Below are 54,993 nucleotides of genomic sequence, written 5' to 3'. Positions count from 1 at the left end.
CCGTTCGTTTCTGAAAACCCTCGGTGTAGGAGCTGCTGCCGTACCTGCAGCGCTCACCGGCGCCAATGCAGCCGGGGCACCTACTACGCAGTACCTGAATCTGGTGAAAAACCACGCCAGTACGGCGGCCAATAGCAAAATGCGACTCGCCCTCATCGGAACGGGTGGTATGGGCATTGGCGATACCCAAACGGCCCTCATGGTCGACGGGATAGAGATGGTAGCCGCCTGCGACCTGTACGATGGTCGGTTGCGCCGGGCCAAGGAGCTTTGGGGCACTGGCCTGACCACCACCCGCGACTACCGCGAGCTGATCGACCGCTCAGACATCGATGTGGTCATCAACGCCACTACCGATCACTGGCACGAGAAAATATCGACCGACGCCATGCGCAAAGGCAAGCACGTGTACTGTGAGAAGCCGATGGTGCAAAAGGTGGAGGACGGCCATACCCTGATTAAAGTAGCGAAAGAAACGGGCAAGATCTTCCAGGTCGGTAGCCAGTTTGCCTCGTCTATCATCGTCTCAAAAGCAAAGGAGCTTCTGAAGGCCGGCGATATCGGCGAGTTGGTTTTTGTGGAGGCTCAGTACGACCGTCATAGTGCCCTCGGCGCATGGCAGTACTCTATTCCGCCCGATGCATCGCCCCAGACAGTCGATTGGGATACCTACCTCGGCAGTGCGCCCAAGCGCCCGTGGGACCCGCTCCGGTTTTTCCGGTGGCGTAACTATCAGGACTACGGCACGGGTATCGCGGGTGATCTGTACGTGCACCTGCTCACAACCCTGCACACCATTACGGGGTCGCTCGGGCCCACGCGAGTGTACTCAAGCGGAGGTACACGCTACTGGAAAGACGGCCGCGATGTGCCTGATATTCAGCTGAGTATCTACGATTACCCCAAAACAGCCGAACATCCGGAGTTTAACCTGACTACGCGCTCTAACTTTGTGGATGGCGGTGGCGGTAACTATCTGGTGCGTTTGGTAGGTACCGAAGGCGACCTCTCTATTGGTTGGGATAGCCTGACCGTGCGCAAAAACAAATTCCCGAAAGCACCGGGTATGTCGGTCGACAACTTCCCGAAAGATCAGAAGGAGCTATTTGTGGCGGAGTACAACAAAATGTACCCCAACCGCCCCGAAATGGAAGGCCCGAAAGAGTTTAAATACATGGTGCCCAAAGACTATAAAGGCGACCGGTACGAGCACTTCGTGAACTTCTTCGACTCGATTCGCAGCAATAAGCCCAACATCGAAGATGCCACGTTTGGTCTTCGGGCGTGCGGCCCCACGCAGTGCGGCAACATCAGCTACTTCCAGAAGAAAATCGTTACCTGGGATCCCGTCCGGATGAAGATCGGTAACCCTGTGTAATATACGTCTGGTTTGAAAAAAGCACTGGGCTGTGGTCGTCAGACTACAGCCCAGTGCTTTTTTTGGGTGGTCAATCCCGGCTCGTAGCGGCAGTATCTTATTTTTTATCAGCGGATTAAACGTTTGCCCCGGCTATCACTCTAATCAGTAAATGTCCCACAACAACAAGGTAATGAAACGAGCAGGCACATTCTGGATAACGTTGGTTGGCGTTGCGCTCAACCTGGTGGGAGCCGCCACCGCTTTTGCCCAACCGGGGTACGGCCAACCGGGGTATGGTCGGCCGGGATACGGTCAACCCGGTTACGGCCGGCCCGACTACGACCAGCCAGGGTACTACAACCGGCCATACGACGACCCTTACGGCCCGAACGATGGCTTTTACGATGACCTGGCTCCTTACGGCCAGTGGGTTAATACGCCGGAGTACGGCACCGTCTGGATTCCCGACGTCGACCGGGGTTTTCAGCCCTACGTCAGTAATGGCTATTGGGTCATGACCGAGTACGGCAACACTTGGGTGTCTAACTACGCCTGGGGGTGGGCTCCGTTTCATTATGGCCGCTGGTTTCTTGATCGGTATAACCGGTGGGCGTGGGTACCGGGCTACGAATGGGCACCGGCCTGGGTTAGCTGGCGTTCGGGTGGCGGCTATTACGGCTGGGCTCCGCTGGGCCCCGGTCTCAATATCAACGTGAATGTTAACATTCCGCCAAGCTGGTGGACGTTTGTTCCCCAAATGTACATTACCAGTCCGCGGTTGTACAGCTACTGTGTACCCCGGCCCCGCGTGGTCAATGTGTACCAAAGCACAACTATCATCAACAACGTGTACCGGGTGAACAACCGCTCGTATAACTACGGGCCCCGTCGGGAAGAAATCGAGTACGTAACCCGCCGGAGTGTACCCGTGTACCGGCTTGAGCACGGTGGTCGGCCCGGCCGCGATGTGATCCGTCAGAACTCGTTAGGTATGTACCGGCCCGACATGGACCGCAACCGCAACTGGCGCGCTGATGGAAACCGGAACGACAACCGTCGGGAGTACTCACGCGGCACGTACACGCCCAATCCCCGCGACAACCGACCCGAATACAATCGGCCTAACTACGAGAACCGGCAGTATGGCCCCCGGGGCGATACTACGCCGGGCGGTCAGAATCGAAATCGCTATGAACCACCGGTAAACAATCCGGTGCCTGATAAAATTGATCGGGTTGAGTCGCCCCAACGGGCCTGGGAGCGGGCACAACGCCCAGAACCAGCCCCGCAACCGCAAACCGGCGAGGCTAACCCCCGGCGCGACGACAACCGGAACCGCGACAACTGGCGTAACAGCCAGCCGGGTGGGGGAGGTGCGCCTGAGAATCGGCCCCGTTATGACGCCCCCGGCTATAACCGTCCCGACGCCGGCCAACCTGCCCCGGCCCGCCCGGAATACAATCGGCCGGAGTCGCCCCGTCCTGAGTACAACCGCCCTACCCCCGGAAATGGGCAATCCGAGGCCGACCGCACCGCTACCGGCGAACAGCCGCAGCGGATGGGTGGCTTTGAGCAGCGTAACCGGGGTGGGGAGCCCACCCAGCCCACACCGGCCGAAGGCGCTGGAAACCGGGGCGGCTCGCGCGGTCCACGATAAACAACCTGATTATTTAGTGAAACCAAGTGCTAGACGGTAAGCCCACTGGGCTTACCGTCTTTTTTGTAGCTCGTCGAGGAGGTAGTCGAGGCCGTTAAGCCGGATCTCGTAGAGCGTTTGCAGGAGCATACCGAGTTTGCCGGGCGGAAACCCTTTTTGGGCAAACCACTCCAGATAAGTCACCGGCAACTCACGCAGTCGCCGGCCCTTGTATTTACCAAAAGGCATCTGGTAATGCAGTAACTCCAGCAAAATGTTTGGGTCGCCGGGGGCAGTATTGTCGGGTGTCATACAGACGGGAAAGGGAAAGCGGATCGGTTGGGTTCCCGAATCAGAGGCAATTAAACGCCAACGGAGCGGCCATAAGCCGCTCCGTTGGCGTTTAATGTATGCGTTCGCGTGTTTAATGGAACTCAGTAAAAGATGATAAGTGCTCTTAATCAGTTGATTAGCGCGGGGCCGTTATGGGCGTTTGTTGCATCTGCTGGTTGAGCCGCTGGATTTCTTCGGCTTGTGATTGTGCCTTGAAATAGTAGTAGAGACCAAAAACCAGAAAGATTTTCGATAGGATAAACACGGCGATAAAGGCCGCCCGCCAGTATTTGTGCACCTGAATGTGGGTGTTGCTCACCTGCACATCCACGTAATCCGATTTGTTAGCGTCGGTACCGTTTGTGCGTTTGCTCTCGCGCCGTTCGTACGGCCCCTCGTACGGTTTTACGGTCTGCGGCTCAGTGCGGAGGGCGATCTGCTCCCGGAGGCTCGGCGGAGGAGGCACTAGGCCCTGCCCAAACTGAGCCGCCAATTGCCCCGACAGTTGAACCATGTACTGTTGCAGGTCGGGGTGGGTACTGATCATTTGCTCAACATCCCGCCGGTCAGTTTCCGAAACCAGATCCAGCAGGTAAGCTTCCAGAATGCCACTCGTTTGATATTCGCTCGTTTTCAATGTTGTGAATACAGTTAAGCCTGACGGAACGCGATGGAGTAGTCGTGAATAGCCTTGAGAACCTCAGCCTTGGTGAGCTGTAACTTCTCGGCAATGGCCTCGATAGAGTACCCTTGCCGAAACGAAAGGTCGAATACGGTCTCGGGTAAGTTCGCTTTCGCTGCATTGGGGTCAATCGACTGTAGAAGCGGTGCGCCCAGACGGGCCTTGGCTTCAAGCGCTTTGGTCCGTGCCAACCGAATAATGGTAAGGGCCATGTTTCCGGTCGGATTTGGTGCCTTCAGTAAGTCGGTCGATGTAAACAACTCGATCATTACCTCCTGTGCCTGTGCGGCCTGGGGTAATATCTGGAGAATAACGCCGTAAGCTATTGAACCGTAGCGATCATAAAGCGCAAGCTGTTCGGTAGGTTTAGTGATCACCGATGGTGTTGCTCTTTCCCATTCATTCATACTGCGATTGGTTATTCTGAAACGCTTACAAATGTCGATTAGTGGTAGAACCTGAGTTCAGACCGAATGTTGGGGAATTAAGCCATACAAATATGGCTTGCCCGATTCCTTGCTGCCTTTGTGATCTAACCGGGTAATCTTTTCTTGGGTAGGGTGCGCAAAGGTACTACGGAAACAGTTTGATAAGTCAATTTGGCTCGAATCTGGCCTGATTAGGCCCTAATCGAGATTATTTCTTATCTAATCGGAGCATTTTGAGGTAAAATTGTATCTCTTAAGTAAATATGATTTACTTGTGCGTAGGATTACTTGCCAACGCATTACTATTTTTGATAAAGTAAAGTGTTTATTCCTGTTTAAACAAATTGTATAAAACGCAATACTATGTAGGATGTAAGTAGGTGTTGTGCGTGGCTGTATGGGCTGACATAACCTACCGAACAGCCTGAACAGATTAGCGCTGACACCACTCATGAAGGGGGGCGTTTAGTAGATGCCCGTGTCAGGCGGCTTACAGACTTGGTACCCGTTGGGAGCTTGATAACTGTGTAGGCACCAACCTGAAATCGTCAAACGAATAACATCAAACAGCGTATGCGAAGCCTAATATGTATGGTGCTGATACTGCTCGCCGTGTCGGTACGGGCGCAGGGTCTGGTGAGCAACTGGGACCGGGAGGTGGTGTTTCGGTCGGTTAATGTGATTCCGATGGATGCCGAGCGCGTACTCGAAAACCAGACAGTGGTTGTGCGCAATGGACGCATTACGGCGCTGGGCCGTGAAGGTAGCGTTCGGTTTGCCAAAGATGCCCTCGTCGTCGACGGAAAAGGCAAATACCTCATGCCCGGTTGGGCCGAAATGCACGCGCACGTACCGCCTATCGATGATATTGAGCCGATGAAAGAAGTGCTCACGCTCTACCTTGCCAACGGTATTACCACCATTCGCGGGATGCTGGGGCACTCGCGACACCTCGAACTCCGGAGCAAGATCAACGCGGGCGAAATTCTGGGTCCTCATTTTTACGCAACGGGGCCCTCGTTCAATGGGCAGTCGGTCAAAACGGCCGCCCGTGGGGCCGAGATGGTACGCGAGCAAAAAGCCGCCGGGTATGATTTTCTGAAGCTACACCCCGGCCTGACAAAAGAAACGTTTCCGGCCATTGCCCGCACGGCCAAAGAGGTCGGGATTCCGTTTGTGGGGCATGTGTCGTTCAATGTGGGCGTATGGCGGGCCATCGAAGCCGACTATTCTTCTATCGACCATCTCGACGGGTTTATTGAGGCCATCACGCCCGGCAGCGATACCCTCGCTGAACCCGAAACCGGCCTGTTTGGAGCCTGGATTGCCCACCGCGCCGATCCGCGCCTGATTCCGAAGCTCATCAAAGCCCTGAGCGACCGGCAGATTCATGTGGTGCCTACGCAGGCCCTGGCTGAGCGGTGGCAGTCTCCGCTACCGGCGTCGGCGTACACGAGTGCCCCGGAGATGAAATACATGAAACCACAGGAGATTCAGGGATGGGTCAACGCTAAAAACAAATACCTGAGCGACCCCAACTTTCGGAAAGAGAATGCCGAGAAACTGATTCAGGTTCGCCGGCAACTCCTGCTCGAATGCCAGAAAAATAACGTGCCGCTGTTGCTCGGTTCCGATGCCCCGCAGGTGTTCAACGTACCCGGCTTCTCGATTCATCACGAAATGAAATACCTGGTCGATGCGGGCCTGACACCCTACCAGACACTACGTACGGGTACGGTAAACGTGGCCAAATACCTCAAAAAAAGGGATTCGGGCATGATCAAAACCGGCTTTGTGTCGGATCTGGTCTTGCTGAGTGGTAACCCCCTGGCCGACATTGGCCAAACCCGCAACATTGAAGGGGTGATGATGGGCACCAACTGGCTACCCAAAACCTACATTCAGCAGGAGCTGAAAAAGCTGGAGCGGTAGTATCGGCAGAAATTCATACCCCACGTTCATCATCAGGTTTGTGCGGCCGGTCGGGGCAATTCCGACCGGCCGCACAAAATCCAGAAACTATGGGCGGCTTAAAACATCGGCTCGTCGGCGCTGGGGCCGTAGCTACCGGGAATCGGAATATCGAGCAGGCGGAGGTTAACCCCCAACTGCGCCCGGTGGTGCACAATCTGCGAAAACGACATCCGAATCATCTCGCCCTTGGTAGTTTGGCTCAAAATGGTATCGCCCGAACGTAGCGTCCAAGTAGGCTGGAGTTGGTCTTCGGTCACGGTTTCCAGGCTGGCAAGGCCCTCGGCCAGTGATTTTTCGTGCAAGGCCAGTAAATCGGCGGTGCTATTGACGGTGGCGGGCTGGTAGGGCGACGTTTCGAAGTCAAGCTCGTCGGTATGCACGGCCAGTCGTACCCAGGCGGGCAATTCAGCAATGTGGGTGGCCAAACTCCGCATGGTCATACTTTTCGGGTGGGGTTGCCAATCCAGCTTATCGTTCGGAATCCGCTCCAGCATCTTGCGGGTGGTCTGGGCTTCCTGCTGCATTTCCTTCATCAAAGCATCTACGTGCGACATAATCCTTGGGGGTTTGTTTTACCTTACAAAGGTCGCGGCAGTGAGTGACAGCCCTATGTCAGCAGGGTTTGTACGGGCCAGGGTTTATTTTGAGAAACCCCAAAAACGGCTCAGGCCGTGGCCTCAAATAGTGTTTGGAGCATCCGGGTAAACTCTGTTTGAAGGGGCGCTTCGATCGTAACGGTTTCGCCCGTGTCGGGGTGCCGAAACGCCACGCGACCGGCATGTAACAGCATGGTATTCATGCCAAATTGCTCCAAAAACAGCTTGTTCTGCTTATTGCAGCCGTGGGGCCGGTCGCCGATGATCGGGTGCATGATGTGCGCCATGTGCTTTCGGAGCTGGTGCATCCGTCCGGTGGTGGGCGTTAGCTCAACGAGCGAGTAACGCGAGGTGGTGTGCTTGCCATGAGCCAGCGGAATCTCGGTGCGCCGGAGCGTACGCAGGTGCGTAACGGCGTCCTGCAACGGCCCAGGTCGGCCGTTGTCATCGTCGCGCCGGAGGGGGTAATCAATCGTTTGGGTATCGGGCGTGTAGCCGCGTACAATGGCGAGGTACGTTTTATCGACCTGCCCCTCGGCAAACTGCACCTGCATGGCTGAGTTCATCGCTTCGGTCAGGGCAAACAGAAGCACCCCGCCCGTTTTGCGGTCGAGCCGGTGAACAGGGTACACGCGTTGCCCCAGCTGATCGCGCAGAATCTGCACGGCAAACTCGCTCACATCGCTCGCAATGGGCGACCGGTGTACGAGCAGTCCGTGCGGTTTGTTGACCGCAACGAGCGTTTCGGTCTGGTACAAAATGGGTAATGGCTCGGTCATAAAGGGAATGAACAATGAATAATGTAAAATGCAGAATGGCTCATGCTGTTGATTATCAGCGCGTAATTGTCCACTTTGCACTGTATATTTTCAGTACTGGACATTCGGACTTCAGACACTGGACGTTAGACTTACTACCATTCTGTAGGAAGGTCTAACGTCTAATGTCCAACATCTAATGTCCAGTACTGAAACTGTACATTATACATTTGATTGTGGCTCGGTCATAAAGCCGGGAAGCCCGCATTGGCTTTAATTTCTTCAATCTGTTTGCGGTGCCGCTCGCCGTGGGCAGCTATGGTAAGCACGCCCTGATAGCAGTCGAGCCAGCCGAGGGCAATGTGCCGGATGTAATGCTGACGCAGGTCGGCGGCCACCGTCTCGACAAACGCAATTGTTTGGGCCCGCCCGGCATCGAAAGCCGCCAACGACCCGGCCGAATTGCCAAAACGCCCGGTCGGTACAAACGGGTCGGGGGCCGGAAACGTGACCGCCCGGCTCCGAACGGCCTTGATTACATCCACGTCGATCAGCCGAACGTCGGCCCGTTTGTCGGGGTTGGCGGGGTAAGTCATCCCTTTCTGAATACCGGCCATAAGTCCGGCTTCGACCAGGACAATGTGTTCGAGGTTTTCGGCAATCGACCAGCGGTTGTCGGCCGGCTTGTAGTTCAGTCGGGCTTCATTCAGGCCCGCTACCGATTGGTGCAGGGCTTCGGCGGTGCTGCGTAGGGCGTCGAGTGCGTAGGTCCGTTGCTCCTCAGTGACAGGCCCTGTGATGGGGGTTGCATCTAAATTCTGCATGGCTGGTTTGTTAAAAGGGTGTAGTTTTGCCAAGGTGTAGGACAAGTTCTTTGTCATAGGTTCGACAGAAAAAAACTTGTCCTACACCCTTTTGCCACTCAACGGGCGATCTCGATTTTGTATTTTTTACCCTTCATTTTCTCCTGACTGATACGCCCGAGCAACCCACGGACCTTGTCGGCCCGCACGGCTGCAAACGAGATAAAGTCCTGCACATCAATGCGGCCCAAGTCGCCTTTTTCCAGGCCACCTTTCTGGGAGAAGAATCCCACAATATCCACCTTGTTGAGCTTGTTTTTACGCCCTCCGCTGATGTACACCGTCTGGAACTCGGGGGGCGCGGGAAGTGGTGCCTGTTGGGGCGGGGTAAACTCGGGCAGCGACCGGGGCAGAAAATCGGGCCGTGGCTCGTCGGTGTGCAAAATTACGTAGACCGTGCCCGACGTAGGGGCGCCCGACGTGTGCAACCGGGCGGTGCGGCCGTTACGGTGCACAAACTCATGTTCTTTGAGGGGCAGGTGATAGTGAATCACGTACTTCATTTCGGGGATGTCGAGGCCCCGAGCGGCTAAGTCGGTGGTAATCAGGTAACGCACGCTACCGTTCCGAAACCGAATAAGGGCCCGTTCGCGGTCGGGCTGTTCCATGCCGCCGTGGTAAACGGTTGTCAAAATCCCGCGCTCGGCCAGCAGGTCGCGGGTGCGTTCGGCGGCTTCGCGGTGGTTCAGAAAAATAATAGCCGGCTCGGAGTTGAGGGTACAAAGCAACCGGAAAAGCGTGTCGATCTTGTCTTTTTCGGGCGCATACACCACCTCAGTTGTCAGGGCGGGGGCGGCCGTTTCGCTCGCCTTATGGATAACCGTCTGCGGGTTTTTCAGGCGTACAAAGCCCGGAATCTGAATGCCGTGCGTAGCCGATACGAGTACCTGCTTGCGGAGGCCGCTCAACTGCCCGACAATAAAGGCCATCTGATCGTGAAAGCCCAGTTCGAGCGATTTGTCGAACTCATCGAGCACCAGCACCTGCACACGGCCCGCGTCAAACGAGCCCCGGTCGATATGGTCGGCAATGCGGCCGGGTGTGCCAATGAGCAGGGCGGGTGGGTTGCTCAGGTTTTTGATTTCGGTTTCGACCGAATGCCCGCCGTAGCAGGTGTTTACTTTGAAGCCGGTGCCCATCGTTTTCCAGACCTGTTCGATCTGAAGCGCGAGCTCACGCGAGGGGGCCAGCACTAAGCATTGTACACCTGTCTGTTCGGGTTTGAGTAACCGCAGCACGGGCAGCAGAAAAGCGACCGTTTTGCCCGAACCTGTCGGGGCTATAAGGACCGTATCCGAATCGTTTCCGATGGCCCGCCCGGCGGCTTCCTGCATGGGGTTGAGTGCCGCAATGCCCAAATTGGCCAGCACTTGCCCTTGTCTTTCATTCGTCATACCCCAAAGGTAGCAAAGTGAAAGAGTGAAAGAGCGAAAGGGTGAAAGAGTGAGGGATGCGGACGCCACTCTTTCACTCTTTCGCTCTTTGCCGCACGCGGCCCGCACTCTTTAATACCGTACCTTTGCAACTTCGCTCCAACAACACGACTATGACGTTCGACGAACTGAATCTGAACAAACCCCTGCTCAACGCCCTGGCCAACCTCGGTTATTCGCACCCGACAACGATTCAGCAGAAGGTGCTGCCCGTGGCTATGTCGGGCCGCGATGTGTGCGGCATTGCTCAGACCGGTACCGGCAAAACGGTGGCGTATCTGCTGCCTTGCCTGCGTCAGCATCAGTTTTCGCCGACCAAAACGCCCCAGATTATTATTCTGGTGCCCACGCGTGAACTGGTGGTGCAGGTGGTCGAAACCATCACGGCCCTGACGGCTTACATGAACGTGCTCACGGTGGGCGTGTACGGCGGGGTGAACCTCAAACCACAGGCTGCTCAGGTGCAGGCTGGGGCCGATGTGGTGGTGGCTACCCCCGGCCGCCTGGTCGATTTGCTGGCGAGTGGAGTGCTCAAAACCAAGGCCCTCAAGCGGTTGGTGATCGATGAATTCGATGAGATGCTCAATCTGGGTTTTCGGGCGCAGCTGACGGCTATTCTGGACCTGTTGCCCCCAAAACGGCAAAACCTACTGTTCTCGGCCACGCTCACGCCTGAGGTCGAAGCCCTGATGGATACGTTTTTCAACGACCCCGTGCGCGTAGAGGCCGCGCCGGTGGGTACCCCGCTCGACACCATCGAGCAACAGGGGTATGCCGTCCCGAATTTTTACACTAAAGTGAATCTGCTCCGGTTGCTGCTCAATCGCCATGCCGACATGAGCAAGGTGCTGGTGTTTGCCGCGACCAAAGAGCTGGCCGATGAGCTGTACGACGAACTGGCCCCCTCACTACCTGAGCAGGTAGGCCTTATTCACGGCAACAAGGCCCAAACGCACCGGTTCGAAGCTGTGGAGCGGTTCAAAGATGGCCGGTATCGCTTGCTGATTGCCACCGACATAGTGGCGCGGGGTATCGACGTGGCCGAGGTGTCGCACGTGGTCAACTTCGATTTGCCCGACGAACCCGAAAACTATATTCACCGGATTGGCCGCACCGGCCGCGCCGACCGCCGGGGGACAGCCCTGTCGTTTATCCGGCCCGCCGATGAACCTCTACAAACGGCCATCGAAGCGTTTATGAAGCAGCCCATCCCGATGCAGCCCCTGCCCGACGACCTTGTGGTGGTGGACGAACTGGCCGAGCATGAGCAGCCCAACATCCGCATGAAAACGCTGGAGCCCAAAGTGGCCCGCATTCGGGAGTCGGAGTCGGCGTTTCAGGAAAAGATCGACAAAAACAAGAAAGTAAACGTCCGGCGGGACTATGAGGCTGAGAAACGGAAAAAGTACGGCCGGCCTATCAAACGCAGTGGTAAAAAGTAATACTCGTGTCCCACGGCGGGCCATTTTGGGTGCGCCGTGATCTGTTTTTCTATGTCATTTTCCGCATTAGGGCTGTCGAAACAGCTGCTTAAAAATGTAGCTGATCAGGGCTATCAGAAGCCGTACCCCATTCAGGAGCAGGTAATTCCGGCTATTCTGAAAGGGCGCGATATTATGGGGCTGGCCCGCACGGGTTCGGGCAAAACGGCGGGCTTTGTGCTCCCGATTTTGCAACGTCTGCAAAGCCAGCCACCCGCCACGGGCCGCTCTGTCCGGACGCTCGTGCTGGTGCCTACCCGCGAGCTTGCTGTGCAGGTGGCCGAGGTATTTCAGACCTTCGGGCGCGATTTGCCCCGGCGCGTCAAAACGGTGGCGGTGTTCGGGGGGGTGTCCATCAACCCGCAAATGATGGCTCTGGGCGGTACCGATGTGGTGGTAGCCACGCCCGGCCGCCTGCTCGACCTCATCAGCCAGAATGCCGTGGGCCTGTCGGCCGTGTCGACGCTGGTGCTCGATGAAGCCGACAAGATGCTTGACCTCGGTTTTGCCGACGAGATGACCGACCTGTTTCGGATGTTGCCCCGCAAACGCCAAACGTTGCTGTTTTCGGCAACGCTCGGGGGCGATGTACAAACCCTGCGCGAACACCTCCTGCGCGACCCACTCTGGGTGGAAGTAGAAGAACAGGAACGCGACCTGAGCCAGATTGAGCAGGTAGCCTACCGGGTGAGCGACGAGCGCAAAGGCCCTTTGCTGCGCTATCTCATCAAAAAAGAGGGCATGAAGCAGGTGCTGGTGTTTGTATCATCGGTCCGGACGGCCGACAACCTGGTGGTTAAGCTGAACAAAAACGGGATTCGGGCGGCCGCTATGCACAGCCAGAAAAGTCAGGGTGGGCGTACCGGCGTGCTTAACCAGTTCAAAACCGGTAGTTTACAGGTGCTGGTGGCTACGGATCTGCTCTCGCGGGGGATTGATATTGAAGCCCTGCCGCATGTGGTCAATTTTGAGTTGCCCCGCTCCCCCAAAGACTATGTGCACCGGATTGGCCGCACCGGCCGGGCCGATGCCAGCGGGCAGGCGATCTCGCTCATCACGCCCGACGACGAGCATCATTTCCGGGTAATTCAGAAGAAAATGGGCCGTTGGGTCGACTTTATCGACTCGGCTGACTTCGACCTGCACGGGGTCTAAATTGGAATCGGGGTGTTGAAACCTTCGCGCCGGGTTGGTGGTATATATACCTAAAGGCCAACTGGCCCGACGATTTCTGCCATTCAACTGCATGTTACCGACTCGTTTCATGGGCGCTTTGCCCGTTGCACTGATCGTTCTCGTTCTTCTGATCGTAACTGCCGCAACCGGCTGGGCCCGGCCGAGCAAACGCACCCGCGATATTCCGTATCTGGCTCCCAACACCGCCGGTTTCGACCCGGAGCGGCATCTGCTTGATGTGTATCAACCCCGCCGGAAGCCGGCTACTCCGCGCCCGGTGGTGGTGTTTATTCACGGTGGAAGCTGGAATAGCGGTAGCAAAAATATGTACTGGTTTATTGGCCGACGGCTGGCAAAGCAGGGATTCGTGGCCGTGATTATCAACTATCGGCTGGCCCCGGCGGTGGAGGTACCCGCTATGGCTGATGATTGTGCGCGCGCTGTGGGCTGGGTGGCCAGTCAGATTGGTGCGTACGGGGGCGACCCGTCGCGGATTTATGTGATGGGCCACTCGGCCGGTGGTGGCCTGGCTGCGTTGCTGGCTTCCGGACCAACGGTATTTACGCGCAACGGTCTGCCTGCCGGGCTGGTGAAAGGGGCTGTTCTGAACGATCCGGCCGGGATCAATATGTACGACTACCTGCAAAAGATGGAATACCCCGACGACCGGAAATTTCTCATTCCGTTTGGGAAAGAACCGGCGGGCTGGCAGGCAGTTTCGCCCCAGTATCAGGTACAGGTCGGGGCCTCGCCCATGCTCTTGTACACCGGTGGGCGTACCTACCCGAGTATCATCAAAGGTACTGAGGAGTTTCACCAAACCCTCCAGAAACTGGGCGTGCAGAGCCAGTATCGGGTGATTCCCCGTAAAAAACACGTGCCCATGGTGACCGGCCTTTTCTGGAAAAACAACATCATGTATCGCGATCTGCGCGCCCTGGCCAAGCCTTAACCGGCTAAACTTTCAGTTACGTCTGCGGGTTAGCATACAGTGTCAGTAGGCTGATGCGTGTTGCAACGTGCCCGTAATTCACCCGCATCTGCACGGGGCCATACTGCCCGCGTAAGGGGGCAAGAACTAAAAACAATACACGAAAAACGACAAACCATTTCCATGGCAGACCACATTAAGACCGCCTACATCACCGGCGGCTCAAAAGGAATTGGCTACGGGGTAGCCGAAGTACTCATTCAGCAGGGAATCAAAGTAGCCATCACGAGCCGGTCGCAGGAGGCTGCTGATAAGGCTGCGGCTCAACTTAACTCGATTAAAGAAGGGTATGCCCTTGGTTTGGCGGCCGATGTGCGCGATCTGGCGTCGCAGCAACGGGCCGTTGATACAATTGTGCAGCAGTGGGGGCGGCTCGATTACGTGATTGCCAATGCGGGCGTGGGTCATTTTGCGCCTATTCAGGAGCTGACGCCGGAGCAGTGGCACGAAACCATCGACATTAACCTGACGGGCGTTTTCAACACGGCCAAAGCCTCGCTCGAAGCCCTCAAGCAAACCGAAGGGTATTTTATTTCGATTGCCAGCCTGGCGGGCACCAACTTTTTCGAGAAAGGGTCGGCTTACAACGCCAGCAAGTTTGGGCTTGTGGGCTTCACGCAGGCTATCATGCTCGACCTGCGCAAAGAAGGCATCAAAGTGTCGACGATCATGCCCGGCTCGGTGGCTACGTATTTCGACAATCATACGCCCACCGATGCCGATGCCTGGAAAATTCAGCCCGAAGACATTGGTCATATTGTGTACGACCTCTTGAAAATGCACCCGCGTACTCTGCCCAGCAAAGTAGAGGTGCGGCCAACCTTACCCGGTGGTAAAAAATAATTGCCGTTTGGGGGCGTCGTAGATTTGGCCGTTTTGGGCCTTCTGGTAGAAACGTCCGTTACTCTATGCGCCCCCTTCTGCTGGTTCTCGTTTCTCTTCTGTACGGTCTACCCCTGTCTGCGGCCGTTCGTTTACCCAAATTCTTTGCCGATCACATGGTGTTGCAGCGCCGGAAACCGGTTCCGGTCTGGGGCTGGGCCGATGCCGGTGAGCGGCTGACTGTCCGTTTCAATGGGCAATCCAAATCGGTAAAAGCAGGCAAAGATGGCCGCTGGCGTGTAGACCTCGACCCAATGGAGGCCGGAGGGCCTTTTGCCCTGACCGTACAGGCTAAGTCGGGGACAACCACCCTCGCCGACGTGCTGGTGGGCGAGGTCTGGATCTGCTCGGGGCAGTCGAATATGGAAATGAAAGTGAGTGGCTCGGCCAACGCGACCGAAGAAATCGCGCAGGCGAATCATCCGCGTATTCGTCATTTTGCCGTGCGTCGGGCTACGGCATTAGCCCCGCAAACGGATGTGGAAGGTACGTGGCAGGTGTGCAGCCCGGCTACGGTGGGTGGGTTTACGGCTGTGGGATACCAGTTTGCCGTTGCCCTCATGCAGCGGCTGAACGTGCCGATTGGCCTGATGCACACCTCGTGGGGTGGTACCCATTCGGAAACCTGGACAAGCCGCGAAGCCCTTGAATCGGACCCTGAACTGCAAAAAGCTGCGGCCCGGATTCCGGCCCCGAACGACACTATCCGGTCTATTCAGAACAAGCCGAACCTGTACGGCACGCTGTTGTACAATGCCATGCTGCACCCGCTCATTCCGATGGCTATGCAGGGGGTAATCTGGTACCAGGGTGAATCGAACGCGGGCCGGGCGTATCAGTACCGGACGGCCTTTCCGCTCATGATCGAAGACTGGCGCCGGCAGTGGAACCGCCAATTGCCGAGTGCGGGTGCGTTTCCGTTTCTGTTTGTACAACTGGCCAGTTTCAGTGCTAAAAACGGCGATAGCCAGACGGGTAGCACCTGGGCCGAACTCCGCGAAGCCCAGGCCATGACGCTTCGGCTCCCCAACACGGGTATGGCTGTGGCGTCCGACGTAGGCGAGTCGAAAGATATTCACCCCAAAGACAAGAAAACCGTTGGGTTGCGCCTGGCCGCTGAGGCTCTGCGCGTAGCGTACCCGACTGAGGGGGGCGGCTCCGACGCGTCGCGCGGGCCTATGTTTGAGCAGTTGAGTGTATCGGGCCGGGAGGCTGTAGTGAAGTTCCGGTACGTAGGTATGGGGTTGGTGGCCCGCGATAAATACGGCTACCTGACCGGTTTTGAGGTGGCTGGGGCTGACGGTAAATTCCATTACGCACAGGCTCGCATTACGGGCGATAGCGTGGTGGTTGTATCGCCCGAAGTAGCCGCGCCCGTAGCCGTGCGGTACGGGTGGGCCGACGATAACAAAGACGTGAATTTGTATAATCGGGAGGGCTTCCCGGCGGTGCCGTTCCGTACTGATACCTGGAAAGGCATTACGGAGCAGGCTCGTTTCTAACGTGCAAAGCCCCGGTAAGGTTGTAGCATCACATGTGATGCTACAACCTTACCGGGGCTTTGCGTTGGCTGATCTAACGGCTCGGCACGTGGCTGATTAAACGTGTTTCAGCAATTCATCGGGCGAAAGAGGCTGGGTAAACCGGTGCTTTACGGAGCCATCTTTGTCGATGAGCCAGCCGATGAAATCTTCGGACGGAATCAGATTGAAGCCTTCGGTATGCATCAGGTACCAGCGGTCGGGCTCGACGGTGGTAGAGGCAATGAGCACCACCACATCCAGATCGTGTTGGCTCAATTGGGCATCGGCCGCGTGGAGTTGTTCCTGCTGGTCGATGATATAATGCTGGGCGTCGTCGCGGCCGTAGAGGAGCAACACGCGCCGGTTGTTTTTCTTTTCGTCAAGTGTCGCTTTGAGCGACTTGTGTAAGTTGCCAATACTTTCCATATCCGTTGAGTGATTGTTGGAGTCATAACCAACCGGGCGGAGGATTGTTGTACGGCTTAGTTTGCGTCTTAGGGCAGTTCATTGATCGCCAACGAACTGCCCTAGGCGTTTCCTACAAATCTTCAGACCGCTCAAGCAGCAGAATCGACGACTGCGGAACAATCACGTATTTCTGCCCCTGATACTCCAGGTCGATGGCGTTGCGTTGCAAATAGATGGCCGTATCGCCCTCCTGCGCCTGTAAGGGCATATATTTTACTTTTTCTTCGGTTTCTTTCCACGGTTCGTCGTCAACAGGGGACGGAATCGGGTAGCCTGGCCCCACTTTGATCACGTAGCCGGTTTGTACCTGTTCTTTTTCCGTGACAGTAGGGGGGAGGTACAGTCCGCTGGCGGTGCGGTCGCTGGGGTCTTTGGGCTGAATCAGTACACGGTCGCCTACTACGAGCAGACGCTTCAGTTTGTTGTCGGGGGTTATGTTAATCATACGTGTCGGTAGTTTTTCTCTTTACGGTTTCCGTCGGTCAATCAAATTTGACAGGGCTGTAAGTAGCATTGCCGGCTGCTGCCAGCGCGTAAGCTGCAAATTTCGGGCACAACGAGGCCGGGTTGTCAAAATGTCAGCGTGAATTAGATTGGCTCACGGAACAGGGTCGTAGCCATGTCCGCCCCAGGGGTGGCACCGCCCGATGCGCTTGAGGCCCATCCACCCCCCGCGCAGGGCACCGTGTTTCTGAACGGCCTCAATCATGTACTGCGAACAGGTAGGCGTGTATCGGCAGGCATTGGGCAGGAAAGGCGAGATGGCCCCCTGATACAGTCGGACGAAAGCAATAACAACAGATTTCATACGTGCATAAACAATGAATACTGTACAATGTACAGTACACCTTTGATTCCGGGCCGGTTTTAGAGGCAACAGAGCCCCTAAACTCACTAAAATACGGGTAACCCGAAAGTTGGAACCAGAAACCCGAAACAAAAAACGCATTTCGGCTATCTTTGCCCGTTCTCAAAACCACAACGGCCCTGAAAACAATCCGTTATGCACAAATACATTGTCTGGGATGTTGATCCCGAAATTTTTTCAATTGGTCCCCTCTCCATTCGCTGGTATGGTTTGCTGTTCGCACTGGGTTTCCTCATCGGGATGCAGATCATGACCTACATCTACAAAAAAGAAGGCAAACCCGAAGAAGACACCGATACCCTGCTCATTTACATGGTGATCTCGACCGTGCTGGGCGCGCGGCTGGGGCATTTTATCTTCTACGAGCCCGAAGCCTTCATGCAGAACCCGTTTCAGGTCTTCATGCCGCCCTTTGCCGGTTTGGCCAGCCACGGGGCTACTATTGGTATTCTGCTGGCGCTCTGGCTGTATTCGCGCCGGGAGGGGAGCCGCAAAACGGGGCAAACATTCCTGTGGGTTACCGATCGGATTGTGATTACGGTGGCCCTCGGCGGAGCGTTTATCCGGTTGGGTAACCTGATGAACTCCGAAATTATTGGCCGCCAAACTGACCTGCCCTGGGGTTTTATTTTCATGAATGCCGATTACCGGGGCCTCACCGAGCCGTTTAAGGTGCCCCGCCATCCGGCTCAGTTGTACGAGTCGTTGTCGTGTTTTGTCCTGTTTTTCTTCCTGTTGTGGTTCTGGAACCGGCACAAAGAGAAAACCCCACGCGGCAGTATGCTCGGTATTTTCCTGATTTGGGTGTTTACCCTCCGGTTCCTGTACGAGTACGTGAAAGAAAATCAGGTAGCTTTTGAAGACACCCTGTTCCTCAACATGGGGCAAATTCTGAGTATTCCGGCCGTGTTGCTGGGGATTTACTTCCTGGTACGGAGTTTCCAGAACCGGTCCATGAGCGCTGGATGATAGAGGTCGGCCAACAACTCGGTTCGTTGGTGGGACATTCCTAACGATTAAAGTACAAAGCCCCGACACGTCAAACGTGTCGGGGCTTTGTGTTCGGGCTTATGGTTTGGGAAGGCGAAGTTGAAAGAAAACGCCAAAGTCAGTCGACATCGGAACCGTACGAATGCTTGTATTTAGGCCGATAAAACTTGATACCCTCTACAAAATCAAAATCTTTTTTGTTGAAGGTGAATAATTCCACTGGATAAGTCAGGGCCGTGGCGGCAATAATCATATCAGCAATGCCAGGGCGTTTTAGGTAGTGTTCCCAGGTAAGGTTTGATAGGTGTCGCGAAATTTCCGAATCCAGACCAATGATATTAAATCGGTTGATTGTTTCGGTTGTTTTACGCATCTCGCTGCGCTTCATACCTATATACATTTCGGCTTCTGGAATAACACTAATGCAAAGGCGATCAAATCCCAACTCATCTAGTTCCTGTAGCATTATTGGGACACCCCGGAAGTAGTCGAACAGAACGTTAGAGTCACACAGAATTAGCTTCGCTTTGACCATGCTTTTGCCCGAATAGTAGCTAATGTTCGTTCGTCGCTAGCCCAAATACCACCAAAAGCGGCTGGTGATTCATCGGGTTCGGCTTTACTCTTTCGTAAAAAAGGAATGGGCTTATCCTCTTCTGGTTCGGTCGGAATACCGTTCTGGGCCAGTAACTTTTTAGTCCGAATGAAATCTTTGTCGCTGACAGTCAGGGTCTTCATGGCTCTGTTATCGTTGCTGGGAAATGCTTTCTACAATAGTACAACAAAAAGTCCACTCGTTTTGCTCATGGGTAACTGATCCTAAGAGTATAGGTGCGTTGGAGTGATTTTCTGTTAACCAGAGTCCGCTTTACAAGCTCTATAAGCCTGTTTTAGCGTATGTGTCAAGGTACTTCTACCCCCTCAAAAAACTCGACTGCCGCAGGTAGCGAGGGTCGGGGGAGAAAATGAACAGGCACGAACCACCCTCTATCACTTTGATGATGGGCGTACTCATGTGGTTGGGTACGGCGGGGCATCCCTGACTCCAGCCGAGTCGGCCCGTATGCCGAATCGTGTCTTCGCTTACGTAGTCGGCTCCGTGAAACACAATTGTTCGTTCAAATGCATTGTTGTTGATGCCCGGCTCCAGCCCCTTTAGTTTGAGCGACAGGCCATGTTTGCCATGATAGGAGCCCATGGTTTTGTAAAAGCCAAGGCTCGACTGGTTCGACGAAATTTCGTTGGAAAACTGACGGGGCAGCCGGTCGCCGGAGTTGCGCCCGTGGGCTACGTACGTATTGAATAGTAATTTTTGCTTGGCTAAGTCAATCACGTACAGCCGTTTGTTGGTCGAGGGCTGACTCATGTCGGCAATGGAAATGACCGTAGGACGGGTCTCCATGTTGAGTAAACCGACCATCGCATACTCAAACGCGACCCGGGATAAGCCTACTTTCGACAATCGAAGCTGATCGTATAATTTCGACCACGAAGCCGTGCGCGGAGTCATGGGCTGACGTCCTAAAACGACGGTACTGCAGCAAAGAAGGGTTAGTAAAGCAATTCGTTTCATACGGTCGTTTGGCGGGTTACGGTTCCAAAACGGTTGGGCAAGATAACCAAAAAAGGCGTTCGCTCATATTGGCCAAACCCTTATTGAGTAAACGTGTTGTGTGGGTATGGAAACAAATCAGAACAACCCTTACAACCCCGCCGACGATGATAATCAGGGCGTGGTACAACTAATGGCGCAGGGCGAACAGGCTACGGCCGACGGTGCCGAGGAACAGGCTCCCTACATGAGTCCGACCGAAGCCGACGGTGCCGATAGCCCCGCCGAATAACGAGGAGGTCAGGGCGTTGTCGGTACGGGGGTGAGCGATGAACTCACCAACTGCCAGAGCCAGCGGCCTTTTACGTACACGTCGGTGTAAAGCACATAAACCGGCGTTGGTTGGTCTTTTTGGAGCAGAATCAGGCGAGCCTTGCCTGTTACCACGGCTGTGGTGCGGTACACGCGCACGGTGGCATCTTCGACCTCGATAGCGGTGTACCGAATGCGTGGCAGCGCGACGCTGTGGATAAAATCACGTTTCGACTCCGAAACACCGTCGGGGTGATGATACACCAAATCGGTGGCGAGCACCTTTTCCAGAAAAACGGTGTCGCGCCGGACCTGCGCGTCGAAACGTTGCTTAGTTAATTGCCGAATCTGCTCTTCCACTTTTGTCTGGGCTAAACCCGGCAGTGGCAACAGAGACAGGAAAACAAGCAGGCCGCGCAATAGAGTACGAGCGAGAGAGGTTTCGCCCGCTTGGTATCCCCAGGACCGTATCCCTGAAATCATGCCTTATTTGCCCGTAGTGGCTGTCGGTTTGTCCGACTCGGCAGCTCGGTGAATGGCTTTCCGAATCCGGGCATAGGTGCCGCAGCGACATAGGTTACCCTGCATGGCCGCGTCGATGTCGGCATCGGTTGGTTTGGGTTTGCTGTTGAGCAGAGCCACAGCGGTCATAATCTGGCCCGACTGGCAGTAGCCGCACTGAGGCACCTGCTCGTCGATCCAGGCTTGCTGAACCGGGTGGAGGTTGGTTTCGGTGCCGATGCCCTCGATGGTGGTAATTTTCTTGTTGGCCACCGCCGACACGGGCGTTACGCACGACCGAATCGGTGCGCCGTTGAGGTGAACCGTACAGGAGCCGCACTGGGCCATACCGCAGCCAAACTTAGTACCTTTGAGGCCCACTACGTCGCGAATCGCCCAAAGCAGGGGCATTTGGGGGTCGACGTTGAGCGAATGCTTTTTGCCGTTGATCGTAAGCGCGATAGTAGCCATTGGATTGTGCTGTTTTCTGTTGCGTAAAGTTTGCAAAAATGCCGTTTTGAAGCAAAAAACTATTTCATCATGAACGAAGCATCGACTGTTGTCAAGCAGAATACCCATCGTCATCGGTTCGAATTAGACACCGACGGGCACCTGTCTATAGTGGAATACCAGATGGTCGACGATGAGACGATGGCTCTCACCCATACCGAAGTACATCCCGAACTGGAGGGAAAAGGCATTGGCTCCCGGCTGGTGCTGGGCACGCTTGAGTATGCCGAGCGTAACAATCTGCACATTGTGCCGCTATGCCCGTTTGTGGCGGCTTACATCAAGCGCCATCCCGAATGGAACCGGATTGTCTCGAAAACGTACCCGGCCAGTAGTTTCGGCGGAGGGGAGGAGTAAAACGTCAGTACTGGACATTCGGACATTAGATATTGGACATTAGACATTAGACTTTCTACAGAATGGTAGTAAGTCTAATGTTTAACGTCTGGTGTCCAGTATGCAGGAGTAAACCCATTCCTTCAGCCTCCGGGTCGGTTGCGCCAGATAAAGCCGTCGAGTACGTAGTGGGTCGATTGGGGGAGCGACAGCAGAGGCACCAGCCAGGCAAGCCAGACATCGGTCTGAACGGGAGGGAGTTGCCCAAACAAACCGAATACCGAAGGGTGTTCGTGCCAGACAAGCCCATCCCAAAGGCCTTCTTCCAGATAGGCCAACAGAACCAGTACGCTCAGAAAAAATACGATTCCGTACGAACGCAGCAGCGAGGCCCACACGCCCCGGCTGGGCCGGGAGGTAGCCCAAATCAGGGCGATGTACGGGATGCCGTGGGCCACTACGTTGAGCATGGTAAAGGCCACATCGCCATTGAAGAGTACAATACCGGCGTACCACGATAGCACTGTGCCCGCCACCAGCAGATTGCGGGGCCAATTGATCCACCGCCGGGTCTGGTACAGCCGTACCTCTTTGGCCACATACAATAGCAGCAACCCGACATAAAGTGCCGTCAGAACCGTGCGAATGCCCGTTTGTGGGGATGCCGTCTGCCAGAAATCACCATCGACAAACCAATTGAAATGGCGGCCGGGCGTCAGGTGCCACCAAAGCAGCGGGTAGAGCGTGGCCGTGTAAATGACTACGGTATCGAGTTGGCGATAGGGGCGGGGCGCGGTTTCGGTGCGGGCATAGAGTCGTAGAAACCCGTACTGCTGACGCACAAAATGAAACACCGCCAGATACGCCAACACGCGCCAGAACCACCCGGCATCGAGGCTGTACAACCCAACGCCCACGGCGTAGCACAGCAGCGGAATGGTTAGAAATAACCGGCGCCGGGGCCGAAACCGGGCCGGGTCAAAGTACGTCCGAAAGAGGGTACTGTACACATGAGCCACGTCGATCAGCAGTACCAGACTCACCCAGGCAATCACGGGCATCTCATCGGTACTGCGGAAGCGTTCGGGCAACAACAGCACCACTGCCAATGCCGCAAATGGGGGCAGCAGAATAAACAGGCCGTCGAATCGGGGCGACTTGATCCAGGGTTGTGTCACGGCGGTAGCGGTTAAAGCGAACCCGGTTGTCGGTTAGCCAGCAGGGCTTCGGCGGCCCGGATACCCCCGTAAAAGGCTTCCTCAAAAATGGATATACCACTGTAGTCGGTGTGGGCAACGTAAATAGAGTGGCCAACGGATTGGTGTTGCGCCGTACGATCACTATGCCAGAGTGCCCCCACCGACGGGGCGGCCATGCCGTGACCCCACACCCAAATATCGATTTCCTGCACGTGCTGACTAATGCTGGGGTGAGCGGTTTCGAGTTCGGTCAGAATTTCGGTGATCCATTGGTCGCGGGTGGTGCCGTAGGCGCGCTGTCGGGCGTTGGCAACCTGGGTGGGCGTATGACTCGTAAGGGGCTTGTAGTACGTGATTACCCGCTGCGGGCTATCGTGCAGGTGCTGGTGGTTGGCCGAAATATAACCGACCGAATCGTTGCCGTACACCACGTTGTCCCAGCAGAGGGGTACACCAGGCCCCTGCGGCAACGCATCGACGGTGAGGTTGGCAACCACCCAGGGCGTATGGGCCAACGGTTGGGGTGCGGCAGCCGGTGCCGCTTTGCCCAGCAGTCGACGGGCGATGAATGCGGGCGTAGCCAAAATAGCCGTTTGAGCGTTGATGGCTACGGTTTGGTTGCGGCCAAGGTCGCGGGCCAGCACCCGAACCCCCGTTTCGGTTTGTTCGAGCGAAAAAACCAGGGTGTTGGTGCGGGTGGGTGTTTCGGCCTGTTGCCGCAACCGGTCGGCCAGAAACGCGTTGCCTTCGGGCCAGGTCATCACGGCCGAGCCCGGCGCGTTGGCAGCCCGCCCTTTGCGCCCGGCGAAATAATGCAGCCCCGCCCAGGCAGACGTTTGATCGAGCGTAATACCGTAATCGTCCTGACAGCAGTAGTTCAGGTACCAGCGCAGGTAAGGTGAGGTAAACCCTTTCTGGGTTAGGTAATCGGCAAATGATTGCTTATCCAGGTTCCGAAAACGGGCATCGGCCGATGAGCGGTCGAGCGGAATGGCGAAGGCGTCGCGGCCGTCGGTGCCCACAGCTTGCCGGAGGGTCTCGATCTCGGCAAAGAACCGCCGAATCTGGTCACGGTCGGGGGTGGGGACACCAATTTCGGGTACCAGCCCCTCCTGCCAATGCCCGTTGATAAACAGGCGCTCTTCGGGGTCGTGACAAAGGTGGTATTCGTTGTAGATAGGGAGCCCGGCTTCGTTGTATCCGGTGATGCTCCCGGCCTCCGCCAGAAAGTCGAGCAGTTCGCGGTTGCGGATGTCTGGAATGGGCAGATAATGCGCACCCCACGGGTAGGCCGACACGCTGTTTTGGCCCGACGTTGAGTTGCCGCCCGTTTTTTCTTCCAGTTCGAGCAGCAGTACATCCGTCATGCCAGCTTTGGCCAGCCACCGCCGTGCCGACAGGCCGGCAATGCCCCCACCCACAATCACTACTTCTGCCGAAAGCGTTTCGGCCGGGGCGGTATGCGCCAGGGTGGGCAAAGGCCCCCGCAACCAGTGCCCTGCCTGGTGGTTTGGCCCCAGGTTTCGGCCGGGTATGGCCTGCGCTGTGCGGCAACCCGGCAGTAGCGGAGCCGTGGCCAGAGCGGCTACGCCAAGGGCGGTTTGGGTCAGAAAGGTTCGGCGGGTTGCTTTCATGGTACGGCGCTCCATTCGTCTTCAAAATACTGCACCAAAGCCTGATTGTTGAGTCGGTTGACCTCGGTCGTCACCTCGGCCATGTCGGGGGCAAAGGTGGTCATGTCGCGCAGGGTGAGTGGGCTTACGTACCGCAGACCGGTGGGGAGGTTCAGCCGGTTGGGCTCGGGCCAGCCAGTGCGCTCGGTCGTGCGGCCAGCCAGCACGTAGCCCCACTCGCCAAAAGACGGCACGTGCACGTGGTAGGGGAAGGTACGCAGGCCCACCGCTTGCAGCGTATGGGCAATGCACCAGAACGCCCGCCGGGCCACGTAGGGCGAGGTCGATTGCACCACCACGACACCCCCCGGTGCCAGTACCCGGTCGAGTTCGCGGTAGAAAGCGGTGCTGTACAGCTTGCCAATGGAGTAGTTGGAGGGATCGGGGAAATCGACCACCACCACATCGTAACGGGCGGTGTCCTGCCGAATCCAGGTGTAGGCATCGGCATTGACCACGTCGACCTTGGACGACAGCAACGACCGCTTATTTAGCTTCAGCAGGAGTTCGTTCTGCCGGAACAGTTGCGTCATGCCGGGGTCCAGATCAACCAGCCGAATGGTCCGCAGAGCCGGGTATTTGAGCAACTCCCGTACGGCGAGTCCGTCGCCCCCACCCAGCACCAGCACCCGCCGGGCGCGCGGGTTGGCCTGCATGGCCGGGTGCACCAGAGCCTCGTGATAGCGGTACTCGTCGGCCGAGCTGAACTGAAGATTGCCGTTGAGGTACAGGCGCATTTCGCGGGCGTTGCTGGTGAGTACAATGCGCTGGTACGGTGTTGATTGGCTATAGATCACCTTGTCCTGCAAGGCCACACTTTCGGTGTAGGTCATCACTCGTTCGGCCAGGGCAAAGCCCGCGAGCAGGCCCAGTATCGTGAAGCCAATCAGCACGCCCTGCGCTGTGCGGTAGGGGCGCGTTTGCGGGAATTTGTACAGGACAAAAGCGGCCACCAGTACATTGAGCAGGCCAAAAAACAGGGCCGTGCGAATAAGACCAAGCTGCGGCACCAGCACCAGCGGAAAAATAACCGACGCCAGCAAGGCCCCAATGTAATCGACGGTGAACACCCGCGACACCAGATCTTTAAACGAAAGCTGATGCTCCAGAATCCGCATCAGCAACGGAATTTCGAGCCCCACCAGAATACCCGTGAGGCCCACCAGCCCGTACAGCACCACCCGGAACGAGGCCACGTATTCGAACAGCACAAACAACAGCGGGGCGCTAAACCCGCCGACGATGCCCACCAGAATTTCGATTCGGATAAACCAGCGCAGCAAATCACCGTCGAGGTATTTCGATAGCCACGAGCCGATACCCATAGCAAATAGATAGGCCCCGATGATGGTCGAAAACTGCGTGACCGAATCGCCCAGAAGATAACTGGCGAGGGTACCCGCAATGAGTTCGTAAATAAGTCCGCAGGTGGCAATCACAAACACCGACAGGAGCAGCAGAACCTGAAACGAATTGAGCGATTCGCCTTCAGGCCGGTGCGATTTCCGGTCGGTCAGGGTGCCGGTGGCAGGGGCCGCCAACGGGTCGGTGGGTTCGTCAGCCATGAATAGCCGAACTGATAATGATCGACAGGGCAATCATAAACGCAGCCGCCAGAATAGCCAGTGCCACGTTTTGCTCATCGACAATCTTTTTCCAGAGGTTTTCCGGGGCAATTTTTTCAATAGTCACGAAGCAAATGACCAGAATCACGATACCCACCAGCGAGTAAACAATCGAAGCAATGATGTATTTGTATTCCATACAATTGGAGAGTTAAAACAATGAACAGGTATCAACGAACAACGAACAGTGAACAACGAGCAGTGAACAATGGATAATGAAGAATGAACAACGAACAACAGGCGATTGCCAATAAGCTTCTCTTTTCTCCTTCCTCCCTTTCCTCCCTTCTCCTTATTTATGATAAAACCCGCTGCGACCTCCCCGGTAGCCGCGCCCCACCGATCGGTGAAAACCCTGCTTGTCGTCACGTTTCTCGACACTGTCGAGGTCGTCGCCGATGAGCCAGGTACCTGTCAGGCCCGCCCAGGCGAATCCGCCGAGCAAAAGCGCAATCAGGAAAACATAGACCTTGATAGTCGAAAGGTTTTTGAGCATGGGAGTAGGTGGGTTTATTCGGTTCCTTCATCCGCAAAGTCGCTGTTTTGCCAGCGGTTACTTTCCAGAATCTGCTTTTTGAACAAGAGATAAATTGGATAAATAAGCAGGAGTGTCAACAGAATCAGCAGGTTACTGAAAATCGTTGGGTTTTGGGTCACCCGGAGCGAGCCCCGCACGCTTGGTTTCCCCTGTGAGATAGGGTAGAGGTTCAGGTGGTACCGCCCCGACGGAATCCGCGACAGTTCGGCTTCGTCGACGGCCCCACCCTCCGACCAGCTTTCGCCCCCATCTACGCCGTGATAATACTCCAGCACCTTGGTAAACTCGTACGATTGGCCCGTTTGCTCGTTCACTAAGCTCATCGGCAACTCTACCCATTGATTGTCGATGTCGGCCGACACCCGAATTTCGAGGGCCGCCGGGCCGTTGATGCTAAACGAAGGCGAGATGACCGGCTTGAACAGGCCGTTGCTCACGTTGGTAGCGCCGGTATCGAGCTCGGTGCTGTAGGTGGTATCGAGCACAAACTGACGGGGTTTTACAATCGTCAGCAGAAGTTGCAGGCTGAACAAAATAACCAGTGCTACGCCCGTAAATGATAATACCCCCTGCCATTTTTCGGGGCTGATGGCGGGCTGGGCGGCACCTGTCCCTTGTGGTTTGGGGAGGTCGGAGGGGCTTAGGCCAAAGGCGTTGGCGATCTCCTGCCGGGTTTTATAGATGCCCTTGTACCAATCGGTGCGGGTAGCGGCCACTTCGGCCACAAGGGTGTAGGGCGGGTTGATGTACTCCGACACGCGCATCCGGTCGTCGTCGAGCACGTTCCAGTCAAACTCACCGATGGCCAGCAGGGTCTGGGGTTCGTAGCGGTTGTAGAGCCGGTATTGCCGTTCTTCGGTATCGACGTAGTAGGCGTTGCCCCCTTTGCCGTACTCGTTGTATTTGGCTTTGGTGGGTACAATGTATGTCCAATGCCCTTCGTACTCGGCCAGTTGGGTGTACACGCCATCGGCCCGGAAAAGCACGTACTCGACCCAGTTATAAGGCTTGCCCCGTTCTTTTCGGTGCATGTAGCCCACCACCCGATGAAATTGCCCCTCCATAAAGCCCTCTGTGCCAACCGGCAGTACCGGCTTAGTTTGATTATCGAACTGCGTCAGACGCCGGGGCAGGCTTTCGGTTTCGTATTTGAAAAAGGTTTGGCAATTAGGGCAACCATAAAATGAACTACCCGTTACGTCATAGTACGTAATGGTGTGTTTGCAGTGCGGGCACTGAAGCGTTGCCGATGCGGGCTGTGAGTCGGAGGGGAGAGCGTCGGTCATCGGGTCAGTTCGTGGCGGGTTTGTTCGGTAGCGTCGAAATGGCCCAGCGTACGCGCGTAGAACAGCCGCACCTTGGCCTCGTTATTGCGCTGAAAGTTAGACAAAAACACGTCAAAAGTGGCCACGCCGAATTCAGGCCAGGTATGAATCGATACGTGCGATTCGGTAAGGCAAACGACGGCCGTAAACCCGCCATTCGGGAAAGCATGGTAGGTTTCGCCTACTTTGGCGAGGCCCAGCTCGTCGATGAGCGCGTCGAACAGGGCCCGGCAACCGTCGGGGTCGGTCAGGTGCGTTTGTGGAGCCGTAAATGTGGCCAGTATATGCAGGCCGGGGGTGTAGGTAGTCATGGGTTCTGACCAACGGTATCTGGCTGATGGTCAGCCCGACAAAACTATCCGTTTTAGGCGCGTTTACAAATGGGTTTTTGTCTGAATGGTTTGAAGGTCAAATGAATGGGTTTTTGGCTCTATTTTTGTGTAGGCACATACCCAAAGCTTCGGTTGGGTGGATGTTCACTCGGCAGGATTCTGGTAAACTTATGCCCTGTACGGCATAGAAAGTACCGCCTTTTTTTTTAGTTTTGCTCTATTGTAATAGACACAGGCCTTATGAAATTTATTGTCTCCTCCTCGGTTCTGCTTAAGAATCTTTCCAATATAAACGGGGTTGTCGCGTCGAACCCTATTGTGCCCATTTTAGAGAATTTCCTCTTTAAAATCGAGGACGGGACACTGACCGTTACGGCTTCAGATCTCCAGACGACCATGACCACCCAAATCCCGGTTGATGCGACGGAGAATGGGGCGATTGCGATTCCGGCCAAGTTGTTGCTCGACACGTTGCGGAGCCTCCCCGAGCAACCCGTCACGTTCCAGATCGACACCGAGACATTTGGTACCCAGATTCTGACGGATAACGGCCGTTACAAACTCTCCGGCGAAAACCCGATTGATTTCCCCAAAATCCCGGCGGTTAACAAAAATCTGTCGGTCGAATTGTCGTCCGATGCCCTGCTCGATGCGATCAACAATACCGTTTTTGCCACCAGCACCGACGATCTGCGCCCGGCCATGACGGGGGTGTACCTGAACCTGAGCGACGATAAGGCTACGTTTGTGGCTACCGACGGGCACCGCCTGATCCGGTACCGCCGGACCGACATTTCGGGCTCGGCCAATACGTCGCTTATCGTGCCCCGGAAAGCCCTCCAGCTCCTCAAAGCGTCGTTGCCCGAGGGGGTCGATGTACGGGCTGAGTTCAGCCAGGCCAACGCATCGTTCTCGTTTAGCTCTACGCAGCTGATCTGCCGCCTGATCGATGAGCGTTTCCCGGACTACGAAAACGCCATCCCGACTAATAACACGAACGTCATGACGATTGGCCGTACCGATCTGCTCAATTCGCTCAAGCGGATTATGATCTACGCCAACCGCACAACGCACCAGATTCGGCTGTCGCTGAAAGACAACAAGCTTACCATTTCGGCCGAAGACCTCGACTACTCGAACGAGGCCAACGAGATTCTTTTGTGCGATTACGAAGGGGTGCCGATGGAGATTGGTTTCAATGCCAAGTTGCTCGTAGAGATGCTCGGTAACCTGAACGCCAAGATGATTTCGCTCGAAATGTCGGCTCCCAACCGGGCGGGTCTTATCATTCCGGCCGATAAAGAAGAAAACGAAGAACTGCTGATGCTGGTGATGCCAGTGATGCTGAATACGTACGCTTAACTAATGCGTAATGCATAATGCGAAATGATGAATGGGCTGGCGCCAGATAAACTACTGCGCACCAGCCCATTCATCATTTCGCATTCCTTTCTTATGTCGACTCAATCTACCCAGGTAACCTCTGGCCCGGCCAAGCGTGGCCCGGCTCTCGCGTTTATTTTTATCACCCTTCTGATCGACGTGACGGGGTTAGGTATCATTATTCCGGTGGTGCCTAAGCTGATTGAGCAACTCATACAGGGCGATTTGAGCCAGGCGGCCCGGTACGGTGGCTGGCTGACGTTTGCGTACGCTGGTATGCAGTTTATGTTTGCCCCCGTACTGGGTGGGCTCAGCGACCGGTACGGCCGCCGACCGGTGCTGTTGTTCTCCCTGTTTGGGTTCGGGCTCGACTACGTTCTGACGGGATTTGCTCCCAGTATCGAGTGGCTCTTTCTGGGGCGTTTACTGGCGGGCGTTACCGGGGCCAGCTTTACTACAGCGAGTGCGTACATTGCCGACATCAGTACCCCCGAAAAACGGGCGCAGAACTTTGGGCTTGTAGGGGCCGCGTTTGGCGTTGGCTTTATTCTTGGTCCCGCCCTGGGTGGTACGCTGGCGCAGTTTGGCCCGCGAACGCCGTTTTTTGTGGCTGCTGGTCTCTCGTTTGTCAATTTCCTGTACGGTCTGTTTGTCTTGCCCGAATCGCTCGCTCCCGAAAACCGCCGTCCGTTCGACTGGCGACGGGCCAACCCCGTAGGCTCTCTGCTCCGGCTGTGTCATTACCCGGTTATTCTGGGTCTGGTAGCCTCGCTCGTGCTCATCTACATTGCTGGCTTTTCGGTACAGGGCACCTGGACATTTTACACCATGGAAAAGTTTGGCTGGGACGAGGAAATTGTTGGCTGGTCGCTGGCGATGATCGGCTTGTGCTTTGCCATTGTACAGGGTGGCCTTACCCGGATTATTATCCCGAAATTGGGGCAACAGCGGTCGGTGTATGTGGGTTTGCTATTTTCGGCCGTAGGCTTTGCGCTTTTCGCCCTGGCCAGTCAGAGCTGGATGATGTTTGCGTTCATGGGGGTTTACGCCCTCGGCGGCATTGCCGGACCATCCATTCAAGGCATTATATCGACGCAGGTGCCCGCCAATGAACAGGGCGAAGTGCAGGGTGCCCTGACAAGCCTGGCCAGCACCACGTCCATTTTTGGGCCGGTTATTATGACCAATCTGTTTTCGTACTTCACCAGTACGGGCGCGCCGGTGTATTTTCCGGGTGCCCCGTACGTGCTCAGCGCCGTGCTGACCGTGATAAGTGCCGTGCTGGCCTGGCGCGGTTTTCGTAAGCCCAAACTGGTAAGTACTCAGACTGAATTGAATGTATAATGAACAATGTAAAATGCATAATTGAATGACCTACTCACAGCCAGTCACTTCATTATGCATTTTACATGGTTCATTCACTTAGTTTAAGGCCGTAAGGGCGGCATTGACGTTGATGCGGCCCCAGCCAAAATTGCTGCTTCGGTTGGGGTAGTTGCTGGCCGACCGGGTCAGGCGGTCCAGAACCTGGGTGCGGGTCGCGGTTGGGTTTTGCGACCAAACCAAGGCCGCCATGCCCGCCGTGGTGGCCGTAGCGACCGATGAGCCTCCTACCGTTGAGGGTGGGTTGCCACTCATAGCCAGAGTCGGGATGTGCCGACCATTGGCGGCTTTTTCCATGACCACCACAAAGTCAATTTCGGCTCCCTCGTGGCAGGTTTCGCAGCGTCGGGTCAGGTTGTCCTGAATGCCCGTAATCGCCTGAACTTCTGACATGCTGGCGGGGAAGATGACCCCTGTCCAGCCCGCCGACCAGCCAAACGAGGTACCTCCCGCGCAAAACATGAGCTTCCCTTTGTTGAAAGCGTACCGAATGGCGTCGGCCACCTGTGAGTTATACAGAATGGTACCCAGCGACATACTCGTGATTTTGATGTCGTCGCGGTTACCGGCCAGAATGTATGCATCGGCAACGCCCTTCATCTCGCGCGATTCGTCCAGAAAAACATCGGTAGCGGCCCGAACGCTCACCAGACTGGCATTGTAAGCAACACCCATGGCGGCACCGTCGGTACCGCGTGGCGCTAGCATAGCCCCCGCCATCGCGGTGCCATGACCACAGCCATCGGCAGGCGTTTCGGCCGACGACCAGAACCAGGCTTTGGGCAGCGTAACCCGTTTTTCGATGGTGCGCCCGGTTGAACTTCCCTGGTTGAACGCACTGCCGAGATTGTCCTGAGTGTCGCTGATACCGGTATCGATAAGCAAAATTTTGGTGCCTGCTCCGGTGCTCCGGCTCCAGGCGTCGCGGATGCCGTGGTAGGGGTGGTTCCAGGGCGACTTGGTGCCTGGGGTGAGGGTTGTATAGTCGGCCCCTTCGGTGAGGGGAATATCGGCAATGTTGGAACCACATCCGCTACTCGAAGCCGTTTTGGCACGGGTGTCGCTTTGGCCGGGCTGATAGCCCATCGGCTCCACATACCGTACCAGCCCCGACGCTCGCAGCTGCTGAATAGTCTCCAGACGTTTCACTCGCAGATCGAGTACGGGCAGAGTTTCTTCTGAAAACGCCACCAGATCAGTTGCTTTCAGAGTTGGGTCGGTTTGCTGCTCAGTTCGCAGCACCAGATCGAGCAGTTGCTGCCGGGCTTGTTGCCAGGGACCATCCTGAATGTCGATCGTGTGGATGGTCTCTCGTAAATCTGCCGATAAACCGGCGGGTTTGTAGCCCACCGACACTACCCCGTCGGACTGCCGCAGGGCGCTCCAAACCAGTTCGTCGGATGCCATTGCCCACCGGAAATCACCTTTCTGTTGCAGCGTTGTTCGGATGAAAGCGTCAATTTCGGTGTTGGTCCGAAGGGTGGCCGGGGCCGTCTGAATGTCGGTATTTACCTGGCAACTCTGTGCCATGAGCGCTACCAGCAGCGCAGTTCCGTAAAGTTTGTTGTGCATAACCAAAGGAAAGAGTTAGGCCACCAAAATACAGAACTATGGTATTAATCAAATTAATTTTTGTTTTCTGGTTAGACAAATGTTCGATTTCTTATGTATCTACATCCGAAACGCCAGCGAAAATTTGATCTTTAGCTCATCTTCTACGGGCACCATCATCAGGCTGGGCTTCTCAATCTGGTGATCGGTGAGCTTGGTTACGAATGAACCTTCGTACACCGTCACACCTCCGCTTTCTTTCCGGACAACGGGTACCGTCACCGCTCTGGTGACGCCATGAAAGGTGAGCCTACCGGTTACGGTCAGTTTGCCCGAGCCGTCGTCCTGAACCTGTTGACTGGCAAAGGTCACGTTGGGGTACTTAATGCCCTCCAGTACTTCGATGGCGTGCGAGTCGCGGTTGGCGTTCTGACTGTCGAACGAGGCCACCTTGGCCACAATGGCCACGGTTTCCACCTTTTTCGATTCATCGTCGTACACAATTGCGCCGTTTACATCGCGGCAAACGCCCTCCCAGGTATGCATGGGGTGCCGCATGGCGTAGGTGATTGTCGACGCTTTTTTGTCGGCCATCAGTTTGCGTTTGGCGACGTGGTGCGCGCCTTCAGTGCTGGTTGGCCGGGTTGGGGTATCGGGCGAAACGAAACTAAAGAGCGCAAGAAAACCGCCTGACAGGAGCAGGGCTCTGCCGGTTTGAGAGAGGTTCATGACTGAGTTGATTACAGGTGATGCCTAAAATTTGATTGCAATAATGGAGGCTGCGTAGGCCCCAAATGTGGTAAAGGCTGCAGCCCGGTGCCAGCTTTTCAGCTGATCGTTTTTCGACGCCTGCTCCGACAGAATATTGGTAGCAACCATGCCTGCCATGTGCAGTATGGCCAGGTACTTGTGCAGCTTGATGGAACTGAGCCCCCGGCGTTCGCTCACCATCTTGGGCGGGGCCGTTAGCGACAGCAGGGCCGTGGTGGTGTAACCAATGTTGATAGCCGTGGCCAGATTGCTGTGTGTTTCGCGAATTCGTAAAATCTCGGTGCCCTGTGCTTTGTAAAGCCGTGACCCCACAATACCCTGCGCCACAAACCCCGCCAATGTCGCAAACCCCAGAACCTGGTGGGTCACGAGCATGGTGCGCCGGATCTTCAGCTCTTTAGCCCGCCCTTCGGGTGTAAGCGGAGCTATGTTGGTCAGGCGCAACAGTCCTTTAGGCCCCCAAAAGGCGCGTTGCGTAAAAATCATGTGTCGGGGCAGGAGAGGGGCGGCCTCCGTCGAGTCGGTCAGACCGGCCAGCAGGTCATCGGCTGAAGTGGCGCCCGCGTTCGGCTTAAGCGTGTCGGCTGGGCTGGTTTGTCCAAAAGCGGGTGTGAGCAAAACACTCAGTGCGAAGGCCCAAAAAAGATGTTTCATGGTTCCGTAAAAGGAATGAGAGCGGGAGAAACGGCCGGTCAGGGGGCCGGGAAGACCCCCGCAAGGTTAACCTCGCGGGGGAAGAAAAATTAAGCCACAATACGCAGCGAATCGCCGGTACGGGTTGCTTTGTATGCTTTCACAGGCGTTGTGGGCGGTGATTGCTTCACGGCACCCGTTGTGGTAAACAGCCCCGCATGGACGTTACACTGAAAATCGTTGTTCGCTTTGCGGTACGAAAGTTGCCCGCCCTGATGGGTGCACACATTGCTGAGGGCCACCAGCGTTCCCTGAGCATTGGCAACTACAATCTGACCCAGTTGCACAAATTCGCCTTCGGTTTTCAGTTTCGAGTAGCTTGTGTTGTTCAGGTCAATGGTGAAATCAACCACGCCTTTAGTGGGGTCGAGGTTGCCTGTCAGACCCGTGCCTGCGCCGGGTGTTGGAGCGGGCGTAACCGTGGCTGGCTCGTTGCTGCTGGAGCAGGAGGTAAGTGTACCCATGCAGTACAGGGCCATGAGGGCACCACTGCTGAGGCCCAGACTACGTAAAAATTGACCCCGGTTGATCGGTTCGGTGGTTACTTCGGGTTGCATACGTCGGTTGTTTAAATGTAGTTACACGAATTGAACGAAAAAGTTAGAATACTCTGTACATCTGTACGAAATGTGGAAGCCTACAGTTTGTAACGAAGTGATAAAAAAGCGCCTGTGCTGAACAAATGGACCTTGAAATACCCAATTTCTTTCAGCGACATTTTCAGAAACGGCTCCACCTGCCACGAAAAACGCCGACTCAGGGGGCGTTCGTAACCAGCCGAGATATTTAACTGACTGAACCCGTACCGACCGGTATTGCCCGTCCAGGACCGGAACCGGATGCGCGGGTCGGTGGGGTCTTCGTACTGGTAATCGTAGGTTTCTTTGCGCATGATGTACGTGGTGGCTCCGGCGCTCACAAACACACGGGTGGGTGGACGCAGTGGGTCAACTCTCCGTTGGAATATGTCGTACCGAATATTGATCGGCACGTCAAACATATCACACCGCCCCTCAACCCCCACGGGCCGCACCGGCCACTTCAGGTAGCCCGGCCAATAATACTGATCGGCCCGGGCGTTGTACAGCTTGACGCTGCGGATGAGGCCAGCCTGCACGCTCCACCGATTGGCAATACGGTACTCGGCCAGCAAACCGGCGTTGGTACCGGGCTTGGTGAACCCCGAGAAGCCAATACCGCTCAGATCAGGCGATACCACCACCCGAACACTCAGCCCCCGCTCCTGCACAGGTTGGCTCGCCGTAGGTACATTGACAACCGGTGGGGCCGTGCGCTCAGGTATGTCGAGGGGCGTCCATTGGGGCCAATGCAGCGTTTGCTGGTGCGTCAGGGTCGTTGTCGGTTCCAGCGGGAGGGTCGTTTCGGAGGGCGCAGGCCCGTTCGTTTGCCCTCCTGCTCCTGACTGTAAAGCCTCAAGACGATTCCGGATCTCATCCGTTGGCTGAACCATTGGCGATTGAATAGACGGGTCAGCTTTGGCCCCGATTGCCCGGCCAGAAGGTAAGTCGCGTTTGGCTGCCGTGTAGCGAGCCAATAAAGGTTGCCGGACGACAGGCCAGCGCAGTCGCCGATTCTGGCTGGCCTCACGCTGCATAGGTTGGTATGAAGGTCGTCCGGCAATGTCGTTGCGGGAGATTGCCCGCTCCCGAAGGTTGATGGCTGTATGTTGATCATCGGCTCCGGGCGCTGTTTTTTGTCGTCCGGTCAACGGTCGGTTTGGCGTCGGGTTCGTAGCCTGCGTTGGGCGTAACGTTACGCCTGCCGGGCTGTTGGTGGCCGTTGCCAGGGCTGGTAGCACAGGTTCGGCAGGTTTAGCCGCCGATAACCCCGTCTCGCTACCAGTGGGCTTGTTTGTTCCGGTCCGAATGGCGGATGGCTCTGTTACCGGCTGCGACGCCGAAGATACCCGGGCAAGGGGCTGCCCGCCCGAAGCCGCTGCTCCAACCGGCAATCGGGGGGCTGCCCCTTGTCTGGGCGGGTTTGGGAGTTCGGTCTGGGCCTGCCGGTAGCTGTACCAGCCCCCGCTCAGAAGCAGAAGGAGGCCCAACAGACCCAGGCTCCAGCGCAGCAACCTGCCCCATCCCGCAATTCGGTCGCGTTCGTCGAGCTGGGCGCTCATGCTTGTCCAGGCGGCAGGGTCATACGGGGGCTCAAACTCTTCAGCTGACTTTCTGAAGAGCCGGTCGAGGCCGTCGAAGGCCGCGTCGTTATCGGGTTGCTCTTGCATACTCATCGTTCGCTTTTTTTTGAATCATGGCCCGCAGGTTTTCCCGCGCTCTGGCTAAGTTCGACTTCGATGCGCCCACCGAAATCCCAAGTTGCCCCGCTATTTCGTCGTGGCTAAATCCGTCAATCACGTACAGGTTAAACACCAGCCGGTAAGCCGGCGACAGTTGTTGAATGAGTGCAATCAATTCTTCGTGGGCGAGCTGGCTATAGGCATCGGCCATGTCGGTCGATACCTGCCCCGCTTCGCCAATATCTTCGTGCTGATGGCGTACCGACGCCCGGTAGTGGTCAACGGCTGTATTGATCAGAATCCGGCGGAGCCAACCCTTAAACGGCAGGTTGGTGTCGAATCCATCGAGCCGGGTAAACACCTTCAGAAACCCGTCGTTCAGTACTTCCAGGGCTTCTTCCCGCGATTGGGTGTACCGCATACAAACGCTCATGGCATACCCGTAAAACTGCCGGTAGAGCAGTTCCTGGCCCCGTCGCTCATTGCGCAGGCAACGGGCGATCAGGTCAGGTAGGGCCGGTGAGTTGGGCGAGTTGGCCATTCAATCAAGCGTTCATCAAAACGGGTCGTTACTCTTAATCGGTTATACCGCGAGCAAGGCGGCCGTGCGCCAACTGCCTGCTTCGGTAGGGGGGTATTAGGGTAGGGGTGCTTCGGGCGTACTGGCATTCACAATGGGCCAAACGTTGGGCCGGGGAAAACTAACCCCTTTGGTAGCTCCGCGTGTGGTACCATCTCCGCCGAAGTAATACAACGGCCAGCCTTTGTAGGTCAACTGGTTGCGCCCGAAAACCGTGATGCTGCCAAAGTCTGCCTTTTTCAGCGACGAGGGCAGTTCGCCCAGGGCCGACACGGGCACTTCAAACAGCGGCCAGGTGGGATTGTTGCTAAAGTCTTGCCGGGTGTAATTATTCTTGTTTTTCCGGTCATTCGCAAATGCGTACAGGGCCATTCCGCGGGCGTCGGTCAAATACAGGGTGTTGCCGGTGCCTTCGGTGTAGGCTATGGTATTGGCGGTGACATAATTTTTGCCGTCGTGGCCCACCAGTTGGGTGTTACCGATCAGGATGGAGTAGTTGGGTTTAGCCGCCATCCAGACCCCGCCCACATTGTCGCCGAGTACATCGCCCGCTTTGGCATCGTTTTTAAAATAATACAGCGGCCAGCCTTTATAAGCCGTCTGGAGCCGCCCATCGGGCCGATTAATCACGGTAAAGTCCGTTGTACTGAGCCCGGTACCTACTTGCAGGGCGCTCGGTTCGGCATAGAACGTAACCCAGTTGGAGAGGCACTGGGGCGATGTACAGCCCGAAGCCCCGTTCACATCCGAAGCAAAGAAGTAGAGCGTTTTGCCGCCACTGCCCGTCAGAACTGGCCCGAGCGAGGTGGTGGTGAGATTCACGCTGGCGTCATCGACCGCACCCACCGGTTCGGTAGTGTCGTTATCGCAGGCCATCATGGAAAGAGTCACGGCCAGCGCCAGAAACAGGCTGCGGCCAGGAATAGTAAGATGCATAGTCAACAGTGATTGTGAGTTGGCAATACGACAGTTGAACCGGTTCATCTGGCAATACGGAGCGCAATGGAGAGTGGTTGCGTCGGGCAAAAAATAAATCCCCGAAAACCGGAAGATTCCGGTTTTCGGGGATTTATTTTCGGTTTATTGCTTCTGGTTTATCGTTTTTGGTTGGTTCGGAGTCGCGTAGCAGGTAAATGTTTCTGCAACGTTTCACCAAAACGCTTACCCCTTCAGAATCGCGTGCCCCATCTTGTCGCGCTTGGTACGCAGGTAGGCTTCGTTGTGTGGGTTGGCCGGGATTTCAATGGCTACTGAGTCTACGATTTCGATACCGTAGCCCATAAGGCCTGCCCGCTTTTTGGGGTTGTTTGAGATCAGCCGGACTTTGTTGATGCCAAGGTCGCGCAGAATCTGTGCACCCACGCCGTAGTCGCGGGCGTCCATCGGCAGACCCAGCTCCAGGTTGGCTTCAACCGTATCGCGGCCCAGCTCCTGCAGTTTGTACGCCTTTAGTTTGTTGATCAGGCCGATGCCGCGTCCTTCCTGATTCATGTACAGCACTACGCCTTTACCCTCGCGCTCAACCATACTCATGGCCGCGTGGAGTTGCCCCCCGCAGTCGCACCGGCACGACCCGAAAATATCGCCCGTAACGCACGAGGAGTGTACACGCACCAGCACGGGCTCGCCCGGCTCCCAGGACCCTTTCACCAGGGCCAGGTGCGTATCGTCGGTGTTGGTTTGCTTGAACGCGATCAGGTCGAAGTGCCCCCACTCGGTGGGCATGTCTACGCCGATTTCGCGCCGGATAAGGCTCTCCGTACGAAGCCGGTACGCAATCAGATCCTGAATACTCACGAGCACCATACCGAAACGGTCGGCAATTTCGCGGAGTTGCGGCAACCGGGCCATCGTACCATCTTCGTTCAGGACTTCAATCAGCACGCCTACGGGTTGCAGACCCGCCAGCCGGGCCAGATCAACGGCGGCCTCGGTATGGCCGGCCCGCCGGATTACGCCCCCTTCAACGGCCCGAAGCGGGAAAATATGCCCGGGGCGGCCCAAATCTTCGGGTCGGGTGTTGGGGTCTACGAGCGCCTGAATGGTTTTAGATCGGTCAGAAGCCGAAATGCCTGTGGTACAGCCGTTACCGAGCAAATCGACCGAAACCGTAAACGGAGTAGTGTGCACCGAGGTATTGTCGCCAACCATCATGGTAAGGCCCAATTCGTCGCAGCGTTCCTGCGTAAGCGGGGCGCACATAAGACCGCGCCCTTCTTTGGTCATGAAGTTGACAATTTCGGGCGTAATCTTTTCGGCGGCACAAATCATGTCGCCTTCATTCTCACGGTCCTCATCGTCAACGACGAGGATAATCTTTCCGTCACGGATGGCAGCGATGGCGTCCTCAATTCGGTCGAGCCGAATCGGATTTTCATCACTACTGGTATTATTATTGCTCATAGCGAGTTGGCTGGTAGCAGTGAATTTGTTGATGAACTAACGATTCACCACAAAGATACGTTCGGGAGGGCGCTAAAACGACCCGTAAGGCGTTGATAATGCATCAGCAAACGGATTTTAGATAACGATCAAACGGTTACTTTCTGTGAGGTGCTTTGTGGATTACCGGGGCTTTGCGCCCGGTTGGGTTGCGTTTAACCGGGCGGTTTACGGCGTTGCTGTATCGGGCCGGTTGTTGAAGGTACTGGGCTGGGCCGCTATCGCTCTGGGGTGGTTTGGCGGAGGTATCTCCCTGGCGCAGAACTATTGCCAGCCGCAGCCCGGCGTTACGGCGGGAGGTTTTACCCTCAACCGCACACGGGTATGTGCCAATAGCAACACCAATTTTTCGGTGACGAACACGGTAGCTGGTGCAAAAAATATCCAGTACATTTTTGGCTACAATGGCAACGGTTTACCAACCACCGGCGGTGTCTCCGACTTGACAGGTACCTCCACCGTTACGCTCCCTACAAGTTCTACACCCGGCACTTACACTATTCTACAAATTGGAAGTGGTGGTGGAACAAATGCTCCTCTGGCTAAGTGCGAAACCGTCACTGTACTGCCCAATTCACCTATTTCGTTTTCGGCTGTTTCCTGTTCGGGGCGGAAAGCAACCCTGAGCTTTGCCCTGACAAACATCACCAGCCAGTACGATGCTGTTCGGGTCGATTGGGGCGATGGGGCCGTTATTGATTACTACACAACACAGGCCCAAAATGGCCCTGCTATTGAGCATACGTACACCAGTACCAATCCGGTTACGATCAAAGTTACCGGGCGATATTTCAATGTGGATGATTGCAATGCGCTTCAGAGCACGTTTACCGTAACCCCCGTTGATACCCCGCCAGCAGCCCCCGTGGTCACAAACCTGACCACGGTAGATGCCAACACGCTCCGAATGCAGGTGCGGGGGGTGGCCAACACGCCTATTCAGATTTGGCAGCGGGGACCGGGGGGGGCGTTTCAGCCTACCAACCAAACGGCCCTGAACGGCCAAACCGTTACTATCGTGGCTAACACCGCCCAGAGCCAGTGCTTTCAACTGCGTACCGCGAGCGATTGCCCGGCCCCGAATTCGACGGAAGAGTATTGCAGCCTGGTGTTGAACGCACAGTCGGGCGCTAACCGGGTCGATCTGACGTGGGCTCCGTACACCGCTACCACCAGCGGCACGTTTCGCTGGAGCATTAACAAAGATGGATTTACATTGCCTATTCAGGGGGCCTCGAACCGTAACACCAGTACGTATTCCGATGCCAATGGGATTGTATGCGGGGAGCGCTATTGCTATCAGCTACAGGCACAGATTGGCGTGACAACCCTTGTTTCGAACTCGCTCTGTGTGACGGGCTCCAACGGACAGCCGCCCCAGCCTATGACCGATATTCGGGTGAGTGTCGAAAGTGATGGGTCGGTTCGGTATCAGGCGTTACAGCCGAGCGTGGGGGCTACCACCAATTTTACCACGATCATCTCCCGCGCCGACTCGCCAAACGGGCCGTTCAATGTCGTGGGGCAAACGACGAACGACGCCATTTTTATCGACAAATCGGCCAAAACGAGTAGTCAGGCGTATTGTTACCGGGTGGTGTACCGCAATGCCTGCGGGCAGGAGTCGGCCCCCTCGGCTTCGGCCTGTACCATTTGGCTGCGCTCCGATTCGCCGGGTGCCCTCGATTGGACCGCCGACTCGCCCTTTGGCCCGATTGCCGTAGTCGAGTACGAGGTCGAGATTATTGACCGGATCACGGGCAACGTGTTGCGCCGGCAACCGGTGGGCAGTAACACCCATTTTGAGCCCGACCGCAGCGACCCCGACCTGCCCTTGTACCGGTTTGTGATTGTGGCCACAGCGGCTAATGGGTTTAGTAGCCGCTCGAACCCGTATGAATTGAACCTCGAAGCCGGTATCTTTGCACCGACGGCCTTTACCCCGAACGGCGATGGCCAAAACGACCGCTTCCAGGCGAAAGGGTTTTTCACCGACAACTACCGGCTGACTATCTTCGACCGCTGGGGATCGGTGATTTACAGCACCACGAGTTCCGACGAAAACGACGGCTGGGATGGCACCCTCAACGGGCAACCCGCTCCGGCGAGTACCTACGTCTGGCGCGTTGAGGTGACCGATGGATCGGGTAGAAAGACCGTCAAATCAGATTCAGTACTGCTGATTCGGTAAAAGACAGTTTTGGTGGTGAGCGTTCACCTGTTTGTGGTTTACAGTATAGCTGGGGCGTGGATGAGTAATCAGGCGTCAGCAACTGAAAACTATAAACTCTAAACTGAAAACTTTAGAAAGATATGTTCGGGAACTTAGGAAATATGATGGACATGTTCGGGAAGATGAAAGACATTCAGGCCCGAATGCAGGAAGCCCAGCAAAGCCTCTCTACCCTTACCGAAACGGGTGAGTCGGGGGCGGGTATGGTTCGGGCCACCGTCAACGGTCTCAAGCAGGTAATCAAACTGGAAATTGATCCGGACATGGTGAAGTCGATTGGCACCTCCAACGACGACCGCGAGATGCTTCAGGATCTGGTGGTCGCTGCCATCAATAAGGCTATGGAGACCATGGAGCCCAAAATCCGCGAACACCTCCGCAAATCGACCGAAGGCCTTCTGCCCAACATTCCCGGAATGGATCTGGGCAATATGATGCCGTAATTTTTTAACATAGCTTACCGGTTAGCGTGTACAGTTGGCAGTTGCCTGCTGCTGCACACCCAGACGGGTAAGCCGCAAACCACCTGAATGACCCGGCTTGCCTTAGTTATCCTTAACTACAACGGACAAACATTTCTCCAGCAGTTTCTGCCGCTTGTACTCCAACACGCCGACGGGCACCCGGTTTTTGTGGCCGACAATGCCTCGACCGATGGGTCGGTGGCTTATTTGCAGGCCAATTTTCCGGGCGTAACGGTCGTCAGGCTCACACGCAATACCGGCTATGCGGGTGGCTACAACGAAGCCCTCGAACAGATTCGGCAGGTACATGGCGGGGCTACGTATTACGCACTGGTCAACTCCGACATTGAACCGACTGCGGGCTGGATTGAGCCGATTCTGCGCCTGATGGACGCTAACCCGCGTGTAGCGGCCTGCCAACCCAAAATCCGCGATTTTAACCGGCGCGACCTGTTCGAACATGCTGGTGCAGCCGGTGGCTACATCGACTATCTCGGCTACGTGTTTTGCCGGGGTCGCGTGTTTGCCACCTTCGAGCCCGACCGGGGGCAGTACAATGACAACCGGCGTGTGTTCTGGGCAACGGGAGCTTGTCTGGTAGTTCGGGCCGACGTGTTTCACCAGTCGGGTGGCTTTGATGCCCATTTTTTTGCCCACATGGAGGAAATCGACTGGTGCTGGCGCATACAGCGGCTGGGCTACGAGGCCTGGGCGTGTGGTGAGTCGACGGTGTACCACGTTGGTGGGGGCACCCTACCCAAAGTGAACCCGCACAAAACCTATCTGAACTACCGCAACAGCTTGTATATGCTGTACAAAAACCTGCCTTCGGGTTGGTTGTGGCCCAAGTTGCTGTTTCGGCTGGTACTCGACGGTCTGTCGTCGGTTTTGTTTCTGAAACAGGGGCAGATTGCCGATGTCTGGGCCATTATTCGGGCGCACTTTGCTTTCTACGGGCACCTGCCTACTCTCGCCAGGCAACGCCGGGCGCTGAAACCCCAACAGCAACTTTCGGAGCTGCCGGTGGTGCAACAGAGCATTGTCTGGCAGTATTTTGCCAATAAGAAGAAAACCTACGCCGAAGTAATGGATTGATCAGGCTGCTCTCATTGTAGCCTTTGGGTGACCTTCCTTGCGGGGCTTGTTAGCACAGGCCCGTAAAACCCCTATCACAATTCCCAGATGGTCGGGTGGGCGTGGCGCCGGAGGTGTTTGTTCATCTCCATCCAGAATGCCAGCACCAGATAAATAATAACGGGTGAGCCGAGCGTCAGAAACGAGGTGTAAATGAAATACAGCCGGATGCTGCTGGCGGAGATATTCATGCGTTCACCCAGAACTGAGCAAACACCAAAAGCTTGTTTTTCGACGAAGTATCTGATCTTGTTCATGAAGCTAAGCGCCTGCTGGGCAATGTATATACGTTGAACTCGGTACTACACAACGACAACCTACAGGATTTTGTTTAGTGGCCTGTTACTCAAAATAAACCATTTATTTAACGGCCTTAAATTAGTGAAAAGTTTTGCGGTTGTGTGGAACAAATTTACTTCTTTTGTGTTCAAAGGGAGTCGGTTATCTTATCAAGATGCCACACACTGCCTGACAAAGTGCGTTCAGTTGATTGCCAAGTACTCTTGTTTGCGTCTTTGGTGCCTATTGCGTCCTTTGTAAGAAAGTGCCTTTTTAATGTTCTATTTTTTACTTTTTACAATCATGCAAACAGGAGTAGTTAAGTTTTTCAACGAGAGCAAAGGGTACGGTTTTATTGTTGATGATGAGTCGAAGAAAGAAATCTTCGTACACATCACCGGCCTGAACGGCGTCACGATTCGTGAAAACGATCAGGTACAGTACGAAGTAGTTGATGGCAAGAAAGGCCTCAACGCCGTTAAAGTACAGAAACTGTAAGGAAGGGGACTTGTCCCTGACTTTTCAACATACAAACCCCGCCCGGTCACCAGGCGGGGTTTTTTGTAGCCCCATAGTCCGGTTTGTCGATCACGTTGGCGGGTTCACCCGCCGTTCGAATCAATTCATGTTGAAAATAGACATTTGTGTTTGTGAGGTACTGCTTTTCATCCTAGTTTTACGCGGTTCACTATTACTAATTCATTCATGAAAAAATTATTCCTTTTCTTGATGCTCACCGTAGCCAGCATGAGTGCTTTTGCTGCCGATGCATCCGTTGAAGCGTACATGGTCGATGACCAGCAAGTAGAGCAGTTGATCGCCCAGAGCGAAGACATCAGCCTGTCGGTTGTGCAGAACGATATGCTGCAAAACCAGTCGGCAATGACCGCCATGACGGCTGCTCCTGCGCAGGTGAAAGCCAACAAAGAGTTTGTTCCGGCTCTGTTGTTGAACCTGTTCCTGGGTGGTCTGGGTATTCACCGTCTGTACTTGGGTACTAAGCCACTTACCTGGATCGGCTACATCCTGACGTGTGGTGGTATCTTTGGTGTTGTACCCCTTGTTGACTTGATCGTGCTGATCATCAACAACGACAACCTGTCGCCTTATATCGACAATCCGAAGTTCTTCATGTGGGCTAAGTAAGGGCTCATAGTTTATGAAATTGAAGAAGACATCTCACCGGGTGAGATGTCTTCTTTTTTATGCCCTTTTTCGGGATCGATTTATTGATTGCCCACTTGTTGCAGCACTTCCTTCTTTACAGTTTCATTGAACTGCCGCACCTGCCGACTGTTGTATTCCCTGACGAGATGTTGCGACCGGCGAATACCCCCCGCGTGAAATGACCCAAACAGGGCGGCACCCACCCCCCAGGCCGACAGATAATACCCCGCCAGAAAGTTAGTCACACCGAAATATAATCCCGCCGACTGCACCAGAATGCTCAGGATGGCTTCGCCCGGTTTGCCTGCATAAAACTGCCCCCCGCCGGGTATAAACGTAGACAGTCGCTCGGCCTTCTGTTCGCTTTTCAGCCGGGGCAGTTGCCCATAAGGGGTTTTCGTAGTGTCGGCACCGGTCTGAGCAAGTAGTTGCCGATAGGCGGCACCAGCTTCGGGCCAGCGTTGTAGTTCGTTGAGCGACAGAATCCGTACTACACGCGTCAGTGGAGTTTCGGTTGGGCGGTCGGGGTGGAGGTAGGGCAGCCGCTCCAACAGCGAGAGGGCGTTTTCGAATTGCCCGGCCAGATACGCACAGGTAATTTGCTCGTGCCGAAGCATCAGTAACACCGAGTCGGGGTAGGCGTTGGTTACTTCGCCGTTGAGGTACTGCACGGCGGGGGCAAACCGCCCCTGTTGTTTCAGGCAGTGCACCTTGCCGAGCACAGCCGACAACCGGGCCGCCGAATCAGCTTCTTCAAAGCCAACCCGGTCGTAGGCGATACCGGCTTCGAAAAAACGCCCGGACCCGGCCAGCGAGTCGGCCTGTTGCAACCACCACTGCGCCAGCGACTGCCCGTTAGTTAAGCAGGTTACGCACAGGAATGTGCATATCAAACAGAATCTTGTTATCATACTCGCGCCTGAATTCGTTGCGTTTGACTTTCACGGATAAAACACTCCCCCAGATGTTGCCGACGTAAAAAACCGTAAACAACGACCCGAAGCCAATGAACCGTGCACTGCGTGGGCCATCTTTCCGCAGGCCCTCGTACGTGAGCAACCCAAGCGACAGAATAGGCAGAAAGGCAGCAATACCCTGTTTCGTTTTGCCCGCGTAAATTTTGCCTAAGCCCGGCAACGCAGCACTGTACAAACCCGCTACCAATGGCGACCGGCGTTTTTCGGCGCGCAGCGTGGAATCGTAGCGATTGAGCCGTTGCTGTTCGTTGACAAGGGCGTATGAGCGGTACGTAAACGCCTGTTTGTGAGTTTCATATTCGGCATGTCGGCGTTGTAACAAGGCCAGCCCACCCAATTGCAGGGCTTTAAGTTCGCGAAACGCAGAGTCGGGCGTGGGTAAGGTTTGCATGACCACACGGGCCGAGTCGCGGTTGCCGGCAAAAGCGAGGCAGTACGCGCCAAAGTAGCGCGATTTGGTATAAAATGGCGAGGCTGCCGATACCGACAGGAGTTTCTGATGCGCTACCGTCAGGTCTTTGCTGGTGTAGGCCAGCCATCCCCGAAAATAATGGAGTGAGTCGCGCTGAGCGGTGTTGCGGGCCAGTGGTTCGAGCTGATCGAGGACGTAAACGGCTTCAGTGACGGCCTCTTTGTCGGCCAGGTACTGCGCAAACTGCCACTCGCGCCCAAACGAAGCGCGGGTTTGTGCACACACACCCGACACGCCCACCCAGAGCAAGCCCATCCAACAGATAAGCCATTTCATCGGTACCAGCTGAGTGAATCCAGAACGGTACCGTCCTGTTCGTTGATGTTGATAGGCCGTACGTCGAGCAATCCGATGCGGTTGCAACGGGTGATGCGGTCGGCACTCAGAAAAACGCCTTTCACAAGGCCGTACTGTTCAATCGCGCTTTTGCTGAAGTTAGAGCAGGTGAGCTCATAGGGGCAGGAGCGGGCCAACTGCTGCGACATGAGCCGCTGATAGCCAAGCATAGCCCCCTTGAGGGTGAGCGACACCGGGTTATAACGTGCCAGCCAGCTTTGCCGCCGGGTAGCCAGGGTGCGGGTGCTGTTGCCCGCCCGCCGGTATTGCGCAAACTCGTCGCCCGTTCGGAAATCCCGGCTGGCAATGAGTTGAAGATCGGCTTGTTGACGGTTCTGAGCCAGCGCCGGGTAGCAGCAAAGCAGCATCAGTAGAGACGCGATACTTCGCGTCTTACCCTGCAATAGGTTTTGCGTCTTGGTCGGGGTTTTCACCATGATAAAGGCTCGCGCAAAGAAGCCACAATAGGTTGTGGTTCTACACTTTAGAGAGTTATTCAACACGGGCATTAGCCGGTATGCTGTACTGAAAATACGGACTGTTGGCATCGCCGTTGATTTTGATGCCGCCATAGGTGGTCTTGGCTACGGTCGAGTCGGCCCCGTCGTACACAATCTCGGTGGTTGCCATCGGAAACGGACGCCCGTCAATGGGTTGGTAGCTGTAGTAAAACACCTTGCGGATAAGTTTACCGGCCGTGTTTTTATAATCCATGTAGATCGGGTTGGCCTTATCAAAAACCACTTTGACCCGCTGGATGGCGGCCTTGGGGTCGGGTGTTTTGAGTCGCCACTCGGTCACGAGCAGTTTGCCGGTATTGTAAGTGCGGTCTTGCACAAACCCGAGCTGAATAAGGCCCATATCGGCAGTAGCCCCCGTCAGGAAGTACGCCAATTGGGTAGTTGAGGTGCTGAACGCATTGTTCTGGTATCGCATGACGGCGTTCCGGCGGGGGTCGTAAATGCGGGTTTCTCCCAGCTTGTTGGCCAGAATGATCACTTCCTGCGGAAAGGTAAAATGCGTGACCATGTTGCCATTGCGCTGGTAGTACACCTCGCCCCGGACCGTCACCGATTTGCCTTTCTGAACCTGCCGGGTTGTCATCGTAGCCGACAGTCGCTCAACCGTTTGCGGGGCCGCTATAAACGCAAACAGGCTCAACAGGAGCCCGGCGAAAAGAACGTTTCTCATGGATGAAAAATAGGGAGTGATTGAGCGAACGCCATCCCAAAGGTAGTTTTCACTCAATCACTCAGTTAGGTAGTTTGGGTTCTTAGTGCATTGAAAGGATGCATGAGGGAGAGAACCATGAACCCTACACTAAAACCCCGAAACGACTTGAGGTAATGTATAATGGGTAATGTACAATGAATAATGAATGGACTGGCAATCAGTGTTCATTACACATTACCCATTGTACATTAAATTAAATCCCCAGATCGAGGGTCTTCAGTACGTCGTTCATGTTCCGAACGGCATCAGCCGACTTGTTGAAGGCCGCCTGCTCTTCGTCGTTCAGTTTGTAGTCGATAATTTGCTCCCAGCCGTTTTTGCCGATTACCACGGGTACACCGAGGCAGATGTCTGACTGACCGTACTCTCCGTCGAGGGCTACGCAGCAGGGGAAAATGTGTTTCTGATCGCGCACGATGCTCTCAACCAGTTCGGCAACGGCAGCACCCGGTGCGTACCAGGCCGACGTACCAATCAGTTTGGTCAGGGTAGCACCACCCACCATGGTATCGGCCGCCACTTTCTGGAGGGTCTCACCGTCGAGGAACTGACCAACCGGAATACCGTTGCGGGTAGCCAGGCGCGTCAGCGGGATCATGGTCGTATCGCCGTGACCGCCAATTACCGTGCCCTGAATATCGTTGGGGGGGCAGTCGAGAGCCAGTGACAGATACGTTTTGAACCGGGCCGAGTCAAGAATACCACCCATACCGATGATCCGGTTTTTGGGCAGCCCTGATGTTTTGAGCGACAGGTACGTCATGGTGTCCATTGGGTTCGACACAATGATGATAATCGCTTCGGGAGAATGTTTCAGGATGTTGTCGGTCACGCCTTTCACGATATTGGCGTTGGTGCCAATCAGTTCTTCACGCGTCATACCGGGCTTGCGCGGCAGACCCGACGTGATCACGACTACATCTGAACCCGCTGTTTTTGCGTAATCATTGGTAGAACCCGTGATTTTGGTATCGAAGCCACAAAGGGTGGCCGTCTGAAACATATCGAGTGCCTTGCCTTCGCTGAGACCTTCTTTGATGTCGAGCAATACGACTTCCTGAGCGAGCTGACGGCGGGCGATGTTATCGGCGCAGGTTGCCCCAACGGCACCCGCTCCTACTACGGTTATTTTCATACGGTTATAAAGGACTGCTGTCCGGGTTTTGACGTTTTGAAACCGGCCGCAAAATTACAGCCTGGATTGTGGACAAACCAATCTATTTTGAAAGAGATATGGTAAACCGCCCACATCTTTTTGTAAACCGGTTTGCCGCCCACGGTGCGCTCCGGCCTTGCAAAATAAATTGGGCCTGTGGCTCGGTTTTGAAATATATTCGACCTGTTTGATGTTATACGGCTGGACGGTTCCACCATGATCTTTTCACCCAAACAACCGGCCAACAAAAGTATAGATGGAAAAAAGCAGTCTTTTGTCGCGTGTGCTCAAATCAGTTTTTTTTCGGTCGGCAGGCGGTCGCGCTTACCGAACGGCCAAAAACAGCCGCAGTATCCTGAAATTAGTACAGGACGCCCTTCAGAAGTCGGGTGGCCTCTCGGGAGCCAACGCAGGCCTTCGCGCGCAGCTTAGCCTGTTGACCCGCCTGCTCAAAGCGTACGCGTCGGGCGAGTATCGCGAGATACCCTGGAAAACACTGCTCCGGATGCTGGCGGTACTGATTTACTTTGTGTCGCCCCTGGACTTTATTCCGGACTTGCTGCCGGTAATTGGTCTGACCGACGATATTGCCCTGCTGGTGTGGCTTTTCAGTTCGGTGAAAGACGACCTGGAGAAGTTTGCGCAGTGGGAGAGCCGGAAGGATATTATCCCGATTGGCTAACCTGTAATGAGGAATGGTTAATGAATAATGGTTGATAAGGGGCTTTGGGCCGACTTGTCAGACAGTTGATTATTCATTCTGCATTATTCATTTTACGTTCTTTTACTTTAACTTTGCATATATTCAAATCCCAAAAATTATGACTTTCGCATCCATTTTAGGTTTCCTTGGAGGACTGGGCACAGGAGAATTGATTCTGATCTTTGCAGTGATCGTCCTGATGTTCGGCGCGAAAAAACTCCCCGAATTGGCCCGTGGTCTGGGGAAAGGCATCCGTGAGTTTAAGGATGCTACGAAAGACGTTCGCGAGAACATCGAGGACGGACTGAGAGAAACGAAATAAGCAGAATTTGTCGAGCCGCCCACGCGGCCTGAAGTCGCAGATCAAAAGTCGGTTGACGCATTCATCATGACTGCGTAGGTCGACTTTTGATCTGCGACTTTTGACTTTTTGCCCCTCCATAGCGATTTTTGGCTTTTGACTTTCATATCGTGACCGATTACTACCGTAGCTTTTCTTTGGTTCAGGCCGACCTCCGGGCGGGTATCATTACCTGCCGTCAACTGGTGGATGGGTATCTCGCCCGTATTGAGCAGAACCAGCATCTCAACGTTTTTACGGAGGTCTATGCCGAGGAGGCCCGCCAACGTGCCGATGACCTTGACCGGCGCCGGGCGGCCAACCAACCGGTAGGACGGCTGGCGGGGATGGTCATCGGCCTGAAAGATGTACTCAGCCATACTGGCCATGGCTTGCAGGCGGGTAGCCACATGCTCGATGGCTTCGTGGCTCAGTTTACGGCCACGGCCGTACAACGGTTGCTCGATGAAGACGCCATTGTGATAGGCCGCCAAAATTGCGACGAGTTTGCCATGGGGTCGTCGAACGAGACGTCGGCGTTTGGGCCCGTCCGTAACGCGGCCGACCCTACGCGGGTGCCGGGTGGGTCGAGTGGTGGCTCGGCGGTGGCTGTGCAGGCAGGTCTTTGTTTAGCCAGTATCGGCTCCGATACGGGGGGCTCGGTTCGGCAGCCGGCCGCTTTTTGTGGCGTTACAGGTCTCAAGCCCACTTACGGGCGTATCAGCCGCTGGGGCCTGATTGCCTACGCGTCCTCGTTCGATTGCGTGGGGCCCATTGCGCATACCCCCGCTGATTGCGCCCTTCTGCTCGAAATCATGGCCGGCCCCGACGAATTCGACAGCACCGTGTCGAACCGTCCGGTGGAAGCCTACAGTGAGGCTACCCAAACGGCTTCTAAGCCCCGGCGCATTGCGTACCTCCGCGATGGGGTAGAGAGCCCCGGTGTGGATGCAAGCATTCGCGAAGCCACCCAGCGAACGCTCGATGCCCTGCGGGCGGCTGGCCATACGGTAGAACCGGTGAGCTTGTCGCTGCTCGATTCGCTGTTGCCTACGTATTATATTCTGACAACCGCCGAAGCCAGCTCGAACCTGTCGCGGTTTGATGGGGTGCGCTACGGCCACCGGACCGCCGAGGCCACCGATCTGATTGAGCTGTACAAAAAGAGCCGGACTGAGGGCTTCGGGGCTGAGGTACGTCGGCGGATTTTACTCGGGACGTTTGCCCTGAGTGCCAGCTATTACGACGCCTATTACACCAAGGCGCAGCAGGTTCGTCGGCTGATTCGGGAAGAGACGGAGCGGTTATTTGCCGAGTACGATTTTCTCCTGTCGCCTACTACGCCCAGCCCGGCATTTAAATTGGGTGAAAAAACCAGACGAAATCCCGACGACGACCCGCTTCAGATGTACTTAGCCGACATTTTCACCGTTCAGGCTAATGTGGTGGGTTACCCGGCTATATCGATTCCCAACGGTACTACGCCCGAGGGTTTGCCCATTGGCCTGCAACTGATGGCTCCACCTTTCGCGGAAGCCTCATTGGTGGCTATAGCACAGGAGATTACGTTAAACCTGTAAGGTCTTTGAGACGTTTCCGGCCGCCCGGATTACTGGTTTGAGTTTTAACCAATTCGTAAATTTGAGTGTCCGGTTAGAACTGACTGTATAATGTATAGTGTACAATGAATATTTAAGGGATTGATAATCAGTGTAACTACTTGTTGTTCATCATCCATTATTCATTATGCATTTTCTGATAAACCCCTAAAACCAAAACGCAGCATGAGGAAAGCAGCCGTTGTGATTGTGAGCCTGCTTGGTTTCAGTACAGTTTGTTTGGCGGCCCGCCCGTTTGCGGCCGATACCACCCGCGCCGATTCAGTGGTGGTGGTTGAAGAATACACCAGTACCCCCTCGGTACCCGCAGCGCTCCTGCAGGAACGGCTGCCCAAGTTGCAGAAAACCATTCCGCTGCCGTACCATAAAACGGTTCATGGGTTTGTCGATCACTTTTTGTTCAGGAAACCCAGCTACACCCGCACCATGCTGGAGCGGATGCCGATGTTCTTCCCACTGTATGAGCGTTTGCTGGCTCAGTACAACCTCCCCGACGAACTGAAATACCTCTCGATTGTGGAGTCGGGGCTTAATCCCCGAGCCGTGTCGCACGCGGGTGCGGGTGGTCTTTGGCAGTTTATGCCCGGCACCGGCCGCGATATGCGTTTGTATCAGGACGATTACGTTGACGAGCGGATGGAGCCCGTAAAAGCGACCGAAGCCGCCTGTAAGTACCTCCGCGACTTGTACCGTATTTTCGGCGACTGGCCGCTGGCTCTGGCGGCTTACAACTCGGGGCCCGGCACCGTGAAGCGCGCCATGCGCCGGTCGGGGGGCGACTCGTTCTGGACGATTTACGACTACCTGCCCAAAGAAACCCGGGCCTACGTACCGCAGTTTATCGCCTTTACGTACGTAATTAACTATGCCGCCGACCACGGTATTACGCCCGAAGCGCCTGATTATCCTATTCCGTTCGATACGATTCACGTGAACAACTACTTCAACGTAGTCACGTTTGCCAAACAGACCGGCATTCCCGTGTCTGATATGCAGAAACTGAACCCGCACATCACAACGGGGGTGTTGCCTCCGTACACGCGCAACTTTATGCTCCGTGTGCCCAGCGATCAGTTTGCGTATTTTGAGCGGCATCGGAAGGCAATTCTGGATTCGGCGAGCCGGATGCCCAACGTGATGGATCATATTCTGCTGGCCGATGCCGAGGGAGTTCAGTACGATGCCCTCAAACAGGTGCAGGATAACGACCGGTTTTCGTTGTCGCGGTTAAGTGCGCAACAGCCCACGACACTGTTGGCCTCAAATGCGCCCATCCTGAGTGATGACGAACCCGCCCCCGACGATGTGGACGAAGTGTTGGTGCAGAAGCCCAAAAAGATCACGTACGTGGTGAAGAAAGGTGAAGGGCTATTCCGGGTTGCCGAGCGGTTTGGGGTAGAGCTGTACGACCTGAAAAAGTGGAACAAGCTTACGTCGAACACCGTTGCGGTAGGGCAAAAGCTGGTTATCCTGAGCGATGTAGGCGAAACCCAGGCCGAAGCCCTGGCCGATCAGGGTACGTCGAAAGCCACCAAAACGAAGTCGGTAGCCGCCCGCAAGCCGATCAAAACCCGTTACCACCGGGTACAGCAGGGCGACACCCTCTGGAACATTGCCCAGCGGTACGACGGCCTGACGATTGAGCAACTGAAGAAAGTTAATAAAATCCGGGGCAATGCCCTCAAGCCAGGCCAGAAACTCATTGTGGGGTAGTGGCTATCTTGAGCCTGCTTAGATTATACGAATAGCCCGGTAAACGGGTCTATTCGTGTAAAAGGCTGAATCCTTAGTTTATGATTTACAGGAATTAAGTACTCAGACTGAATTAAATGTATAATGAACAAAGTGAAATGTACAATTAAATGACTGGTTTTGAGTAGGAAATTCAATTATGCATTTTACATTATTCATTCACTTAAGGATTTATTGGCGTGATATTAATGGTCGGCATCCCAGCCCAGAATATTGATTTCAAACACAATTCCGTTTTGTTTGGGTGTTTGGGGGTTGGGCAGAATGGCTCCGGCGCAAAACTGCACGTGTTTGGTAGCCCAATACATGACGCCGGCTACGCCTACGCTTTGCTCGTTGCGCCCCGAAATCCAGTCGCCCATCAGGTACCATTTATCATTTAGTTTCCATTCATAACCCAGCATCAGACCTGTATGGTTGCCAGCACCGGCAAAGGCTGAGTTACTGACGTAAGGCCCGGCTACTACCTTACGGCCGGGGCTGAGTTCGTATTTAACCAGCCCGTAAGTAAAGTGCGCAAACTCACGCCGGGTGGTATGGCTAAACAGGTTGGTTCCCGATTGGGTACCGAGATTGACCGCTACCCGGGGCGATACCTTAAACTGTTTCTGAAGTGTAGCCAGTACAATAGGCGAAACCGACCCCAGCCGACGTTCGTCGTTGTGATTTAACCGCCATCGTGGCCGAAAATAGGCCGCTTTGCCTACCACATTTACACCGGCATCCCAGCCTTTGCCCAAGCCATACACAAAGTGCCCTTTCGATTCAATTTGTTTTGTGTACACATTGAGTTGATGCTGGTAAAAGACTTTCTTTTCGGGCGTAATATCGCCAGAGGGAATGTTGAAGAGGTTTTGTTGAGCCTTGGCACTCAAACCCAAACCAATAATCCCTACAAGCATGGCCACAACGGACCGTAATATAGTTGTCATGATGAACTGTATAATTTTCTGTACTTTTTTAAGGTTTTTGGGGCTGTACATGAAGAGATGGCATCTCCCTTACTGAAATGCCATCTCTAAAAAAGAAGGTATGAAGGGTATGGATGAGCTCAAGTCTGAGTAAGGTCAACAGGAGCTTGGTGAGATTGTGTTATTCCAGTTTGGCGTCCTGCGCCATCAGGAGAGGAGCATCGCCATTGGTGAAAATAACCTTGGTGTTGGGCGAATTAGCCAACTTATTAAAAGCCTCAATCGACTTGAACTTGATCAGCATAGGGGTTAATCCCTCATTGATGATCTTCTGAGCATCGCGTACACCTTCGGCTTCGATGACCCGGCGTTGCGCTTCCTGCCGCTCCTTGTCGAGTACAAACTGCATGCGTTGGGCATCCTGCTCAGCCGCCAGTTTATCTTCAATTGCCTTGGTCAGGCCGGGGGGCAACGAAATGCTTTTGAGCAGTACCGATTCTACCAGGAATCCCCGCCCTTTGAGTTGTTGGGTCATTAGCTCCCGAATGGCCTTTTCAATTTCGGCCCGCTGCCCCGTGTGCATGTCTTTCGCAAAATAGCGAGAGGCTACATCGGCTACGGCCGAGCGGAATACGGGCAGAATCACGACTTCTTCGTATGAGCGACCAATCTGCTCCACAATCTTGGGGGCTTGAGCACCTTCTACCCGGTACAGAATAGATACATCCGACTGAACCGTCAGACCCTCTTTGGAAGGTAATGGAGAACGAACTTCAATATTGACGGTGCGGGTAGGTACTTTAATAATG

Annotated in this window: 60 protein-coding genes (2 of these 60 running past the window's edge); 22 read left to right on the top strand and 38 right to left on the bottom strand. The window is 55.2% G+C overall.

The window, feature by feature from the left end:
• Together RUDLU_RS0108535 and RUDLU_RS30145 are read left to right on the top strand one after the other, a co-directional pair.
• Positions 1-1,378: the 3' portion of a Gfo/Idh/MocA family protein gene (locus RUDLU_RS0108535; RefSeq protein WP_019987953.1), read on the top strand. The gene continues 71 nt to the left of window position 1, outside the view; only the last 1,378 of its 1,449 coding nucleotides appear in the window; the start codon falls outside the window, past its left edge; the stop codon is at positions 1,376-1,378.
• Positions 1,379-1,550: 172 nt separating this feature from the next.
• Complete coding sequence (locus RUDLU_RS30145) at positions 1,551-3,017, top strand: DUF6600 domain-containing protein (protein ID WP_211220203.1); 1,467 nt, start codon at positions 1,551-1,553, stop codon at positions 3,015-3,017.
• 51 nt (positions 3,018-3,068) lie between these two features.
• Here RUDLU_RS30145 and RUDLU_RS0108525 read toward each other — a convergent pair whose 3' ends face one another.
• The 3 genes from RUDLU_RS0108525 to RUDLU_RS0108515 all read right to left on the bottom strand — a co-directional run bounded on the left by RUDLU_RS0108525 (position 3,069) and on the right by RUDLU_RS0108515 (position 4,418).
• Entirely contained in the window at positions 3,069-3,308 is a 240-nt protein-coding gene (locus tag RUDLU_RS0108525) for a DUF3820 family protein (protein WP_019987951.1), read from the bottom strand.
• A 157-nt stretch (positions 3,309-3,465) separates the two neighbouring features.
• Positions 3,466-3,966 (bottom strand): hypothetical protein, encoded by a 501-nt coding sequence (locus RUDLU_RS0108520; protein ID WP_019987950.1) that lies wholly within the window; start codon positions 3,964-3,966, stop codon positions 3,466-3,468.
• A 14-nt stretch (positions 3,967-3,980) separates the two neighbouring features.
• Positions 3,981-4,418, bottom strand: coding sequence for a hypothetical protein (locus RUDLU_RS0108515; RefSeq protein ID WP_019987949.1), 438 nt, complete (start codon positions 4,416-4,418; stop codon positions 3,981-3,983).
• 594 nt (positions 4,419-5,012) lie between these two features.
• Between RUDLU_RS0108515 and RUDLU_RS0108510 the strand changes: the two genes are divergently transcribed.
• Positions 5,013-6,371 carry an amidohydrolase family protein gene (locus RUDLU_RS0108510; protein ID WP_027302887.1) on the top strand — a complete coding sequence of 453 codons (1,359 nt, stop codon included), beginning with the start codon at positions 5,013-5,015 and terminating at the stop codon, positions 6,369-6,371.
• Between the two features lie 98 nt (positions 6,372-6,469).
• Here the strand turns inward: RUDLU_RS0108510 and RUDLU_RS0108505 are convergent, their stop codons facing one another.
• The 4 genes from RUDLU_RS0108505 to RUDLU_RS0108490 all read right to left on the bottom strand — a co-directional run bounded on the left by RUDLU_RS0108505 (position 6,470) and on the right by RUDLU_RS0108490 (position 10,024).
• Complete coding sequence (locus tag RUDLU_RS0108505; protein WP_019987947.1) at positions 6,470-6,967, bottom strand: DinB family protein; 498 nt, start codon at positions 6,965-6,967, stop codon at positions 6,470-6,472.
• 110 nt (positions 6,968-7,077) lie between these two features.
• On the bottom strand, positions 7,078-7,788 hold the full coding sequence (locus RUDLU_RS0108500; RefSeq protein ID WP_044130115.1) for a pseudouridine synthase: 711 nt from the start codon (positions 7,786-7,788) through the stop codon (positions 7,078-7,080).
• A 224-nt stretch (positions 7,789-8,012) separates the two neighbouring features.
• Positions 8,013-8,591 carry a DinB family protein gene (locus RUDLU_RS0108495; RefSeq protein ID WP_019987945.1) on the bottom strand — a complete coding sequence of 193 codons (579 nt, stop codon included), beginning with the start codon at positions 8,589-8,591 and terminating at the stop codon, positions 8,013-8,015.
• A 98-nt stretch (positions 8,592-8,689) separates the two neighbouring features.
• Positions 8,690-10,024 (bottom strand): DEAD/DEAH box helicase, encoded by a 1,335-nt coding sequence (locus tag RUDLU_RS0108490; RefSeq protein WP_044129386.1) that lies wholly within the window; start codon positions 10,022-10,024, stop codon positions 8,690-8,692.
• Positions 10,025-10,176: 152 nt separating this feature from the next.
• Between RUDLU_RS0108490 and RUDLU_RS0108485 the strand changes: the two genes are divergently transcribed.
• The 5 genes from RUDLU_RS0108485 (at position 10,177) to RUDLU_RS0108465 (ending at position 16,095) form a co-directional block, all read left to right on the top strand.
• Positions 10,177-11,505 carry a DEAD/DEAH box helicase gene (locus RUDLU_RS0108485; RefSeq protein WP_019987943.1) on the top strand — a complete coding sequence of 443 codons (1,329 nt, stop codon included), beginning with the start codon at positions 10,177-10,179 and terminating at the stop codon, positions 11,503-11,505.
• 51 nt (positions 11,506-11,556) lie between these two features.
• On the top strand, positions 11,557-12,699 hold the full coding sequence (locus RUDLU_RS0108480; RefSeq protein WP_019987942.1) for a DEAD/DEAH box helicase: 1,143 nt from the start codon (positions 11,557-11,559) through the stop codon (positions 12,697-12,699).
• 91 nt (positions 12,700-12,790) lie between these two features.
• Positions 12,791-13,672 (top strand): alpha/beta hydrolase, encoded by an 882-nt coding sequence (locus tag RUDLU_RS0108475; RefSeq protein WP_044130112.1) that lies wholly within the window; start codon positions 12,791-12,793, stop codon positions 13,670-13,672.
• A gap of 162 nt (positions 13,673-13,834) precedes the next feature.
• Complete coding sequence (locus RUDLU_RS0108470) at positions 13,835-14,554, top strand: SDR family oxidoreductase (RefSeq protein ID WP_019987940.1); 720 nt, start codon at positions 13,835-13,837, stop codon at positions 14,552-14,554.
• Between the two features lie 65 nt (positions 14,555-14,619).
• Positions 14,620-16,095 (top strand): sialate O-acetylesterase, encoded by a 1,476-nt coding sequence (locus RUDLU_RS0108465; protein WP_019987939.1) that lies wholly within the window; start codon positions 14,620-14,622, stop codon positions 16,093-16,095.
• Between the two features lie 96 nt (positions 16,096-16,191).
• Here RUDLU_RS0108465 and RUDLU_RS0108460 read toward each other — a convergent pair whose 3' ends face one another.
• From RUDLU_RS0108460 to yidD (RUDLU_RS30140), 3 genes are all read right to left on the bottom strand, one after another.
• Positions 16,192-16,542, bottom strand: a complete 351-nt coding sequence (locus RUDLU_RS0108460) for a DUF4174 domain-containing protein (protein WP_019987938.1) — start codon at positions 16,540-16,542, stop codon at positions 16,192-16,194.
• Positions 16,543-16,654: 112 nt separating this feature from the next.
• Positions 16,655-17,029: a co-chaperone GroES gene (locus tag RUDLU_RS0108455; protein ID WP_019987937.1), complete on the bottom strand. Its 375-nt coding sequence runs from the start codon at positions 17,027-17,029 to the stop codon at positions 16,655-16,657.
• A 153-nt stretch (positions 17,030-17,182) separates the two neighbouring features.
• A complete protein-coding gene (gene yidD, locus RUDLU_RS30140; protein WP_211220202.1) occupies positions 17,183-17,392 on the bottom strand; it encodes a membrane protein insertion efficiency factor YidD in 210 nt (69 codons plus the stop codon).
• Positions 17,393-17,587: 195 nt separating this feature from the next.
• On the opposite strand from yidD (RUDLU_RS30140), the gene lgt reads away from it, so the two are divergent.
• Positions 17,588-18,421, top strand: a complete 834-nt coding sequence (gene lgt / locus RUDLU_RS0108450; protein ID WP_019987936.1) for a prolipoprotein diacylglyceryl transferase — start codon at positions 17,588-17,590, stop codon at positions 18,419-18,421.
• A gap of 139 nt (positions 18,422-18,560) precedes the next feature.
• On the opposite strand, the gene RUDLU_RS27160 is transcribed toward lgt, so the two are convergent.
• The 3 genes from RUDLU_RS27160 to RUDLU_RS0108435 all read right to left on the bottom strand — a co-directional run bounded on the left by RUDLU_RS27160 (position 18,561) and on the right by RUDLU_RS0108435 (position 20,015).
• The gene (locus tag RUDLU_RS27160; RefSeq protein WP_083940541.1) at positions 18,561-18,977 is read right to left on the bottom strand and encodes a type II toxin-antitoxin system VapC family toxin; all 417 of its coding nucleotides are present in this window, start codon (positions 18,975-18,977) and stop codon (positions 18,561-18,563) included.
• A complete protein-coding gene (locus RUDLU_RS0108440) occupies positions 18,959-19,180 on the bottom strand; it encodes a hypothetical protein (protein ID WP_019987934.1) in 222 nt (73 codons plus the stop codon). The genes RUDLU_RS27160 and RUDLU_RS0108440 overlap by 19 nt, the downstream gene beginning before the upstream one ends.
• 175 nt (positions 19,181-19,355) lie before the next feature.
• On the bottom strand, positions 19,356-20,015 hold the full coding sequence (locus RUDLU_RS0108435) for a murein L,D-transpeptidase catalytic domain family protein (RefSeq protein ID WP_027302886.1): 660 nt from the start codon (positions 20,013-20,015) through the stop codon (positions 19,356-19,358).
• Positions 20,016-20,121: 106 nt separating this feature from the next.
• Between RUDLU_RS0108435 and RUDLU_RS29650 the strand changes: the two genes are divergently transcribed.
• Complete coding sequence (locus RUDLU_RS29650; protein WP_019987932.1) at positions 20,122-20,286, top strand: hypothetical protein; 165 nt, start codon at positions 20,122-20,124, stop codon at positions 20,284-20,286.
• A gap of 8 nt (positions 20,287-20,294) precedes the next feature.
• Here RUDLU_RS29650 and RUDLU_RS27155 read toward each other — a convergent pair whose 3' ends face one another.
• Both RUDLU_RS27155 and RUDLU_RS0108420 read right to left on the bottom strand, forming a co-directional pair.
• Complete coding sequence (locus tag RUDLU_RS27155; RefSeq protein WP_083940540.1) at positions 20,295-20,789, bottom strand: nuclear transport factor 2 family protein; 495 nt, start codon at positions 20,787-20,789, stop codon at positions 20,295-20,297.
• Between the two features lie 3 nt (positions 20,790-20,792).
• Positions 20,793-21,278, bottom strand: a complete 486-nt coding sequence (locus tag RUDLU_RS0108420) for a (2Fe-2S)-binding protein (RefSeq protein WP_019987930.1) — start codon at positions 21,276-21,278, stop codon at positions 20,793-20,795.
• Between the two features lie 69 nt (positions 21,279-21,347).
• Here RUDLU_RS0108420 and RUDLU_RS0108415 point away from each other — a divergent pair, with 69 nt between their 5' ends.
• Positions 21,348-21,674, top strand: coding sequence for a GNAT family N-acetyltransferase (locus RUDLU_RS0108415; protein ID WP_019987929.1), 327 nt, complete (start codon positions 21,348-21,350; stop codon positions 21,672-21,674).
• Positions 21,675-21,796: 122 nt separating this feature from the next.
• Here the strand turns inward: RUDLU_RS0108415 and RUDLU_RS0108410 are convergent, their stop codons facing one another.
• The 7 genes from RUDLU_RS0108410 to RUDLU_RS27150 all read right to left on the bottom strand — a co-directional run bounded on the left by RUDLU_RS0108410 (position 21,797) and on the right by RUDLU_RS27150 (position 28,324).
• Positions 21,797-22,831 carry a hypothetical protein gene (locus tag RUDLU_RS0108410; RefSeq protein ID WP_019987928.1) on the bottom strand — a complete coding sequence of 345 codons (1,035 nt, stop codon included), beginning with the start codon at positions 22,829-22,831 and terminating at the stop codon, positions 21,797-21,799.
• An 11-nt stretch (positions 22,832-22,842) separates the two neighbouring features.
• Positions 22,843-24,486, bottom strand: a complete 1,644-nt coding sequence (locus tag RUDLU_RS0108405; protein WP_245581642.1) for an FAD-dependent oxidoreductase — start codon at positions 24,484-24,486, stop codon at positions 22,843-22,845.
• On the bottom strand, positions 24,483-26,090 hold the full coding sequence (locus RUDLU_RS0108400) for a polyamine aminopropyltransferase (RefSeq protein ID WP_019987926.1): 1,608 nt from the start codon (positions 26,088-26,090) through the stop codon (positions 24,483-24,485). Before RUDLU_RS0108400 ends, RUDLU_RS0108405 begins: the two co-directional genes overlap by 4 nt.
• Positions 26,083-26,289, bottom strand: coding sequence for a DUF350 domain-containing protein (locus tag RUDLU_RS0108395; RefSeq protein ID WP_019987925.1), 207 nt, complete (start codon positions 26,287-26,289; stop codon positions 26,083-26,085). Before RUDLU_RS0108395 ends, RUDLU_RS0108400 begins: the two co-directional genes overlap by 8 nt.
• A 153-nt stretch (positions 26,290-26,442) precedes the next feature.
• Positions 26,443-26,646 carry a hypothetical protein gene (locus RUDLU_RS0108390; RefSeq protein WP_019987924.1) on the bottom strand — a complete coding sequence of 68 codons (204 nt, stop codon included), beginning with the start codon at positions 26,644-26,646 and terminating at the stop codon, positions 26,443-26,445.
• A 14-nt stretch (positions 26,647-26,660) separates the two neighbouring features.
• Positions 26,661-27,974: a DUF4178 domain-containing protein gene (locus tag RUDLU_RS0108385; RefSeq protein ID WP_019987923.1), complete on the bottom strand. Its 1,314-nt coding sequence runs from the start codon at positions 27,972-27,974 to the stop codon at positions 26,661-26,663.
• Positions 27,971-28,324, bottom strand: coding sequence for an S-adenosylmethionine decarboxylase family protein (locus RUDLU_RS27150; protein ID WP_019987922.1), 354 nt, complete (start codon positions 28,322-28,324; stop codon positions 27,971-27,973). Before RUDLU_RS27150 ends, RUDLU_RS0108385 begins: the two co-directional genes overlap by 4 nt.
• 261 nt (positions 28,325-28,585) lie before the next feature.
• Here RUDLU_RS27150 and dnaN point away from each other — a divergent pair, with 261 nt between their 5' ends.
• The gene (dnaN, locus tag RUDLU_RS0108375; protein ID WP_027302885.1) at positions 28,586-29,707 is read left to right on the top strand and encodes a DNA polymerase III subunit beta; all 1,122 of its coding nucleotides are present in this window, start codon (positions 28,586-28,588) and stop codon (positions 29,705-29,707) included.
• Between the two features lie 93 nt (positions 29,708-29,800).
• On the top strand, positions 29,801-31,072 hold the full coding sequence (locus RUDLU_RS0108370) for a TCR/Tet family MFS transporter (protein ID WP_044130105.1): 1,272 nt from the start codon (positions 29,801-29,803) through the stop codon (positions 31,070-31,072).
• A 78-nt stretch (positions 31,073-31,150) separates the two neighbouring features.
• Here RUDLU_RS0108370 and RUDLU_RS0108365 read toward each other — a convergent pair whose 3' ends face one another.
• From RUDLU_RS0108365 to RUDLU_RS0108330, 8 genes are all read right to left on the bottom strand, one after another.
• The gene (locus RUDLU_RS0108365; RefSeq protein ID WP_019987919.1) at positions 31,151-32,683 is read right to left on the bottom strand and encodes a S8 family peptidase; all 1,533 of its coding nucleotides are present in this window, start codon (positions 32,681-32,683) and stop codon (positions 31,151-31,153) included.
• A 99-nt stretch (positions 32,684-32,782) separates the two neighbouring features.
• Positions 32,783-33,391, bottom strand: a complete 609-nt coding sequence (locus RUDLU_RS0108360; protein ID WP_019987918.1) for a YceI family protein — start codon at positions 33,389-33,391, stop codon at positions 32,783-32,785.
• 24 nt (positions 33,392-33,415) lie between these two features.
• A complete protein-coding gene (locus RUDLU_RS0108355; protein WP_027302884.1) occupies positions 33,416-34,087 on the bottom strand; it encodes a hypothetical protein in 672 nt (223 codons plus the stop codon).
• Positions 34,088-34,176: 89 nt separating this feature from the next.
• Positions 34,177-34,683: a QcrA and Rieske domain-containing protein gene (locus RUDLU_RS0108350; protein ID WP_019987916.1), complete on the bottom strand. Its 507-nt coding sequence runs from the start codon at positions 34,681-34,683 to the stop codon at positions 34,177-34,179.
• Between the two features lie 80 nt (positions 34,684-34,763).
• The gene (locus tag RUDLU_RS0108345; RefSeq protein WP_020657218.1) at positions 34,764-36,374 is read right to left on the bottom strand and encodes a porin family protein; all 1,611 of its coding nucleotides are present in this window, start codon (positions 36,372-36,374) and stop codon (positions 34,764-34,766) included.
• On the bottom strand, positions 36,355-36,927 hold the full coding sequence (locus RUDLU_RS0108340) for an RNA polymerase sigma factor (protein WP_019987915.1): 573 nt from the start codon (positions 36,925-36,927) through the stop codon (positions 36,355-36,357). Before RUDLU_RS0108340 ends, RUDLU_RS0108345 begins: the two co-directional genes overlap by 20 nt.
• A gap of 96 nt (positions 36,928-37,023) precedes the next feature.
• A complete protein-coding gene (locus RUDLU_RS0108335) occupies positions 37,024-37,902 on the bottom strand; it encodes a COG4315 family predicted lipoprotein (RefSeq protein WP_044130103.1) in 879 nt (292 codons plus the stop codon).
• 225 nt (positions 37,903-38,127) lie between these two features.
• Positions 38,128-39,369: a bifunctional 3,4-dihydroxy-2-butanone-4-phosphate synthase/GTP cyclohydrolase II gene (locus RUDLU_RS0108330; protein WP_019987913.1), complete on the bottom strand. Its 1,242-nt coding sequence runs from the start codon at positions 39,367-39,369 to the stop codon at positions 38,128-38,130.
• 145 nt (positions 39,370-39,514) lie between these two features.
• Here RUDLU_RS0108330 and RUDLU_RS0108325 point away from each other — a divergent pair, with 145 nt between their 5' ends.
• The 3 genes from RUDLU_RS0108325 (at position 39,515) to RUDLU_RS0108315 (ending at position 43,200) form a co-directional block, all read left to right on the top strand.
• The gene (locus RUDLU_RS0108325; protein WP_157580126.1) at positions 39,515-41,599 is read left to right on the top strand and encodes a T9SS type B sorting domain-containing protein; all 2,085 of its coding nucleotides are present in this window, start codon (positions 39,515-39,517) and stop codon (positions 41,597-41,599) included.
• A 122-nt stretch (positions 41,600-41,721) separates the two neighbouring features.
• Positions 41,722-42,084, top strand: a complete 363-nt coding sequence (locus RUDLU_RS0108320) for a YbaB/EbfC family nucleoid-associated protein (protein ID WP_027302883.1) — start codon at positions 41,722-41,724, stop codon at positions 42,082-42,084.
• Between the two features lie 87 nt (positions 42,085-42,171).
• A complete protein-coding gene (locus RUDLU_RS0108315; protein WP_019987910.1) occupies positions 42,172-43,200 on the top strand; it encodes a glycosyltransferase family 2 protein in 1,029 nt (342 codons plus the stop codon).
• A 74-nt stretch (positions 43,201-43,274) separates the two neighbouring features.
• Here RUDLU_RS0108315 and RUDLU_RS0108310 read toward each other — a convergent pair whose 3' ends face one another.
• Complete coding sequence (locus RUDLU_RS0108310; RefSeq protein WP_027302882.1) at positions 43,275-43,496, bottom strand: PspC domain-containing protein; 222 nt, start codon at positions 43,494-43,496, stop codon at positions 43,275-43,277.
• A 325-nt stretch (positions 43,497-43,821) separates the two neighbouring features.
• Here RUDLU_RS0108310 and RUDLU_RS0108305 point away from each other — a divergent pair, with 325 nt between their 5' ends.
• The gene (locus RUDLU_RS0108305; protein WP_027302881.1) at positions 43,822-44,016 is read left to right on the top strand and encodes a cold-shock protein; all 195 of its coding nucleotides are present in this window, start codon (positions 43,822-43,824) and stop codon (positions 44,014-44,016) included.
• Between the two features lie 207 nt (positions 44,017-44,223).
• A complete protein-coding gene (locus RUDLU_RS0108300) occupies positions 44,224-44,664 on the top strand; it encodes an NINE protein (protein ID WP_044129383.1) in 441 nt (146 codons plus the stop codon).
• An 80-nt stretch (positions 44,665-44,744) separates the two neighbouring features.
• Here RUDLU_RS0108300 and RUDLU_RS0108295 read toward each other — a convergent pair whose 3' ends face one another.
• From RUDLU_RS0108295 to mdh, 5 genes are all read right to left on the bottom strand, one after another.
• On the bottom strand, positions 44,745-45,578 hold the full coding sequence (locus tag RUDLU_RS0108295) for a tetratricopeptide repeat protein (RefSeq protein ID WP_245581641.1): 834 nt from the start codon (positions 45,576-45,578) through the stop codon (positions 44,745-44,747).
• Positions 45,541-46,410, bottom strand: coding sequence for a hypothetical protein (locus tag RUDLU_RS0108290; RefSeq protein ID WP_019987904.1), 870 nt, complete (start codon positions 46,408-46,410; stop codon positions 45,541-45,543). The genes RUDLU_RS0108295 and RUDLU_RS0108290 overlap by 38 nt, the downstream gene beginning before the upstream one ends.
• Entirely contained in the window at positions 46,407-46,907 is a 501-nt protein-coding gene (gene yidD / locus RUDLU_RS28690; protein ID WP_019987903.1) for a membrane protein insertion efficiency factor YidD, read from the bottom strand. The genes RUDLU_RS0108290 and yidD (RUDLU_RS28690) overlap by 4 nt, the downstream gene beginning before the upstream one ends.
• Before the next feature lie 55 nt (positions 46,908-46,962).
• The gene (locus RUDLU_RS0108280; RefSeq protein WP_019987902.1) at positions 46,963-47,661 is read right to left on the bottom strand and encodes a LolA family protein; all 699 of its coding nucleotides are present in this window, start codon (positions 47,659-47,661) and stop codon (positions 46,963-46,965) included.
• A 235-nt stretch (positions 47,662-47,896) separates the two neighbouring features.
• On the bottom strand, positions 47,897-48,838 hold the full coding sequence (mdh, locus tag RUDLU_RS0108275; protein WP_019987901.1) for a malate dehydrogenase: 942 nt from the start codon (positions 48,836-48,838) through the stop codon (positions 47,897-47,899).
• A 277-nt stretch (positions 48,839-49,115) separates the two neighbouring features.
• Here mdh and RUDLU_RS0108270 point away from each other — a divergent pair, with 277 nt between their 5' ends.
• The 4 genes from RUDLU_RS0108270 to RUDLU_RS0108255 all read left to right on the top strand — a co-directional run bounded on the left by RUDLU_RS0108270 (position 49,116) and on the right by RUDLU_RS0108255 (position 53,234).
• A complete protein-coding gene (locus tag RUDLU_RS0108270) occupies positions 49,116-49,541 on the top strand; it encodes a YkvA family protein (protein WP_019987900.1) in 426 nt (141 codons plus the stop codon).
• Between the two features lie 139 nt (positions 49,542-49,680).
• Positions 49,681-49,884, top strand: a complete 204-nt coding sequence (locus RUDLU_RS0108265; protein ID WP_019987899.1) for a twin-arginine translocase TatA/TatE family subunit — start codon at positions 49,681-49,683, stop codon at positions 49,882-49,884.
• Between the two features lie 128 nt (positions 49,885-50,012).
• Entirely contained in the window at positions 50,013-51,482 is a 1,470-nt protein-coding gene (gene gatA / locus RUDLU_RS0108260) for an Asp-tRNA(Asn)/Glu-tRNA(Gln) amidotransferase subunit GatA (RefSeq protein ID WP_019987898.1), read from the top strand.
• 204 nt (positions 51,483-51,686) lie between these two features.
• Complete coding sequence (locus tag RUDLU_RS0108255) at positions 51,687-53,234, top strand: lytic transglycosylase domain-containing protein (RefSeq protein WP_019987897.1); 1,548 nt, start codon at positions 51,687-51,689, stop codon at positions 53,232-53,234.
• Between the two features lie 224 nt (positions 53,235-53,458).
• Here RUDLU_RS0108255 and RUDLU_RS0108250 read toward each other — a convergent pair whose 3' ends face one another.
• Positions 53,459-54,205 (bottom strand): hypothetical protein, encoded by a 747-nt coding sequence (locus RUDLU_RS0108250; protein ID WP_044130095.1) that lies wholly within the window; start codon positions 54,203-54,205, stop codon positions 53,459-53,461.
• A 160-nt stretch (positions 54,206-54,365) separates the two neighbouring features.
• A protein-coding gene (locus tag RUDLU_RS0108245) for a prohibitin family protein (protein ID WP_019987895.1) crosses the window boundary here: on the bottom strand, positions 54,366-54,993 show its 3' portion. The gene runs 161 nt beyond the window's last position; only the last 628 of its 789 coding nucleotides appear in the window; the start codon falls outside the window, past its right edge; its stop codon occupies positions 54,366-54,368.

Origin of the sequence: Rudanella lutea DSM 19387 (assembly GCF_000383955.1) — a bacterium.
Taxonomy (GTDB): Bacteria; Bacteroidota; Bacteroidia; order Cytophagales; family Spirosomataceae; genus Rudanella; species Rudanella lutea.
This window is presented reverse-complemented; position numbering and strand designations above follow the sequence as displayed.

Coding starts and splice junctions, on each gene's coding strand:
- RUDLU_RS30145 (WP_211220203.1), top strand. CDS start 1,551: ATGAAACGAGCAGGCACATTCTGGATAACGTTGGTTGGCGTTGCGCTC.
- RUDLU_RS0108525 (WP_019987951.1), bottom strand. CDS start 3,308: ATGACACCCGACAATACTGCCCCCGGCGACCCAAACATTTTGCTGGAG.
- RUDLU_RS0108515 (WP_019987949.1), bottom strand. CDS start 4,418: ATGAATGAATGGGAAAGAGCAACACCATCGGTGATCACTAAACCTACC.
- RUDLU_RS0108510 (WP_027302887.1), top strand. CDS start 5,013: ATGCGAAGCCTAATATGTATGGTGCTGATACTGCTCGCCGTGTCGGTA.
- RUDLU_RS0108505 (WP_019987947.1), bottom strand. CDS start 6,967: ATGTCGCACGTAGATGCTTTGATGAAGGAAATGCAGCAGGAAGCCCAG.
- RUDLU_RS0108500 (WP_044130115.1), bottom strand. CDS start 7,788: ATGACCGAGCCATTACCCATTTTGTACCAGACCGAAACGCTCGTTGCG.
- RUDLU_RS0108495 (WP_019987945.1), bottom strand. CDS start 8,591: ATGCAGAATTTAGATGCAACCCCCATCACAGGGCCTGTCACTGAGGAG.
- RUDLU_RS0108490 (WP_044129386.1), bottom strand. CDS start 10,024: ATGACGAATGAAAGACAAGGGCAAGTGCTGGCCAATTTGGGCATTGCG.
- RUDLU_RS0108485 (WP_019987943.1), top strand. CDS start 10,177: ATGACGTTCGACGAACTGAATCTGAACAAACCCCTGCTCAACGCCCTG.
- RUDLU_RS0108480 (WP_019987942.1), top strand. CDS start 11,557: ATGTCATTTTCCGCATTAGGGCTGTCGAAACAGCTGCTTAAAAATGTA.
- RUDLU_RS0108475 (WP_044130112.1), top strand. CDS start 12,791: ATGTTACCGACTCGTTTCATGGGCGCTTTGCCCGTTGCACTGATCGTT.
- RUDLU_RS0108470 (WP_019987940.1), top strand. CDS start 13,835: ATGGCAGACCACATTAAGACCGCCTACATCACCGGCGGCTCAAAAGGA.
- RUDLU_RS0108465 (WP_019987939.1), top strand. CDS start 14,620: ATGCGCCCCCTTCTGCTGGTTCTCGTTTCTCTTCTGTACGGTCTACCC.
- RUDLU_RS0108460 (WP_019987938.1), bottom strand. CDS start 16,542: ATGGAAAGTATTGGCAACTTACACAAGTCGCTCAAAGCGACACTTGAC.
- RUDLU_RS0108455 (WP_019987937.1), bottom strand. CDS start 17,029: ATGATTAACATAACCCCCGACAACAAACTGAAGCGTCTGCTCGTAGTA.
- yidD (WP_211220202.1), bottom strand. CDS start 17,392: ATGAAATCTGTTGTTATTGCTTTCGTCCGACTGTATCAGGGGGCCATC.
- lgt (WP_019987936.1), top strand. CDS start 17,588: ATGCACAAATACATTGTCTGGGATGTTGATCCCGAAATTTTTTCAATT.
- RUDLU_RS27160 (WP_083940541.1), bottom strand. CDS start 18,977: ATGGTCAAAGCGAAGCTAATTCTGTGTGACTCTAACGTTCTGTTCGAC.
- RUDLU_RS0108440 (WP_019987934.1), bottom strand. CDS start 19,180: ATGAAGACCCTGACTGTCAGCGACAAAGATTTCATTCGGACTAAAAAG.
- RUDLU_RS0108435 (WP_027302886.1), bottom strand. CDS start 20,015: ATGAAACGAATTGCTTTACTAACCCTTCTTTGCTGCAGTACCGTCGTT.
- RUDLU_RS29650 (WP_019987932.1), top strand. CDS start 20,122: ATGGAAACAAATCAGAACAACCCTTACAACCCCGCCGACGATGATAAT.
- RUDLU_RS27155 (WP_083940540.1), bottom strand. CDS start 20,789: ATGATTTCAGGGATACGGTCCTGGGGATACCAAGCGGGCGAAACCTCT.
- RUDLU_RS0108420 (WP_019987930.1), bottom strand. CDS start 21,278: ATGGCTACTATCGCGCTTACGATCAACGGCAAAAAGCATTCGCTCAAC.
- RUDLU_RS0108415 (WP_019987929.1), top strand. CDS start 21,348: ATGAACGAAGCATCGACTGTTGTCAAGCAGAATACCCATCGTCATCGG.
- RUDLU_RS0108405 (WP_245581642.1), bottom strand. CDS start 24,486: ATGAAAGCAACCCGCCGAACCTTTCTGACCCAAACCGCCCTTGGCGTA.
- RUDLU_RS0108400 (WP_019987926.1), bottom strand. CDS start 26,090: ATGGCTGACGAACCCACCGACCCGTTGGCGGCCCCTGCCACCGGCACC.
- RUDLU_RS0108395 (WP_019987925.1), bottom strand. CDS start 26,289: ATGGAATACAAATACATCATTGCTTCGATTGTTTACTCGCTGGTGGGT.
- RUDLU_RS0108390 (WP_019987924.1), bottom strand. CDS start 26,646: ATGCTCAAAAACCTTTCGACTATCAAGGTCTATGTTTTCCTGATTGCG.
- RUDLU_RS0108385 (WP_019987923.1), bottom strand. CDS start 27,974: ATGACCGACGCTCTCCCCTCCGACTCACAGCCCGCATCGGCAACGCTT.
- RUDLU_RS27150 (WP_019987922.1), bottom strand. CDS start 28,324: ATGACTACCTACACCCCCGGCCTGCATATACTGGCCACATTTACGGCT.
- dnaN (WP_027302885.1), top strand. CDS start 28,586: ATGAAATTTATTGTCTCCTCCTCGGTTCTGCTTAAGAATCTTTCCAAT.
- RUDLU_RS0108370 (WP_044130105.1), top strand. CDS start 29,801: ATGTCGACTCAATCTACCCAGGTAACCTCTGGCCCGGCCAAGCGTGGC.
- RUDLU_RS0108365 (WP_019987919.1), bottom strand. CDS start 32,683: ATGCACAACAAACTTTACGGAACTGCGCTGCTGGTAGCGCTCATGGCA.
- RUDLU_RS0108360 (WP_019987918.1), bottom strand. CDS start 33,391: ATGAACCTCTCTCAAACCGGCAGAGCCCTGCTCCTGTCAGGCGGTTTT.
- RUDLU_RS0108355 (WP_027302884.1), bottom strand. CDS start 34,087: ATGAAACATCTTTTTTGGGCCTTCGCACTGAGTGTTTTGCTCACACCC.
- RUDLU_RS0108350 (WP_019987916.1), bottom strand. CDS start 34,683: ATGCAACCCGAAGTAACCACCGAACCGATCAACCGGGGTCAATTTTTA.
- RUDLU_RS0108345 (WP_020657218.1), bottom strand. CDS start 36,374: ATGCAAGAGCAACCCGATAACGACGCGGCCTTCGACGGCCTCGACCGG.
- RUDLU_RS0108340 (WP_019987915.1), bottom strand. CDS start 36,927: ATGGCCAACTCGCCCAACTCACCGGCCCTACCTGACCTGATCGCCCGT.
- RUDLU_RS0108335 (WP_044130103.1), bottom strand. CDS start 37,902: ATGCATCTTACTATTCCTGGCCGCAGCCTGTTTCTGGCGCTGGCCGTG.
- RUDLU_RS0108330 (WP_019987913.1), bottom strand. CDS start 39,369: ATGAGCAATAATAATACCAGTAGTGATGAAAATCCGATTCGGCTCGAC.
- RUDLU_RS0108320 (WP_027302883.1), top strand. CDS start 41,722: ATGTTCGGGAACTTAGGAAATATGATGGACATGTTCGGGAAGATGAAA.
- RUDLU_RS0108315 (WP_019987910.1), top strand. CDS start 42,172: ATGACCCGGCTTGCCTTAGTTATCCTTAACTACAACGGACAAACATTT.
- RUDLU_RS0108310 (WP_027302882.1), bottom strand. CDS start 43,496: ATGAACAAGATCAGATACTTCGTCGAAAAACAAGCTTTTGGTGTTTGC.
- RUDLU_RS0108305 (WP_027302881.1), top strand. CDS start 43,822: ATGCAAACAGGAGTAGTTAAGTTTTTCAACGAGAGCAAAGGGTACGGT.
- RUDLU_RS0108300 (WP_044129383.1), top strand. CDS start 44,224: ATGAAAAAATTATTCCTTTTCTTGATGCTCACCGTAGCCAGCATGAGT.
- RUDLU_RS0108290 (WP_019987904.1), bottom strand. CDS start 46,410: ATGAAATGGCTTATCTGTTGGATGGGCTTGCTCTGGGTGGGCGTGTCG.
- yidD (WP_019987903.1), bottom strand. CDS start 46,907: ATGGTGAAAACCCCGACCAAGACGCAAAACCTATTGCAGGGTAAGACG.
- RUDLU_RS0108280 (WP_019987902.1), bottom strand. CDS start 47,661: ATGAGAAACGTTCTTTTCGCCGGGCTCCTGTTGAGCCTGTTTGCGTTT.
- mdh (WP_019987901.1), bottom strand. CDS start 48,838: ATGAAAATAACCGTAGTAGGAGCGGGTGCCGTTGGGGCAACCTGCGCC.
- RUDLU_RS0108270 (WP_019987900.1), top strand. CDS start 49,116: ATGGAAAAAAGCAGTCTTTTGTCGCGTGTGCTCAAATCAGTTTTTTTT.
- RUDLU_RS0108265 (WP_019987899.1), top strand. CDS start 49,681: ATGACTTTCGCATCCATTTTAGGTTTCCTTGGAGGACTGGGCACAGGA.
- RUDLU_RS0108255 (WP_019987897.1), top strand. CDS start 51,687: ATGAGGAAAGCAGCCGTTGTGATTGTGAGCCTGCTTGGTTTCAGTACA.
- RUDLU_RS0108250 (WP_044130095.1), bottom strand. CDS start 54,205: ATGACAACTATATTACGGTCCGTTGTGGCCATGCTTGTAGGGATTATT.